The sequence below is a fragment of the Mucilaginibacter paludis DSM 18603 genome, assembly GCF_000166195.2.
In the GTDB taxonomy this organism is placed as follows: Bacteria; Bacteroidota; Bacteroidia; order Sphingobacteriales; family Sphingobacteriaceae; genus Mucilaginibacter; species Mucilaginibacter paludis.
In genome coordinates this window covers 2627424-2685094 of record NZ_CM001403.1, presented here as the reverse complement: position 1 = coordinate 2685094, position 57671 = coordinate 2627424, and the positions used below count along the sequence as shown (strand labels likewise).

50 protein-coding genes and 1 pseudogene (2 of these 51 cut by a window edge) are annotated in these 57671 nt (G+C 42.3%); 38 read left to right on the top strand and 13 right to left on the bottom strand.

Going from position 1 to position 57671, the window contains the following annotated elements; translation table 11 throughout:
- The 8 genes from MUCPA_RS11190 to MUCPA_RS11150 all read left to right on the top strand — a co-directional run.
- Positions 1 to 684, top strand: the 3' portion of a protein-coding gene (locus MUCPA_RS11190) for a DUF4397 domain-containing protein (protein ID WP_008506458.1). The gene continues 1029 nt to the left of window position 1, outside the view; 684 of the gene's 1713 nt are visible here — the last part of the coding sequence; the start codon falls outside the window, past its left edge; it ends in the stop codon at positions 682 to 684.
- Positions 681 to 2516, top strand: a complete 1836-nt coding sequence (locus MUCPA_RS11185; protein WP_008506457.1) for an IPT/TIG domain-containing protein — start codon at positions 681 to 683, stop codon at positions 2514 to 2516. The genes MUCPA_RS11190 and MUCPA_RS11185 overlap by 4 nt, the downstream gene beginning before the upstream one ends.
- A 31-nt stretch (positions 2517 to 2547) precedes the next feature.
- Positions 2548 to 3924 carry a hypothetical protein gene (locus MUCPA_RS11180; RefSeq protein ID WP_008506456.1) on the top strand — a complete coding sequence of 459 codons (1377 nt, stop codon included), beginning with the start codon at positions 2548 to 2550 and terminating at the stop codon, positions 3922 to 3924.
- Positions 3925 to 3991: 67 nt separating this feature from the next.
- Complete coding sequence (locus tag MUCPA_RS11175) at positions 3992 to 4891, top strand: hypothetical protein (protein WP_008506455.1); 900 nt, start codon at positions 3992 to 3994, stop codon at positions 4889 to 4891.
- A 1-nt stretch (position 4892) separates the two neighbouring features.
- Positions 4893 to 8231 (top strand): TonB-dependent receptor, encoded by a 3339-nt coding sequence (locus MUCPA_RS11170; protein ID WP_008506454.1) that lies wholly within the window; start codon positions 4893 to 4895, stop codon positions 8229 to 8231.
- A gap of 50 nt (positions 8232 to 8281) precedes the next feature.
- Positions 8282 to 9400 carry a FecR family protein gene (locus MUCPA_RS11165; protein ID WP_008506453.1) on the top strand — a complete coding sequence of 373 codons (1119 nt, stop codon included), beginning with the start codon at positions 8282 to 8284 and terminating at the stop codon, positions 9398 to 9400.
- 658 nt (positions 9401 to 10058) lie between these two features.
- The gene (locus tag MUCPA_RS11155) at positions 10059 to 10922 is read left to right on the top strand and encodes a helix-turn-helix domain-containing protein (protein ID WP_008506451.1); all 864 of its coding nucleotides are present in this window, start codon (positions 10059 to 10061) and stop codon (positions 10920 to 10922) included.
- Positions 10923 to 11017: 95 nt separating this feature from the next.
- Positions 11018 to 11554: a carboxymuconolactone decarboxylase family protein gene (locus MUCPA_RS11150; protein ID WP_008506450.1), complete on the top strand. Its 537-nt coding sequence runs from the start codon at positions 11018 to 11020 to the stop codon at positions 11552 to 11554.
- A gap of 189 nt (positions 11555 to 11743) precedes the next feature.
- On the opposite strand, the gene MUCPA_RS11145 is transcribed toward MUCPA_RS11150, so the two are convergent.
- The 3 genes from MUCPA_RS11145 to MUCPA_RS11135 all read right to left on the bottom strand — a co-directional run bounded on the left by MUCPA_RS11145 (position 11744) and on the right by MUCPA_RS11135 (position 16164).
- Positions 11744 to 12805, bottom strand: a complete 1062-nt coding sequence (locus MUCPA_RS11145) for a DNA polymerase beta superfamily protein (RefSeq protein ID WP_008506449.1) — start codon at positions 12803 to 12805, stop codon at positions 11744 to 11746.
- The gene (locus MUCPA_RS11140; RefSeq protein WP_008506448.1) at positions 12802 to 13557 is read right to left on the bottom strand and encodes a nucleotidyltransferase domain-containing protein; all 756 of its coding nucleotides are present in this window, start codon (positions 13555 to 13557) and stop codon (positions 12802 to 12804) included. The genes MUCPA_RS11145 and MUCPA_RS11140 overlap by 4 nt, the downstream gene beginning before the upstream one ends.
- A 1023-nt stretch (positions 13558 to 14580) precedes the next feature.
- The gene (locus MUCPA_RS11135; protein WP_008506447.1) at positions 14581 to 16164 is read right to left on the bottom strand and encodes a TROVE domain-containing protein; all 1584 of its coding nucleotides are present in this window, start codon (positions 16162 to 16164) and stop codon (positions 14581 to 14583) included.
- Positions 16165 to 16265: 101 nt separating this feature from the next.
- Here MUCPA_RS11135 and MUCPA_RS11130 point away from each other — a divergent pair, with 101 nt between their 5' ends.
- Together MUCPA_RS11130 and MUCPA_RS38220 are read left to right on the top strand one after the other, a co-directional pair.
- Positions 16266 to 16649 carry a hypothetical protein gene (locus MUCPA_RS11130; protein WP_008506446.1) on the top strand — a complete coding sequence of 128 codons (384 nt, stop codon included), beginning with the start codon at positions 16266 to 16268 and terminating at the stop codon, positions 16647 to 16649.
- Between the two features lie 507 nt (positions 16650 to 17156).
- A complete protein-coding gene (locus MUCPA_RS38220; RefSeq protein ID WP_169316165.1) occupies positions 17157 to 17333 on the top strand; it encodes a hypothetical protein in 177 nt (58 codons plus the stop codon).
- Positions 17334 to 17450: 117 nt separating this feature from the next.
- Here MUCPA_RS38220 and MUCPA_RS11120 read toward each other — a convergent pair whose 3' ends face one another.
- A complete protein-coding gene (locus MUCPA_RS11120) occupies positions 17451 to 18506 on the bottom strand; it encodes a serine hydrolase domain-containing protein (protein ID WP_217220471.1) in 1056 nt (351 codons plus the stop codon).
- A 402-nt stretch (positions 18507 to 18908) separates the two neighbouring features.
- Between MUCPA_RS11120 and MUCPA_RS11115 the strand changes: the two genes are divergently transcribed.
- Positions 18909 to 19550, top strand: a complete 642-nt coding sequence (locus tag MUCPA_RS11115; RefSeq protein ID WP_157543870.1) for a hypothetical protein — start codon at positions 18909 to 18911, stop codon at positions 19548 to 19550.
- A gap of 622 nt (positions 19551 to 20172) precedes the next feature.
- Complete coding sequence (locus MUCPA_RS11110) at positions 20173 to 20730, top strand: DUF4231 domain-containing protein (RefSeq protein WP_008506442.1); 558 nt, start codon at positions 20173 to 20175, stop codon at positions 20728 to 20730.
- 91 nt (positions 20731 to 20821) lie between these two features.
- Here the strand turns inward: MUCPA_RS11110 and MUCPA_RS11105 are convergent, their stop codons facing one another.
- From MUCPA_RS11105 to MUCPA_RS11095, 3 genes are all read right to left on the bottom strand, one after another.
- Positions 20822 to 21406: a hypothetical protein gene (locus tag MUCPA_RS11105; protein WP_008506441.1), complete on the bottom strand. Its 585-nt coding sequence runs from the start codon at positions 21404 to 21406 to the stop codon at positions 20822 to 20824.
- Between the two features lie 290 nt (positions 21407 to 21696).
- A complete protein-coding gene (locus MUCPA_RS11100; protein WP_008506440.1) occupies positions 21697 to 23199 on the bottom strand; it encodes an RtcB family protein in 1503 nt (500 codons plus the stop codon).
- A gap of 115 nt (positions 23200 to 23314) precedes the next feature.
- A complete protein-coding gene (locus MUCPA_RS11095; protein ID WP_008506439.1) occupies positions 23315 to 23995 on the bottom strand; it encodes a hypothetical protein in 681 nt (226 codons plus the stop codon).
- A 93-nt stretch (positions 23996 to 24088) separates the two neighbouring features.
- Here MUCPA_RS11095 and MUCPA_RS11090 point away from each other — a divergent pair, with 93 nt between their 5' ends.
- From MUCPA_RS11090 to MUCPA_RS11050, 11 genes and pseudogenes are all read left to right on the top strand, one after another.
- Positions 24089 to 25111, top strand: coding sequence for a helix-turn-helix transcriptional regulator (locus tag MUCPA_RS11090; RefSeq protein WP_008506438.1), 1023 nt, complete (start codon positions 24089 to 24091; stop codon positions 25109 to 25111).
- A complete protein-coding gene (locus MUCPA_RS37675; RefSeq protein WP_008506437.1) occupies positions 25092 to 25265 on the top strand; it encodes a hypothetical protein in 174 nt (57 codons plus the stop codon). Before MUCPA_RS11090 ends, MUCPA_RS37675 begins: the two co-directional genes overlap by 20 nt.
- Before the next feature lie 255 nt (positions 25266 to 25520).
- Complete coding sequence (locus tag MUCPA_RS11085; RefSeq protein WP_008506436.1) at positions 25521 to 26612, top strand: efflux RND transporter periplasmic adaptor subunit; 1092 nt, start codon at positions 25521 to 25523, stop codon at positions 26610 to 26612.
- Positions 26613 to 26650: 38 nt separating this feature from the next.
- Complete coding sequence (locus tag MUCPA_RS11080; RefSeq protein ID WP_008506434.1) at positions 26651 to 31123, top strand: efflux RND transporter permease subunit; 4473 nt, start codon at positions 26651 to 26653, stop codon at positions 31121 to 31123.
- Positions 31124 to 31195: 72 nt separating this feature from the next.
- The gene (locus MUCPA_RS11075) at positions 31196 to 31822 is read left to right on the top strand and encodes an outer membrane beta-barrel protein (protein WP_008506432.1); all 627 of its coding nucleotides are present in this window, start codon (positions 31196 to 31198) and stop codon (positions 31820 to 31822) included.
- 21 nt (positions 31823 to 31843) lie between these two features.
- Complete coding sequence (locus MUCPA_RS11070; protein WP_008506430.1) at positions 31844 to 32218, top strand: DUF2147 domain-containing protein; 375 nt, start codon at positions 31844 to 31846, stop codon at positions 32216 to 32218.
- Between the two features lie 31 nt (positions 32219 to 32249).
- Positions 32250 to 33296 carry a sensor histidine kinase gene (locus tag MUCPA_RS36000; RefSeq protein WP_008506429.1) on the top strand — a complete coding sequence of 349 codons (1047 nt, stop codon included), beginning with the start codon at positions 32250 to 32252 and terminating at the stop codon, positions 33294 to 33296.
- A 13-nt stretch (positions 33297 to 33309) separates the two neighbouring features.
- Complete coding sequence (locus MUCPA_RS11060) at positions 33310 to 34077, top strand: LytR/AlgR family response regulator transcription factor (protein WP_008506428.1); 768 nt, start codon at positions 33310 to 33312, stop codon at positions 34075 to 34077.
- Positions 34078 to 34489: 412 nt separating this feature from the next.
- Positions 34490 to 34999 (top strand): annotated as a pseudogene (locus MUCPA_RS11055) (RNA polymerase sigma factor); the annotation flags it as partial.
- 137 nt (positions 35000 to 35136) lie between these two features.
- On the top strand, positions 35137 to 35613 hold the full coding sequence (locus tag MUCPA_RS35995) for a FecR family protein (RefSeq protein WP_050982079.1): 477 nt from the start codon (positions 35137 to 35139) through the stop codon (positions 35611 to 35613).
- Positions 35553 to 36149 (top strand): FecR family protein, encoded by a 597-nt coding sequence (locus MUCPA_RS11050; protein WP_316928939.1) that lies wholly within the window; start codon positions 35553 to 35555, stop codon positions 36147 to 36149. Before MUCPA_RS35995 ends, MUCPA_RS11050 begins: the two co-directional genes overlap by 61 nt.
- Positions 36150 to 36740: 591 nt before the next feature.
- Here MUCPA_RS11050 and MUCPA_RS11045 read toward each other — a convergent pair.
- Entirely contained in the window at positions 36741 to 37322 is a 582-nt protein-coding gene (locus MUCPA_RS11045) for a TetR/AcrR family transcriptional regulator (RefSeq protein ID WP_008506425.1), read from the bottom strand.
- Positions 37323 to 37391: 69 nt separating this feature from the next.
- A complete protein-coding gene (locus MUCPA_RS11040) occupies positions 37392 to 38141 on the bottom strand; it encodes an SDR family NAD(P)-dependent oxidoreductase (RefSeq protein ID WP_008506424.1) in 750 nt (249 codons plus the stop codon).
- A gap of 236 nt (positions 38142 to 38377) precedes the next feature.
- On the opposite strand from MUCPA_RS11040, the gene MUCPA_RS11035 reads away from it, so the two are divergent.
- Together MUCPA_RS11035 and MUCPA_RS11030 are read left to right on the top strand one after the other, a co-directional pair.
- Entirely contained in the window at positions 38378 to 39268 is an 891-nt protein-coding gene (locus MUCPA_RS11035) for an AraC family transcriptional regulator (protein WP_008506423.1), read from the top strand.
- Between the two features lie 66 nt (positions 39269 to 39334).
- A complete protein-coding gene (locus tag MUCPA_RS11030) occupies positions 39335 to 40072 on the top strand; it encodes an SDR family oxidoreductase (protein ID WP_040627336.1) in 738 nt (245 codons plus the stop codon).
- Between the two features lie 194 nt (positions 40073 to 40266).
- Here the strand turns inward: MUCPA_RS11030 and MUCPA_RS11025 are convergent, their stop codons facing one another.
- Both MUCPA_RS11025 and MUCPA_RS11020 read right to left on the bottom strand, forming a co-directional pair.
- Positions 40267 to 41406 carry an acyltransferase family protein gene (locus MUCPA_RS11025; RefSeq protein ID WP_008506421.1) on the bottom strand — a complete coding sequence of 380 codons (1140 nt, stop codon included), beginning with the start codon at positions 41404 to 41406 and terminating at the stop codon, positions 40267 to 40269.
- 237 nt (positions 41407 to 41643) lie between these two features.
- Positions 41644 to 42390, bottom strand: a complete 747-nt coding sequence (locus MUCPA_RS11020) for a DeoR/GlpR family DNA-binding transcription regulator (protein ID WP_008506420.1) — start codon at positions 42388 to 42390, stop codon at positions 41644 to 41646.
- Between the two features lie 408 nt (positions 42391 to 42798).
- Between MUCPA_RS11020 and MUCPA_RS11015 the strand changes: the two genes are divergently transcribed.
- The 12 genes from MUCPA_RS11015 (at position 42799) to MUCPA_RS35985 (ending at position 55740) form a co-directional block, all read left to right on the top strand.
- Complete coding sequence (locus MUCPA_RS11015; RefSeq protein ID WP_233276854.1) at positions 42799 to 45867, top strand: SusC/RagA family TonB-linked outer membrane protein; 3069 nt, start codon at positions 42799 to 42801, stop codon at positions 45865 to 45867.
- Between the two features lie 12 nt (positions 45868 to 45879).
- Entirely contained in the window at positions 45880 to 47514 is a 1635-nt protein-coding gene (locus MUCPA_RS11010) for a SusD/RagB family nutrient-binding outer membrane lipoprotein (RefSeq protein WP_008506418.1), read from the top strand.
- Positions 47515 to 47536: 22 nt separating this feature from the next.
- Positions 47537 to 48346, top strand: a complete 810-nt coding sequence (locus MUCPA_RS11005; protein ID WP_008506417.1) for a DUF4397 domain-containing protein — start codon at positions 47537 to 47539, stop codon at positions 48344 to 48346.
- Positions 48347 to 48532: 186 nt separating this feature from the next.
- Positions 48533 to 48979: a hypothetical protein gene (locus MUCPA_RS11000; RefSeq protein ID WP_008506416.1), complete on the top strand. Its 447-nt coding sequence runs from the start codon at positions 48533 to 48535 to the stop codon at positions 48977 to 48979.
- A gap of 229 nt (positions 48980 to 49208) precedes the next feature.
- Complete coding sequence (locus MUCPA_RS10995) at positions 49209 to 50651, top strand: anthranilate synthase component I family protein (protein WP_008506414.1); 1443 nt, start codon at positions 49209 to 49211, stop codon at positions 50649 to 50651.
- Positions 50652 to 50659: 8 nt separating this feature from the next.
- Positions 50660 to 51271, top strand: coding sequence for an anthranilate synthase component II (locus MUCPA_RS10990; protein WP_008506413.1), 612 nt, complete (start codon positions 50660 to 50662; stop codon positions 51269 to 51271).
- Positions 51272 to 51349: 78 nt separating this feature from the next.
- Entirely contained in the window at positions 51350 to 52132 is a 783-nt protein-coding gene (gene trpC / locus MUCPA_RS10985; protein WP_008506412.1) for an indole-3-glycerol phosphate synthase TrpC, read from the top strand.
- A gap of 274 nt (positions 52133 to 52406) precedes the next feature.
- Entirely contained in the window at positions 52407 to 53591 is a 1185-nt protein-coding gene (gene hflX, locus MUCPA_RS10975; protein ID WP_008506411.1) for a GTPase HflX, read from the top strand.
- 57 nt (positions 53592 to 53648) lie between these two features.
- Positions 53649 to 54734, top strand: a complete 1086-nt coding sequence (locus tag MUCPA_RS10970; RefSeq protein WP_008506410.1) for an alginate lyase family protein — start codon at positions 53649 to 53651, stop codon at positions 54732 to 54734.
- Positions 54735 to 54799: 65 nt separating this feature from the next.
- Positions 54800 to 55009, top strand: a complete 210-nt coding sequence (locus tag MUCPA_RS10965) for a hypothetical protein (RefSeq protein ID WP_008506409.1) — start codon at positions 54800 to 54802, stop codon at positions 55007 to 55009.
- On the top strand, positions 55009 to 55371 hold the full coding sequence (locus MUCPA_RS35990; RefSeq protein ID WP_050982077.1) for a hypothetical protein: 363 nt from the start codon (positions 55009 to 55011) through the stop codon (positions 55369 to 55371). Before MUCPA_RS10965 ends, MUCPA_RS35990 begins: the two co-directional genes overlap by 1 nt.
- A 15-nt stretch (positions 55372 to 55386) precedes the next feature.
- Positions 55387 to 55740, top strand: a complete 354-nt coding sequence (locus tag MUCPA_RS35985; protein WP_157543868.1) for a zeta toxin family protein — start codon at positions 55387 to 55389, stop codon at positions 55738 to 55740.
- A 572-nt stretch (positions 55741 to 56312) separates the two neighbouring features.
- Here the strand turns inward: MUCPA_RS35985 and MUCPA_RS10955 are convergent.
- Positions 56313 to 56531, bottom strand: a complete 219-nt coding sequence (locus MUCPA_RS10955; protein WP_008506408.1) for a hypothetical protein — start codon at positions 56529 to 56531, stop codon at positions 56313 to 56315.
- A gap of 76 nt (positions 56532 to 56607) precedes the next feature.
- On the bottom strand, positions 56608 to 57390 hold the full coding sequence (locus MUCPA_RS10950) for a hypothetical protein (RefSeq protein WP_008506407.1): 783 nt from the start codon (positions 57388 to 57390) through the stop codon (positions 56608 to 56610).
- 169 nt (positions 57391 to 57559) lie between these two features.
- On the opposite strand from MUCPA_RS10950, the gene MUCPA_RS10945 reads away from it, so the two are divergent.
- Positions 57560 to 57671, top strand: the 5' end (the start) of a protein-coding gene (locus tag MUCPA_RS10945) for a DNA gyrase/topoisomerase IV subunit A (protein WP_008506406.1). It continues 2633 nt past the right edge of the window; the window shows 112 of its 2745 coding nt (coding positions 1-112); its start codon is at positions 57560 to 57562; the stop codon falls past the right edge of the window.

Sequence of the window (57671 nt, the reverse complement as noted above, 5' to 3'; positions counted from 1 at the left end):
TTGAGGTGGCCAATAAGCCCCACCGGCGGGGAAGATATCCATCTTGCTAATACTTTGGCAAACGGTGGCAGCCCCACCAGTATGTTGCAGCGCATATCCTATACCAGTTATTTTCAGCCGGGTCAGTACTCTATTAACGTAACGCCAGGCAGAGTTTACTCTCCAAACTACCACCAGTTTAATTACGATTTTCAGGTTGGCTCATACACTGTTTGTTTGTTGCCTGATAATACCACATCCCAATCATTGGGGCACCTTGTACTGGAAAACGATCTGGCGCCCGATGCTAATTTATTTAAGCTTAGGATAATAAATATTTTAGGTGGCAGCACCCAGGTAGATGTGCATATCGGCAGCCCAACAGGACCTATATTGGCAAATGCGGTTACTTATGGACAGGCAAATGACTATATAGCCTTAAAACCCAACCTGCTTACGCAAAATTTATACGTCACGGCGGCAGGTTCTACCGTCCCGCTGTTCCAGACAGGCAGCAATGATAAACCGATTGCTATGCCTTTTACTGCCGGCAATTCGGGTACGCTTTATATCATGGGGTTATTGCCCGGCACACCTTACAAGGGTGATAGCGGGTCATTTGGGCCTTACGTATATTACAGTTCTGATGCCTACGTTAATCCAAATTTTATTTTACAAAGCGCACAACTTTACTATATCTTATGAAAAAGACAAACACACTAAGTAACCAGGTATCTTGTATGCCGGCAAAATTGTCTGTGCATTTAGAGATTATATTTGCCTTATTTACATACGTTTATGATATTTTATTTAAACGCCGGGCATCAAATTACGCGTTTTTATTACTCGTAATCTTATTACAGGCAGCATGCAAAAAAAAGGAGACTGAAGTAGTGCCGGTGGTAACCATCAGCAGCTTAAGCAAAACAGTTTTGAACATAGGCGATACGCTGAGCATTAACGGAGATAATTTTAATACCACGCCGGAAAAAAACCTTGTTTCAGTTGCCACAATATCGTTTAAGGTAATTTCGGCCTCTTCAAACAAATTATCCGTAGTCGTTCCAAAGGGAGCGCAAAGCGGTACGTTAAGCGTTGGTTTTGCATTAGGCCAGGCCACAAGCTTTAACCAGCAAATTACCATTGTAGGCGGAACACAGCCTTCCATCACCAGCATAACCCCTGCCGGAGCTTATGAGGGTGATACTATTATCATAAAAGGAAAAAACTTTTCCATCCCTTATGATCTTAACTCTGTAACTTTTAACGGGACCAGTTCGGGTAAAATAATCAACGCGACGGCTAACGAGCTTAAGGTGGTGGTGCCGGATCTGTCTGACAGCGGGCCCATACAAGTTACTTCCGGCGGCTTAAACTCGCTGCCTATCCAATATACGGTGTCGAAAGTTGACCCGTTTGAAGACGGGCACATTTACTGGATGACCCCATCGTATGCATTCTCAGATGTTACTTACCAGGACGAGATTAGTGCAGAAAGGTTTATAAAAGGGCTGACAAATACCGGTTCGTCGCAAACGAGCCTGGTATACCAGATGAATAGTGCTCCATTTCCTCCAAATCCACAATATTATAACAGCCCTCCTTTTTACCCCGAGTTATCACGCACAAACCAACAGGGAATACAAGCTTACTCAATATACAACTATGTAGTTAACGATAATCAGCACAATGGATATTATCTTACATCCTCGGCGTACCCCTTCCCGGCTGAATATAAATTAATGAAGTTCAATTACAGCAGTGGTTCGGGCACCCCGGCACCTGTCTGGAGCCAAACGTTTAGCGTGCCCGCTTACAACAATTTCTATCCCGATCCCACAAGTCAATACTCCTCTGCTTCTATTCATTATACTCCGGGCCAGCAAATATCCATAGATGGTAACACCATTTATCTTAAAATGGGTATTAGCGACGATTACTACACCGGCGATGTATCAGCTACCTCTCCAGTTTTAACCCTGCAGAAAGGTCTCCTTGGTGATGCTAACGGTTATGACCTGAAATTTGGGAAAGACTACATTTTTTACAGCGTTGTTGGTGCTCCTCAATATCAAGTTGACCCAAGCAGTTTAAAAGAGGTGCGATATGTAAAAAAGGGGAGTAAAGTAAGCCAGTTGGTGCCGCTTGGTTTAATACCATATACTGATTTTGTTGTGTCAACTATGGCCGATGCTTCGCATGGCAATAACCTGCTTATTGTTACCAGGTCAAACGCAACTAATCTTAATACCATTTACAATTTTAACGCCGAAACGCAAAAACTCACTGTGTTGTACAATAAAGCTAATTGGGCTGATTCACCATCGGGAGAACAATACATCGCCCCCTTAAATTCAGGATTTTTATGGGCAGGGAAGCACATATACTATGCAAATCATAGAAACTCACCTTTTTATACCGCATTGCACCGATTAAATGATGACGGCAGTAGCGCTAAAGTGGTTACAGTTTACGGGCGTATGGAGCCCTTAACAGACAAATTAGCCGATTATTTCAGCTTGTTTATTGGTAAATAAAATATCCTTAATAGATAAAAAAGAGAGATAAATGAAAATATATTTCAAACATAAATGGGCAATAGTGTTGCTGATTACCATATCCGGATGTAAACGCGAGGTGGTAGTATCGCCCGAATTTGCAAACGCTTATACCCGTTTGGTGGTTATTGATGCGCCGGGTAACGGGCAGGTTCAGTTTTATTTAGACGGAAAGGTAAATGCCAACGGTGATTCGGTGATACACAACCCCGACGGCTCATTATACCAGCCAGACCCCGCCCAAAACAGTACCACCACTATTAATTACCCATCTGGCGGCTGGACGGATAACTCGCCCTTAAACTTTGCCGGTACATATGGTTTTAGCAATAAGCCCGGCAGCACCTATGCAACTTTTCCAAATCCTACCGGCCGTACAGCGCTGGCGCCAATTATAGATAATGTTAACTATTACAATTGGGCGGCCCTGCCGACCTCACAACATAATCTGACCTTTTACAGCGTAATAAAGTCAAGCGTGTTTGGCAACCCGATATTGGTAAGAGGTAGTAAGTTTTTTGATCAGTCTGTTACTTTAGAGGGGGGGGCCATACAAACGTTTTTATTGGTTAATAAAGCGGTTGCCAAGCAATTTGTATCGGCAGAGAATAATAATGTCAATTCAGCTTTGCCTATATATAATATTAATGAGGCGGTTAACTATTTTTCTAACCAGTTTGATATCGTCACCATAAAGGACCATCCTGATCATTTACCCCGGTTTAAAGATTCGTCGGCTTATATCAGGTTTATAAACGTTACGCCCGCTTATGCCGATCAAAGTGTAAATCAAAGCACAGGTTCGCTTGATATTTACATAGCGCCTTTGTATGGGCTACGCCCTGGTATATACAGCATGCAGGGCGGAGGTGTGTCTAATACGATAGATAGCGTAGGAGCCGAGGTTCCGGTAGTAAAAGGGCTGCAGCGTTACCAGTCGACCGTTGATGAGCCTTTTTATGAAATCAATGTGGCGGCCAATATGCGCATAAACAAAACTACCGGTAAGCCCGATACCACACGCGCCGCCGGCAAAACAAGGGTGCCGCGTTACTACAGGGTACTGGCCTACCGTGCGGGTCAATCAAGCGCCACTGGTAGCATTCCGGTAGCAATTGGCGATTGGCTTGCTGTGTTCAACCAGTTCCCTAAGGCCGATTATACCTATAGTACCACAGGACAACCATTAACCGGCACCGATATAGACAGTTGGCTGGTGAGATCAGACGGCACCAATTTTCACCCCGCTATATGTACTATACCAATTGCCGTGGATCAGAATCTTTTCCAGGATGTAAATGGAGTAGCCCAAACGTACTATCTCGGGTTTAGGTCTTGCATCAATTATCAAAGGGCAGGTGTTAATTCCGTTTTCTTTCCAAAATAATATAATTAATACCAGTTGTAATGTATAAAACATTATAGCGCGGTTAACAGATAAAAACAGATTACCAATGAAAAAAAATTACGCTGAAAATTATCCTGATACTCCGGCGGGTTTGCTGCAAAAAACTTGTTTGCTTTTATTTATAACATTAGCGTTTGTTTTTGCAGGATGTAAAAAAGGGGTTGAGCCAACGGCAGCCGAAGCATCACCTAATGGCCAGTTATCGCGCTACGATCTTTTACTAAGCGATTATGACGTATTACCCGTTAACACATTTACGTTTTCGTATAACAATGATGGCAAAATAACCAACCTGTTTCAAAGATCAGGTCAAAATTTATTGTCATTCAGTTTACAATACAACGGCGATAAATTAATAAAATCGGTTGCTAATAACCAGGGTGTACAAACAATATTCTACAATACAAGCGGTAAACCTGCAAGGGTAGATTATACCACGCTTAGCGATACCGGCAAATTAGTTTTTAATTATGATGCTGCCGGTAAGCTAACTGGCGTTTTGGATTCTGTTAAAAAGCCGCTGAGTTTTGCCATACGGTACCAATACCTGTTTACATACGATGTAACAGGGGGCAACGTTGTAAAAATCATTAAAAACCAACTTGATTTGCAGGGCAGGGCCACACTAAAACAATACAGCTTTTATAGCTTCGATGATAAGCCCAATCCTTTTTCTGGATTACCATATTTGCAAAGTAGCAGCACCTTGCCGGGTGAGTTTGCAGCGCTTGTAAACAAAAACAATATTACATCAGCCCAATTGGTAGGTACCATACTTAATCCATCTTCCGGTGGGTCGGTGCCAACCTTAGATACCATAACTGTTTATCGCGCTTTGCGCACATACCAATACAACAGTAAAGGGCTCCCATTTAAAGTTGACGAGAAGTTTAACGATATACAATTCAATTATTCAGGCAAGCGCTCCTTCAATTATGAATATTAATATGCAATCTAAATCTTATCATTTTATAAATACCGCCAGGTATGTCGTAACGATAATGCTGCTGGTATGCCTGAGCATATTGAAAGGATATTCTCAGGAAACCACAGGTTCGTTAAGCGGAAAAATTAACGATGAAACCAGCGGGTTTTTGCCGGGGGCAACTATTACCGCCGTGCATTTACCTACCGGCACAAAATATGTAACCTCAAGCAACGAGTTTGGCAGGTACTCGCTGGTGAATTTAAGAGTAGGTGGCCCATATGTTATCAGTATTGTATTCATTGGGTTTGAAGGCCAATCGCGTGAAAACGTTAACATTGGTTTGGGTGCCAACGCTTCGATAGATTTTACGCTAAAATCAAACGCGCAAACCTTAAACGAGGTTGTTATCAAAAGCACGGGGGCGCCCCGCGCAAATGTTACCGGAACCGGTTTAAATATATCATCAAACCGTTTACGTAACCTGCCGGCCAGTTCTCGCAGTTTTCAGGATTATACACGGCTTACCCCGCAATACAACGGCAATTCATTTGTTGGTACTAACTTCAGATATAATAATGTAACTATAGATGGTGCAATCAATAATGATGCGATTGGCTTTAGCCCCTCGCTTGGCGGCCAGACAGGTACTTCAGGCCAGATAGGCAGCTCTACGCGAACCAACCCAATCTCTATCGATGCGATACAGGATATACAAGTTTATGTAGCACCGTACGATGTCAAGATTGGTAACTTTACAGGTGGCAGCATCAATGCCGTAACACGTAGCGGTACAAATAATATAGAAGGTTCGGTTTACGCTTTTGGGCGCAACAATACACTTACAGGTACTGATTATGCCGGCGGGACAGGTCGTTTATCAAGCAGTTTTCACGATCTTCAGACCGGGTTTCGCGTTGGCTTTCCTCTCATTAAAGATAAATTATTCTTTTTTACCAACGAAGAGCTTACCGATAGAAGAGAGCCGCTTGCCCAAACGATTGCATCGCCCGCGGTTCAGGCTATTTTGACAACCTCAGATGCCAATAACATCATTAATTATTACAAAAACAGTGGCTTTGGGTTTGATCCCGGAACGGCAGGTGCATACAATATTTACTCAAAATCTACTAAGTTTTTTAACAGGATTGATTGGAACATTTCTGATAAGCACCAGTTGGCTGTGCGTAGCAATGTAGTTAACTCTAATGCAACAAACCTTACCCGGGATGATCAAAACTTCAGGTTTTCAAGTATCGATTATACCCAGCACAATAACCAGGTGGCAACCGTTGCCGAGTTGAAATCCCGCTTTAACAGTGTAATGGCAAATAACCTCGTGGTGGGCTATACAACGGTTCATGATTATCGTGATCCCTTATCTTACGCTTACTACCCGCAAATACAAATTGGCGGCCGCACGCTTGGCACAACTATATTGCTGGGTACCGACCGCGAAGCAAGTATTTTTAATATGAAGCAAAAAAGCCTGGAGCTGACTGATAATTTTACCATATTTAAAGGTAATCATACTATCACAATAGGAACACACAATGAACTTTATAATATCACATATGGTTTTGTAAATTCGCCAAACGGTCGTGTGGATTATGCCAACGTCGATGATTTTTTAGCGGGCAACCCCAGCAGGATAAGAGGGAACTTTTTGTACGCAAACCAAGATCGAAACTATATCCTTAATCATCCATCGGCAGCATTTAAAGTAAATATGTACAGCGTTTACGCAGAGGACGAAATTATATTTTCAAATCGTTTTAAACTTATTCCGGGGCTTCGGCTGGATATGGTCGATTTGCCAAATAAACAACCACTGTCTATAAAAACCGCCAACGCGCAGCAAGACTTGTTTTACGGGACAACTTACACTTACACACAGCCGTCAGCAATAACAAACAATTACTTTGGACAAATACAGGTATCGCCGCGCATTGGTTTTAATTTCGATATCAATGCAGATAAAAAAGTGGTGTTAAGAGGTGGCTCTGGTTTATTTACCGGGCGCATACCATTTGCATGGCTCGGCTACGCTTTTTACAATAACGGCAATACATATGGCGCTTTTGATAAAAGATACAATTACACAGGCAATCCAACAGCCGTCCCCCCTGTGCCACCTACGGTTCCTAATCCCGGTACCGATCCAAGGAAGCCGTCGGGTACCGGCATAGCCGGAACTGCTGTGAATGAAAATGGTCAATCGGCTCTGGATGCAAACGGACCGACGCAAGTTGACCTGGTTGATAACAATTTTAAGATGCCGCAGGTATGGCGTACAAGCCTTGGCTTAGATGTGGATGCCGGGTCTGGCTACAAATTTACTATAGAAGGTATTTACACCAAGACTATCTACGACGTACAGTTCAAACAAATCAATCAGCAGGATAGCGCATCCTATTACCAGTACGATATTAATCAACAACAGCCTGTTTTCTCAGGAAAATCAAATAACCCTATATTTACATCAATGTACTTGCTGTCCAACACGCATCAGGGTTATCGGTACAGCATTACCGGTCAGTTAACCAAAACTTTTCCTTTTGGTCTTGATGTGATGGCCGCGTATACCTATGGTGTATCAAAAGATTTGGCAAACGGCATTCGTAACTCGATGGAATCCAACTGGCAGCTAAACCAGGCTTTGAACCCCAATAATCCGCAACTTGCCTACTCCAATTTTGATATTCGAAATAGGATAATAAGCGCCGTTAATTATCGGGTTGCTTATGGTGCCCAAAAAAGATATCAAACAAATGTAAGCTTGTTTTTTAGTGGCTCGTCAGGCTCTCCCTTTACTTACGGCTTTGTAAATACCCCAATCAATATTCAAAATACAGGTCAGCAGGTAACCCTGGCATATATACCAACCTCCGGCGAGATCATTAATTTTTTTCAAACCGGTAACGTGCTGCTATCTAATAATACTATAGCCTATAAAACAGCAGCCGATCAGGCCCAGGAATTTGAGCAATACATCCGGTCGGTACCATATTTGAAAGATCATAGGGGAGAATTTACACAGCGAAACGGTGCGCGTACGCCATGGAATATCAATGCAGATATGCGCGTATCAGAAACAATAAAGCTGTCTTCTAAATTTAACCGTTCCGTTACGGTAAGCCTGGATGTTTTTAACTTAACCAATTTGCTGAATAGGAACTGGGGCAAGGTGTATTTTTCGTCTGATTTGTTCAATTCTTCGGCAAGTGTTGGCTTAAGACCAACCGGGACTACCACAGCAGGTTATCCTATCTATGTTTGGGAAAAGCCGTCAACTCCGTACCAAGTAGATATAAACCAATCAAGATGGCAGATGCAAGTAGGTGTGCGATATAATTTTTAATATTTTGCAAGCTGCATAGGAGATTGATGTATTTTTGATACTATATATTTATGGATAAAAAGGAATTTACGCTTTTAGTAAAGAAATACCTGGCCGGGAACGCAACGGACGTCGAAAAAAGATTTGTAGAAGCATATTACGAAGAGCAAGACTCCGGCTCATCAATTGATGATATATTGAGTACAGAAGAAATTGGTTTTACAGGGCAGGAAATGTTCCAAAATATCCACCAGCGCCTTAACAAATTACCTGATACAGTAGAAGTACGAAGATTTAACTGGAAAAGATATGCTGCCGTAGCAGCAATGCTAACTGCCATTGTATCGGTAAGTATTTGGTTTTTTAATCGAAATTCACAATCGGAGAATTTGGCTTATAATAACTATCATACTAAACGCGGGAATCTAAGCAAGATTATCTTAAGTGACGGCACATTGGTTTGGCTGAATGCAGACAGTAAATTCAGGTGTCCGCAATCATTTGACGGGGCCACTACAAGAGAGGTTTATTTAGAAGGAGAAGCCTATTTTGAGGTTGCAAAGGATAAGAAGCACCCTTTTTTAGTGCACACACGAAATTTGACAACAAAGGTTTTAGGAACAAAATTCAATGTAAATGCTTATGATTCAAATAAAGCAATTGAAGTAACGCTATTGGAAGGAAAAGTAATGCTGACAACAGGGAATGCCGGTATTATTAAGAACAAGAAGCAAGATACGCTGTACTTAAAACCTAATGAAAAAGCTTATTTTAATGGAGATAGGGCAATGGTAAAAATATTGACCCAACGGCCAACAGCATTGGCACCTCAAATAAAAGATTCAGGAGCAAATATTTCAGCTACTGTTAAAGCATCCTATCGTCCTCTGTTAAAGATTCCTGTTGAAAATGCTGCTATTTCCGCATCCTGGAGAGTTGGGCATCTGGTGTTTGATAACGAGCCACTTCAAAATGTGATCGCATCGCTTAGTCGTAAATATGATGTATCGATAAATGCTAAACAAAGCTTGCTTAATTTTCCGGTATCATTAAATCTTGCAGATGAACCACTTGAAGAAGTCTTATTGGAGATTACTAAACAGTTAAAACACGACAGCTTGAAGGGAGGTTCGAAAAGCGATGGTGATGGGCAATTCAAAAAGGTAGGATCTGAATATTATATAGAATAATACAAAATGCAAGGATAATGTTAAAATTCACTTCATAGGTAAAAACCTGAAAGAACTAAAAAGGATATTTCAGTGGAAATGCATGAATTTCAGGTGTTGGTGCAAAACATCCGTTTGGCTTACAGAACATGATCCCTTAAATAAAATTTAACAATAGAAGGCAGTGTGGAAACGCCTTCCTTTTTTAAAAGACTTTATGATGCAAGCAACCTATTGGGCCATCTCTGTTTTATTGGTACTAAATATTGGAATAATAGTTTTAGGCTGTCAGATGGATAAGCGTATATATGGCAGGGTTTACTGGCCGTTTTTACCGGGACATTTCTTCCTGAATAAAAGTTATGAGGAGCCGGTAGTCCGCTTTCTGACGAGTAAAGGCGGGATAATGATATTGAGCTTGGTATTTATGGCGACGATAATTTTAACGGGATTTATCCATCCAGCAATTTAAAGGGAACGACGGGAACGATTATTATAACCCGAACCTGTTAAGGAAAACGGTCGCTTGCATTTTTTTTATTTCAAAAATATGGCCGTTTTGATCCCGATTTTGGATCAGTAATCGATCAGGAAAATAAGCTATTTGATCTTCCACTGCTATAAAAATAAAGCTGATCGATACAATTACTATCTTTGCAATTGCTTCATTCCAGGATTCATGAAATTACATTATCTCGATCCGGTGTCCGCCGGTGAACTACACCTTACCATTAATGAATCTGATTTTGACCGTCTGTTTTTCCAGCGCGACCGTAAGGATAAATTTTTAACCATTGCCTGGAATAACGGAGCTGATCAAAAAGTAACCATCGACGGCGTAACCAGTACTTTTCCGTCGCAATCAGTTTTGCCGTTAATGGTGAATCAAAGCTTTAGCTTTGAGAAAACAGAACAGATCATTGCCTGGCAATACAATCGCAATTTTTATTGTATTGTCGATCATGATAAAGAAGTAAGCTGTGTAGGTTTTCTTTTTTACGGATCGGCAGATACGATGTTTATCAACTTAGATGAGCAGCAGCAAAAAAAGCTAACCCTGTTATTAGAAGTATTCATTGACGAATTTGATGATAAGGATATTATTCAAAGAGATATGCTTCAAATGATCCTGAAGCGGTTAATCATCATCATTACCCGCCTGGCCAAAAAACAATACCTTACCAATAAAGCCATAACAGATGATAAGCTGGATGTGTTGCGAACGTTTAACGTCATGGTTGAAAACAATTACCGTAAAGAACATACCGTGCAATTTTATGCCGATCAGTTAAACAAGTCGCCAAAAACGTTGGCTAACTACTTTGCGCTATACAATCATAAATCGCCATTGGCTGCAATACAGGAGCGTATTATTCTGGAGGCTAAGCGCCTGCTGATGTACACCGATAAATCTGCCAAAGAGATAGCCTATGATTTGGGTTATGATGATGCCGCCTATTTCAGTAACTTCTTTAAAAAACAAAGCGGTTTATCCCCTACTGATTTTAGGAATTCAAAATCGTCTTTAAATATCGGGCAATAGTTACATGCCATCGGGAACTCTGTCTATTCATTAGGGGTGCCTGCTGTTGCACCTTTGTATTGTTCAATAAAAACAACGCAATTGAAAATACAGCAATGAAAAATTTCCCAATCCCAACTAAAGAACAAGTATCTCCCGCTAACCAGGCTATTTTTGAAAGCCTGAATGGCATGGTAGGTTTCGTACCTAACTTATATGCTATTTTTGCTCATTCTGAAAATGCATTAGGCAACTACCTCGCTCTCCAAAACGGTAAGACGTCCATCCGTGCCAAAGAGCGCGAGGTGATCAACCTCGTAGTGAGCCAGGTAAACAACTGCTCTTATTGCCTGAGCGCTCATACGCAATTCGCAAAAATGAATGGCTTTACCGACGAGCAGATCCTGGATATACGCAGGGCCGATGTCGGTTTTGACGCTAAATTAGATGCTTTAGCTAAACTGGTTAAGGCTACAACAGAAAATCGCGGTCGTGTTAGCTCTGAAGTTTTAGAAAATTTTTACGCTGCCGGTTATACTGAAGCAAGCCTGATCGATGTAACCATGGTGATCGGTGATAAGATCATCTCCAATTACCTGCACGCCTTAACAGATATTCCTGTCGATTGGCCGTTAGCACCAGCTTTAAACTAACCAGTCAACTCTAAATGCTTTGGCGATAATTAAATCGCCAAAGCTCAACTGAGTGATTGTTCTATGCGTAATCTATCTTCACGACTTCAATGAGATTAACGAGGGGCGTTGTTAGACAATAAAATGGGTAAGATAGGGTTCACCCGATTTGATTACGTAGAGGCAATTAATTAGCAGACCCTGAGTAGCTCAATAAAAGGCAGTCCTGATCTGGATTAAAATACCCTGGGCCATTTGAGTATCAGGCCTGTCAGGCAGTGTTGATTTTTCATAAGCCGCTTTGATCTTTTCCATCTTTTCTTCAACCATCCGCATTAGCTCATCATACTCAAATTCACCATTGCGGATCTTCAGCAGGAAATCACGATCATCACGTTTAACGATCACTTGACGGTATAGTGCAATTTCTTCGGCCATATTCAAGAGCCGGAAAGTGTGCATCATATTTTTAGCATCATAACTTTTGCCATGTGATAGCGTACTTCGGTAACGTTGTTCATTGCGCTTTGCCTCCCATTCCTGGTACTCTTTATATTCCCTGCAATAGATGGAGTAGCTATCCTTGTTAAAGGTCATTACAGCGATGTTTTCTATTCCTTTAGGGACAGAACTTAATTGTACATCATCTGCATCAACACCTGACATAATGCCTTTAAATCGTCCTTCCGTTAATTGCTTTTGATGGTACAATAAATACACATTTCTGAAATGATCCAGATTAACTAAGCCGCATTCTTCTTGTGTAAAGTTATGTTCTGTTAGCCATTCCCTTAGCGGGATACTGCCATTGTTATGCATCACGAAGCAGAAGTGTAATACCGATTTACGTTCGGCATCCAAAGGTTTATTGATCTTTTTGTTTAAGCCTCTCGCTTTTTTGATCTGTGTTTGCGCATAACCCGCAAATGTATCCAGGCAAAGTTTTGATAGGAAATCTTCCGGTTTGATCAGGTCCATTAACGGGTGGCGAAATAAGATGTGTTCTTTTGGCGTACTTAACAGTTCCAGTATGTTGGGATTATTTTTCGTCAATAGCTCCAGGAAACGGCCTATCTCAAAGTATACTTCATCGTTGGTGGAATTGGCTATCTGATCTTGTCGCTCAAATCCATAAAGCTGCTTTTGCGGCATAATGAATATACCTTTCTTATCCACATCAGAGCCTGTAACATTCAGGTTATAAGCTATACTACCGCTGATACAATCCAGCAGGATCAGTTCTTTTTGCTGTTTTAACTGCTCGTAGTTCATGGCTGGATATATTTTCTAAAGAGCTTATTCAATTCATCAGGGTACTTCTTTTCGGACGGAAGCTCAGATATACGCTCTTTGCACCAATCAAGCGTATCACTCAGCCATTGGTTAAGTATTGTAACAGGTGCTATCATTGCTTTTTCAACCGCATCTTTTTTCTTTTCAAGTAACTCATCTATGGCATTTTGAACTTCAGTATTGGTTATCATGCCCCTTAAAGGCTCAAATTCCATCGGCGGTACCGTTTGCTTTTCTATTATCCACAAACACGCCAACGCCGGGCGAAGGGAGTAGAAATAACGTTTCAGCTTAACCTCTTCGGTTTGTAGGTCGTCCCGGAGTGTATTATATGCCATTGACAGGTAATGGTTAGCACCTGATCGTAATGAAAAGTATTCCGGCATCAGCTTATGCAGATCATCAGCGAAAGCGGTATGCTCCTGATATACGATTGGCGATTGCAGCCATTCGTACAGTGTACTGTTTGATTTCAGAAATAGCGTTAGTGATTTTTTGATATCCCAACCACCTATGTCCAGCACCTCGTTAACAGGAAGCCCCACATGATCTGGCAGCTCGGTTATACCCAGGTAATTGTTAACCGGTCTGACGTATATAAAGCGAACGTCAAAATCACTATCAGGCGAGGCAAAGCCCCAGGCCCGGCTGCCTGATTCGCAGGCGTACAGTATTTTTATATTTTCCGATTGCTCCAGTTCGAGCAGTTTTTGGAGGATAGTTTCCGTCATAAATTCAATGATATAAGGTTACAAAATATAAATGAAAGAGCAATAGTCAGCATGTGTCTTATGGGAGTCGAACCCTACCGCTTACACGGTTTCACCAGGCGAAGTATCACACACTTACGGCATCTTTCATTATGTTTTAAAAAAGGGCAAAAAGCAACCGGTGAGTTTTTACTGAGCTACTTGCGACCTAAATCGCCGGGTGGATTTGAACCACCGGCCTTCCCTTTCGGGACGCTCTAACCGAAGTATCACCAGTTTACGGCACCTTTCAGGTTTTAAAAGAAGAGCAACAGGTAACCAGCGATTGGTATTTGCGATTGACAGTCGAAGTAACGCTGATCTACGGCATCTTCTTTTATATCTTGAAAAAGGGTAAAAAGCAACAAGTGACTATGGTTTTGTGCTGTCCTCTAATCCAACTGAGGTACCTTTTTACAGGGCCGGACTCGAACCGGCGACCGCAGCGTTATGAAGTAACACTCGTTTACGACACCTTTTATATTTTATAAGGAGCGACAGGCGAACGCGGGACGGGGGCTCGCTTGTAGGGACTCGAACCCTCAGCATAGCTTACACCACACTGCCCACCCCCTTCATGAGCGAAGTAACCCGTTTCTACGGCATCCTTATATGTTCAATTCGTTTTTTGTTAAAAAGGGTAACAGTTAACAAGTGCTTTTTTCTCTGTGCTCTAACCATCTGAGCTACCTTTTTCAAGGGTCGGACTTGAACCGACGACACCAGTTTTGGATTGCGAAGTAACACCTGTTTACGACACCTTTTTATTTTCAATATCTTTAAAAGAAGGGCAACAGTCAACAAGCCAATCTTTCACAGTGCTCTATCCAATTGAGCTACCCTTGCGGGAACGGACTCGAACCGCCAACCCCTGCGTCCCTAATCGAAGTAAGACTTATTTACGACACCTTCTTTTATAAGCCCCTAACCCCCCTAAAGGGGAAACTGACTTGCAAAAGCTGAATACGCAAATCAAAAGCTCCCCCTTTAGGGGGCTGGGGGGCTCTACAGCTCTGTTTTATTAATAGCATCCAGCGCCGAGCCACCGTTTTCTAAGGCTGCTAACACCTCAAAAACTTTATCGCTCCAGCCGGCTACCAGGTACACATCATTGCGTAATATTTGCAATGGCGCTTGTCCGTAGCCTTTCAGGTCGAACAGGTAGAGTTTCGCGCTTGGCGATACCTCGGCCTTGTACCGTAACCATAAAGTTTGGATATGGTCGGCAGTGTTGTTGCTGTTCCATAACTGGCCATCGGTAAATAAAAATACCTTGTCCAGTTGTACCTTACGCTGTAATATATCTTTGATAATCAGGTAGCCGTTAGTGGCATAACCCACCTCGCCCTCGCGGCGGTAAAACTCCTGTACGTTACCTAATATGTTATGGCGTGGTACGCTGATGGTTTTCCATTTGTCGCCAAACATACCTACCTCCACGTTTTTACAACGGCTTTGCAACAGCATGGCCAGCATCAAGCCCACATCGTATAAGAGTATCTTGCTTTTGGCAGATACCGGTACCTGCATAGATCCCGAAACATCGCAGGCTAACAGCACACGGGTGTCCTCGTCGAAACCTTTGATGTTGACTGCGCTTGCCTGTACAGCTTTTTCTAAAGCGCTCAACAGTTCACCAGTGTAACCTTTGTTACTGCCTTGCATTAAAGCGGTTAGCTTTGCCAATACACCTGGCGCAGGTACTTTGCTAACTACAGGATTGATCAGCTCGCGATAAGCCGCCAAATAACGGAACGGGAACTGCTCGGCCTTAGCTACCTCACCGGCATCAGCCAAACGGGCGCATACCTTCTCGAAATGTGCATAGCTTACTCCCGCCTCTTGTATGTTGCGCAGGTTACGCAATAAAGCCATGTAACCTAACTTGCCGCTGTCTATCAGCTCTTCCCACTTGGCGCGGAAGGCCAATGCCTTAGCCGCATCGCTCTCGTAGTGTACCTGGCCGATGGCCGATAACTCCACCTCCCAGGTGTAAGGCGTTTCTAAAGTACCGTTCACTATTTTGTTGAACAGCTCTTGCTGTGCATCATCCTTTGCCCGTGGGTGAACCAAAAACAAGGCATCGCGCAGTTTGATAGCGCCATCGCGGTTGTACTTGGCAAACTGGTACCCATCGAAACGGTTAAAGGCTTCGCTTAGTCCTTTTTGCAATTGCTTGCTCAGCCGGTTCAGCTTTTTGGTGCCGGTGCGTTGGTTTAGCAATTCGTAGCAGGCCAATAGCTCTGTGATCTCGTCCGCACGGTTAACTACCCCTGCCGTTGCCCGGGCGACCAGGTTATCGCCCGAGTGCAGCTTAGCCAATTCGGTAACCAGCACCAGCGGTACCGAACGCATATACATTTTGGTGCGGGCATACACCGCCAGCTTGGCTACAAAGCGTGGCTCGCAGGCATATATCAGGTGACGCAAGCGGTTTAAACGTGCCTCGTCTTTCTCGTAAAAACTATCGTTTAAGCTCCAGGTAACCACGGCTGTGTACAGCTCCATCTCCGCCGATAGCGTAAACGCCTTTTCGCCGGCATGGTTAACCGTTTGTGTTTTTGTTTTGCTTAACAGGTTGAATTTCATTTTGAACCTCCTTTTTTGTTTTGTTGATACAAAGATGAAGAGGTGCTGCGCAGTGTATTTGCGCAGGTAGAATTGTTTTATTTTTTTGCGATATTTATAAAATGGAGACAGTAACGCCTGGAAATGCAAACTATATTATCACACATTACATGGGCCTGCTTACTGAGCCGGAAATGATAGCATTAAAGCATCATCGCCACTCGTTGAAGTTACGCGAAATGCCCGATAGCGAAATACGAACTAAAATATATCTGCGCAATCAGTGGTTAACCGACGAGCCTGAAATATTAGCGCAATTGGAGGAGGGATATGTAAAGTTTATATTAAACTGCGCAGAGCGTATATTAAAAGAGCAGCCTAATGAAGTGTTTTTCAATTGGTGCCCTAAGTGCGGTAAATTGGCCAGGACACCACAGGCGAAGCAGTGCAGGTTTTGTGGGTATGACTGGCATGAGCAAGCCACAAGCGACAGTACCTTGCGGTAGCATTGGGGGCTGATAACCAAGTTTGCTGTGATAAAGAGTTTAGAATATGTATCCGGTATCAGTGCAAATTTTATGTTGATTAAAAATTTGATGAAACGATTATTAATATTTTACTAACAGCTTTAGTGGGCTATTCATGTAGCGCACAACAAAAAGTGGATTTAGAGAAATTGACATTTAGAGAAGATCCGCGGGTTATCGTAAAAGATCGTAAAAAATCTGCCGATAGATCAGAACCATTAACCTCTTTACCGGCTTATACCACTTATGATATTGGAGGTTACAGTTTTGGGCCTGTGTTATTAACGGAACATTGTTTGTTGCATTTTTGCTCAACTCTATCGAAGAGAAGAGATTAGTTGGGGTCATTATTGGATTTGAAACCACTGCAGAATCAGAAGCAATCTATAAGTATGTATCTCAACGGTATGGCAAGTCGGTGGTGCTTCAAAAAGAGGCTCAATTAAAAGATAGCCATAACAAGCCATACCAAGGCCCTCCGCTTTTTTGTGGAGAAACATACAGCCAGGTAAATCTTTACTGTTATCAAGCATTTATGAGTTTGTAGATGGTAAGCCGGTAAAGCATACAGACTTAGTGCTCATTAATAATGACCAGAAACCCGCCTATCAAACCAATTTTAAAACAGTACTTGACAGGGTGATCAAAACCTACACACCGTAACGGTATTAAATTAATAAAATATAGCGGAGAAGTATAAGCTGCATTGCTGGCCTACTTAGCATGATGACCATAAGCAAAGACATATGCGACAGGTAATTGACCTATTAATACAATAGCTCAATTGCGAACCTGTTTGCTATTTAAGTAAACATTTAATACATCTAATCTCATTTTGTTTAAATCAGTAGTTTCAGTATTCGACAACAATATGAGCGTTACTCCTTTATCTATCAAGTGTACCCAGTTCGATTCGTTACCGTAGCCACCACCTTGTCTCTCAGCAAAAACGGTATTTGTATTACCTATCTTTCTGGGATATACCCAAAAGCCAAAGGCTACATCACCCAGTTTTGGATAAGAAGTTAACATAGTATCCACCGTCGATTTTTTAAGCAGTGTATGGCTAAAAATAGCCTGGTCAAAAATTAATAAATCTTGTGCCGTAGAATACATCGCTCCAGCAGAAAAATGATTATCGATATAATGGTTAGTGGGCATGATCAAGGAGTCAACGCTACCCTCCTTATTGCGATAGCCTTCGTCCAGATCCGGTACAATATCTTCATGACGCAGGTAGTTGGTATTAAGCATTTTAAGTGGCATGAGTATTTTTTCACGCAGGATCACATCAAATGGCTTTTTGTAGATCTTCTCTATTATCCTGCCCAGTAAAATATAATCGCCATTGCTATAATTGAATTTAGTACCTGGGGTATCAATCAATTTCTCGGAGCAATATCGGTTAATGAACGTATCAACCGGCCACAAATTTTGGTCATAAGCTTCCGGAATAAACTTGGGATCCATTTCTTTTAAATAGCGGCCACTACTATAAGTTAGCAAGTTCCTGACAGTTACTTTGTGAGCGGCTTCGCCTTTGTATTCTGGGTAATAGGCCGCTATTGTTGAATCAAGATTGATCTTGCCTTGTTGGTACAGTTGCATAATCAGTACGGCAGTGAACGTTTTGGTTACCGAAAATATCTGAAATCTGCTTTTAGCGGAGAATGGAATATTATAATGACGATTTGCTAAACCAGTGTATTTTATATAATCTATTTTGCCATTTCGGGCTATTAAAACTGCCCCATTAAAATTTCTTTTTGTAATACAAGAATCCACTACTTTGTCAACCCGGTTTGACTGGCCCTTTGCCACATTGATGGTTAACATAACAATTAAAATAGAATAGAACAGCTTCATGTTAAGAAATGAGTATGCTGGGAAATTACACAATAAATGTTGAATAAGTGAGAATGAGGGGTTGAAATATAGCTGTTGTTTAATTTACCACGCATACCGGCAACCTGATTTGGACGAAAAGTAATATTTCCAATTCGGCGCTCCGTTATTCAAGGTTTACAACCATCGAATAACGTGGTTTTGAGATACTGTGCATAACAAAATCAACAACTTAGTGTTGATAAAAACGATGAGCCTGATCATGTATCAAGTTGTTTTTTGCCTGGTGCCGATTGGCATCTAAATATCATGCAGCTATTCCACTTTTTACGCTTTCTGGTAGTCGGCTTTATGGCACCAGTATATTGGCCGGGTTCGGTATTTTGATTTGACATGATGACTAAAATAACGTTTGCAATTAAAAACCAATACATCGAAACGCTGATCAAAATGATCGAACTTAATAACGATCATTACTGGCTGGATGCCTTTTTAAACCTACGAAGGGGAGGTATGCTGCCCGGCGGCGGTGCAGGTTCTTTAAACGACTGGGGCCCATCATATAGTGGGATAAAAGCCGATGCCTGGTACGGGCGGCTTTACACAATCTTGCGTGAGCTATTTGATCAGGAGCAGTTACCCGAATATCTCGCGGAACCTTCCCGGTTGGTAAAGGCGAATCAAACGCAGGTGATCCGTTGCCTGACCTGTCAGAAGAGCCATCAGCATCCGGCGATATTTGAAGCGTTTTTGGCTGTAAAGTTTTATAATAAAGTATTACCAACATTTACTACCGGCAATAAGTTATCGGATATTTTAAAACCAGAATTGTCCTTTAACAGCCCGGATGTGCTAAATTATCGTTCAGCATTGCTAAAAGCATACGCCGGGTGCGGTATTACGGTGTATGACTTCCTGTTCGGGGATTATATCTGCCCACACTGTAATGATTTAAAGCCGGAAACGGTTCATGATCGGTATCAGGTGGAAAACGATATACCAGAGATGCTATATCTTAAAAGACTGCCGATATGATATCAGGCTGGGCAGTTGGGGTTTTAAATACCGCTATTCGAAGAAACTTCGAATAATTATGCCTGGCTCTGACTACAGGCTAATTATCCGGCTTCGCTCTCGCATCGACCATCCGCACAATCCTCGGCTTAAACTTAGCCAGTACTTCCACCAGATCACTCTGCGCCGCCGTTACAGCGTGAGGCGGGCGGTTCTAAAAGTATGAGCGGCATGCTACCGCACTTTTAATACTTTGCTTAATATCCAGTTTAGTTTTAACGTTCAATTGTCCTCCACTACCGCAAGTGCCCTCGCTTGCGGTATTTAGGCAGTTAAAACGCTAATCAATCCCTGCAAACCGCAATACTCCCTGGCACTGCTGTACAAATATTTATCATAATTTTCGACAAGACCCGCTATTGCCTGCCTTCTTGACTACTTAGTATGATGACCTCAAGCGAGGACGCTTGCGGTTGCGGAGGGGAGTATGCGTTTATGCGCTTGCTTTAATTGCTTCTTCTCGTACCTGAATAGTTACTATAATTTTAGTATTTAACATAGGCCTAATTCAATTAATTATTCTATAAATGGTTTTCAATTGCTACTTTTACCTTAAAAGCCTACCAATAACACAATATTCATTATGGACGACGCATCAACCCAAGCAGATAACAAACCATGGTATTTTTTACCTGAAAGAGGTTTCTCCTCAATGACGCCGGAACAATATATAAAAGAGAGAATAACTCAATTCCGGCACTGGTATGATGTTAAAGCCTCAAAAGCCAAAAGACGGTTTATGGTGATGCGATCAATTACAGTCGTTGGCGGTGCTATCGTTCCAGTGCTAATTAATTTATCAGATAGTCCAATAATTAAATATTTGAACTCATTCATAAGTTTATTGGTAGTGATATTGGTTTCTCTTGAAAGTGTTTATCATTATCGGGAACAATGGAAAAATTATCGCTCTACAGAACAGCTACTTGCGAAGGAATACTATAATTTTGTGACAGGAGAAGGTGCATATAGAAACTTACAACCTCAAGAAGCTTTCATAACCATGGTCGAAAGAATTGAAAATGCAATCGAGTCTGAAAACGCATCAACTTTAAATGTCATGACAACTTTATCTGAGAAGAAAACAGGATCTGATCAATTAGATAATCCGAATAAAATTAAAAATCCCCCCAAAACTTAAAAGCATTATAAAACCCACTGCCACCGTAAAGCGTCCCGCTTGTGGTCTTTGAGCCGTTTGCAACAGCGGCAATTCTCACTTTATTCACAAATTACTTTGTTGCAATATCTTGAATTGTATTATCGATCTCGCATATGATCAATTGATAATTATTCCCATCAATCAAGGTCAAACTCATGTTTTCAGACGGAATAGAAATATTCTCGTTCATAATTTCATGTATCTCAGGATATAGGTATTTTATTCCAGACAGCAATCCGTTCATTAAATGAATATTTATCACATGTTCTACAGCATATTTTGGAAAGGCAAAATGCATTGGATACTCGAAAACAGAGATCAGTTTATTTTTATCTCTAACCCGGTAATTATGTGCTAATACATTGTTCCGAATGCTATATAGATCAGGAAAATATTTATCGCGTTCTGATATTATATATTCAGCAATTTTTTGTAATTTTTTAAATCGAGCTTCGTTCGACTTTGCATTTATTAAAAATTGATGGGTTACCTCATCATAAAAGGCACAAGTTCTAACCATCATATATTTGAATATGGGGACGAATAACGCTTCTGGTAATAGTTCATTTGAATTAAATGAATCCACTATGTCAGACATATCTTTGACTATAATATGTAAATGATAAAGTGATAATTGAAGATTTCTATTTTTCATTGTATCTAATTTAAAAAACTATTCTCTTACTTCTCCGCGTTAACGATTGCAGCGTATACCGGCCTATGTGGCTAAGGCCTGTGCAGTATAAGCGGAAAGCGTGGCCCGTCCGCAGGCGGGAAACGCCCAACTTGCACCGTGAAGCCGCTGCTACCGCAAGTGTCCTCACTTGTGGCTTTAGGACAAGCTAACCATGCATAACCACCTGCATAATTAGCGATTGCAAGCTATCACCCAATGGCAGAGTGTGAGCTTGCTATTCAAGCTCCCCCTTTAGGGGGCTGGGGGGCCTAATCCTCCGGCTTCTCCCTCGCATCCGCCATCCTTACAATCCTCGGATCAAACTTAGCCAACACCTCCACCAGGTCACTCTGCGCAGCCATTACGGCGTGGATATCCTTATAAGCCATTGGCGCTTCGTCCATATCGCTACCCATTAAGGTGATACGCTTGTCAACCAAGTTGGCAGCAATGGCAGCCTTATCCAGGGTTTTAAAGGCGGCGCTTCGGCTCATCAGTCGGCCTGCACCGTGGCTGGCCGAGTTAATGCTGCTGGCATCGCCCTTACCGCGTACTAAAAAGCCGGACGTACTCATGGAGCCGGGGATAATGCCCAGCACGCCCTCACCGGCTGGTGTGGCGCCTTTACGGTGTACCATTACTTCGGTACCATCGGCCAGGTGTTCTTTCCAGGCAAAGTTATGGTGGTTTTCTATCCTGGTAAGCGGCTTAACGCCTAAGGCACGGGCTATTTTGTTATGGATCTCGTGGTGATTGGCGCTGGCGTATTCACCGGCAAGGTTCATGGCTATCCAGTACTCTTGTCCTTCGTCTTTATCCAGGTCCAGCCAGGCCAGGTGTTTGGCTTCGGCAGGGAGCTTGGTTTTGGTCATGGCGATTTTCGAGTAATAGTCGGCCACCGAACCACCAAACCCACGTGAGCCGGAGTGCGAAAGCAGGGCCAGATACCGCCCGGCAGGTATCCCCGTAAGGGCATTGTCGGCAATGGTCAATTCGCCCCATTCTACAAAGTGGTTACCGGTTCCGCTGGTACCTAACTGGGCGTAGGCTTTATCCTTTAAACCACGGATCACCTTGGTTTCGCCCCAGGTTTTACTATCAAACAGCGAGCTATCGAAATAGCTTTTAGTGGTACACCCTATACCGAAATAGGTGTTATCCAACAGCAGGCTTTGCAGCTTGTGTTTCTCGGTGTCCACGGCTTCGGCAGGGATATCAAAGATGCTCAGGCACATCCGGCAGGCAATATCCACACCCACCGCAAAAGGGATAATGGTATTGGCCGTGGTAGCCAGCACACCGCCAATGGGCAGTCCGTATCCCTGGTGGGCATCGGGCATGAGCGCCCCGGCAACGGCTATGGGCAATTGCACTGCGGTACGCATCTGCGTAAGCGCGCCAACTTCAATATGCTCCAATCCCCAAACGGGGAAATCGGCTATTTCTTCCTTCAGCTTAAAGTTACTGCGTTGTTGTTTTACAAACTTGCCTTCTTTACGCAGGGCAATAACGTCTTCGGCCAGGTTTTTAAATTTACCGCCTTTTTTAAGGGCGTAAGGCATCGGGTCGTCAATCAGGGCTTCCAGGTTGGCCAGGATGTTCGGCTTGTCCATTACGCCGTGTTTAAGCAGTCCGTTAGCAACCCGGCTAAAGTTCACCAGTATTTCAACATCGTTAATGCCGAGGGCCTTTAATTCGTTGTTGCTAACCTTTAGCCCCCCGGCCCCCTGAAGGGGGAGTTGCTGAGCGCCGCTATCTTTTTCTGTAACCATTGTTTTATGATTTAATGATACAAAGGAATAGAGTAGGTGCGCAGTGTATTTGCGTAGTAGAAAAATGTTTCAAAAATTCCTGTAACGAATAACTTGTGATGTTAATGCGGGTATGTTAAGCGCCGTTATTAGTTTCAATTATTGTCAAATTAATCACGTCGTCGTAAGTGGCATACCAGCAATCTCGCCCAAATACCGAAAATGAATACGCGGCAATTTCCTCGTTTGTTATCAGGTTATTAGGTATTTTATGCGGTTGGACTGCTTTGAAAGCCAACGTTGAAATCAAAAAATGCACGTTGTTGATCGCAATCGACTGTTCACTTTCACTTCTGTTATTTCCGTCAATCTCAATTTTATGAACAATAAGACTATTATCACTGTAGGTTATAAACGCTTTGTAGCCAACCTCACTGGTCCAGCTTCTAACAAAGTAAATTATATCATTCCACACATAAATATCCCATTTATCTTCCATAACCTTCGCTTTATAACCTACCCCCTCAATTTTGCCTCCCTTATGAGGGTAAATCAGTTGAGTATCAACAGAAGTGCTATTTTCAAAATCAAACCCAATATATTCCTCCCCGCTGCTTTGCCTGTTTGTTAAAAAAAGTTGTGCAATAGCAGGGTCTTTAGTAGTTGATATCATTTTTTGTGTAAACGGGCGGATATCCAATATTCGCTTATTAAATGGATTACCTTCACCCACGTCATACCAATTAAAGTTGTACATGGGGTCAACTTGTTTTGTTACTTGTTTTTTTTGATCTTTCTTCTTGAAAAAGTTGAACATATTATTGGGATAAGATCTCTAAAATAATGCAAATTACCACGCAATGCTGTTGCGCGATGAAAAATAATATCCATATTTATTAAAATATTTCTGATGCCAGTTAACCGCAATGCCCTTATCCGCTACCGCACCATTGACCAATGCCTGCAGAACAGACGTCGCAAGTGGACGCTGGATGATTTAATAGCAGCCTGCGGCGATGCTATATACGAATACCAGGGTATTGATACCGGTGTAAGCCGCCGAACCGTTCAGGCCGATATAGAGATGATGCGCAGCAACAAGCTGGGTTACGAAGCGCCCATTGTGGTGGTTGATAAAAAGTATTATACCTATAGCGATAAAAATTACAGCATCACCAACAGTCCGCTAAACCAGCAGGATATGCAGGTGCTGAGCGAGGTTTCGGGTTTGTTAAAACAGTTTAAGGGGTTCAATCATTTTACCGATCTGAACGAGATGGTGAGTAAGCTGGAGGATAAGATCTACAGCCAGAAAACGCAGAGCTCACCGGTTATTGATTTTGAGAAGAACGATAACCTGAAAGGTTTGGAATGGATTGAAGTGATCCGCAAGGCTATTGTGGCTAAAAAGGCTATTTGTATTACCTATCAATCCTTTAAGGCACGCGAAGCCAGTACCTTTTGCTTTAGCGGATATTTGTTGAAAGAGTATCGTAACCGCTGGTTTGTATTAGGCATGCAGCACAAGCGCAATGCCCATATTATGACTTTAGCTTTAGACAGGATACAAGCTGTGGAAGTGGACGAAGAACCCTACCGCGAGAACCGCACGCTCGATCTGGCTACCTATTATAACGACTGCCTTGGGGTAACAAAATCACCCGGTCAGCGCGATTGCGAGGTTGTTTTTTGGGTGGATGCCGCTAATGCGCCGTACGTAATCACCAAGCCTTTGCACCATACACAAAAGGTTTTGAGCGAGGATGAAACCGGGAAAATATTTAGTATTAAAGTTATATTGAACTTTGAACTGGAACGGGAGTTATTGGGTTTTGGCGCTAAAATGCGTGTGCTGGGGCCAAGGATATTGGTAAAACAGATAAAGGCGCAGTTGGTTAAAACGTTGGCGAATTATGAAAACAACCAGGAGTAGCCCTATGATTAAACCGGAGTGGGTACCATTGGCATATCTGGATAAAAAGAGCAAGGAACCGGTTATTAAAACGGTTACGGTTGAGTATACCTTATATCATCGTCATCAAGCGGTTGTATCCAAATCCGGCTTTAAGCGCAAGCAGGTTAAATAGCTTTGCAAATCAGGTTGTCAAACTCCCTTATTTCTATCATGTAGTTGTTGATTTACTATGTGTGTGTAGGTTTAAAAACTAACTGCCTCATAAGCCTGTAACAAGTGTTGGCTATAAAAGGCTGGATCAATACCTGGATGCCTAAGTACTTAAAAAAGGAATCAAGGCATTTCAGTCCCTAATTTCGTCAATTGGGTCAATAAAAAAATAACTCTTCGCTTATCCGGTACATTTTTGCATCAAAACAATTGCAAAATGTACCAGGAATCCATAAAAAAATACTATAAACCAATGCTCCTTATAGGTTTGTTGGCCATGGTGTGTGCGGCCATCATATTTAAGCTCCGCAATAATCAAGAAGCGGTTCAAAATGACATCAAACAGGAGTTGAAGCCGATTGGATTTGCCGCCCAGGCCACTTTAGTTAAAGAAACAAATTTTTCAGATGCCTTTACTTACAGGGGAACTGTTGAAGCCGCGAAAATGATCACGCTAACAGCAGAGACAGACGGCAAAGTGACCTATTCCACTATCGAAAAGGGGCTTGCCGTTACTAAAGGTTCCATATTGGTTAAGGTAGATCCCTCAACCCGTTCTTCGGGCTATCAAATCAGCGAAGATACCTACAACAAAGCTAAAGCCGACTATAATAAGTTGAAGGAACTCCAGGAATCAGGAAATGCGTCGGGGATGGAAGTAGAAAATGCCAGGCTGCAGATGCAGAATGCCGCGTCGCAACTCAACATCAGTAAAAAGCAAGTCGGCAAAACATCGATACTGGCTCCTGAAACCGGAACGCTGATCGATAAGAAAATAAACCGGGGCGAATATGTTACGCCCGGCACCACGCTGGGTACAATGGCCTGTTTGAATGAGGTGCTCGTCAATGTTTTTGTCCAGGAAAATGAAGTTGCTCATCTAAAAAAAGGCAATGCCGCAATTGTGCGGGCAGATGCTTACCCCAACCTCACTTTTACAGGTAAGGTATCAGCTATCATCCCGGTAGCATCCGCCGCTAAAACATTCCCTGTGGAGATCAGGATTGTTAATAACAAGGTCAGCAGGCTTTTAGCGGGTATGAATGTTTCCGTGACCTTTGATGGAGAAAAACAGTCGACAGCATTGGTGATACCCCGTACTGCCTTAACCTCCTATAAAAAACAATCGGCAGTCTATTTAGTACATCACTCAAGCGGTACTGTACTTACACCCATTGTACTGGGAAAGGAGTACGACACTTACCTGTCGGTATCCCGCGGCCTGAAAGCCGGAGATACGGTGATGACATCCGGCCTGCTTAATGTAGAGCCCGGCAAGAAACTACAAAGTCTTACCATCAAAAATTAGGCAGCTTCATTAATTCTATCAATCCAAATCCATTTCTTATGAGCATCACCGGACTGGCCATTAAAAGGCCGATCTTATTTATCGTATTCTTTCTGATCCTGGGTGGTTTGAGTATGATCAGCTACCAGAACTTAAAATATGAACTGTTGCCCAACCTGGCCACGCCAACCATTACGGTTATTACGGCATACCCCGGCGCTTCGCCGGAGGATGTGGAGAACAGTGTCACTAAAAAAATTGAAGATGCCGTTGCCGGTGTGAGTAAAAGCAAAAAGGTAAATTCACTATCTGCGGATAATGTTTCCGTGGTGTCCATTGAATTTGTGGCCGATGCCAATCCCGACCAGGCCATGCAGGAGGTACAGCGGTCTGTAAATAGTACCCTGGCAGATTTCCCTGAAGGTGTTAAAGCCCCCGTGCTGGAGAAATTCAACGTAAATGATCTGCCGGTGTTGAAACTGGCCGTTACAGCATCAGTTTCCCCAACCGAATTATACGACCTGGTGAACAACCGGCTCAAACCAAGGCTGGCCCAGGTTAAAGGTGTAGGCAAGGTAAAAATATTGGGTGGTACCCCCAAAGAAATCAAAGTACTGGCCAAACAGGATAAACTGATCAGCAATGGGTTATCAATTACCGATGTATATGAAACGATCCGCAAGGCCAATGCAGATTACCCTGTAGGTACGATAAAAGACAGGGATGCGCAGTTTGGCGTTAAACTGGGCGGAAAGATGACGGATACAAACCAGGTTAGTAATTTGAAGATCAAAACCTATCCCGATGGCAGTAGCCTGAGTGTAAGAGATGTGGCCACAGTGCAGATCGGTCATAAGGACGAAGAGGTCAGCAGCCGCCTTGACGGGCAATCGTCTATTGCGCTATTCATCAACAAACAATCCGGTGCCAATGCAGCCGAAGTAACCAAAGTGGTAAGGGAAGAACTGCACCAGATGGAACAGGAGTATGCAGCTCAAAAAATCAAATTCAACGTGGCCCAGGACAGTTCGGAATTTACGCTGGAAGCCGCTCACCAGGTTTATGATGACCTTGGTATTGCCATAGTGCTGGTAGCATTGGTTATGCTGGTGTTTTTACACAGCATCCGCAACGCGCTGATTATTATGGTTTCCATACCGGCCTCGTTATTCAGCGCCTTTATTATGATGTACGCACTGGATTATTCGCTCAACCTGATGACCTTATTGGCCATGAGCCTGGTGATTGGCGTACTGGTGGATGACTCCATCGTGGTGTTGGAGAATATCTATCATCACCTCGAAAAAGGAAAGGATAAACGGGATGCCGCACTGGATGGCCGTAACGAGATCGGTTTTGCGGCCTTGTCTATCACCTTAGTAGATGTGGTTGTATTTCTGCCTATGGCGCTGGTACCGGGCCTGGTTGGCAGTTTGATCAAAGAATTTTCACTGGTGATCGTTGTATCTACCTTGTCCAGCCTGGTTGTTTCCTTCACGCTGACTCCCATGATTGCATCGCGTTTTGCCAAGCTGGAGCATTTGAACCCCAAAACGATCTTCGGCAAGGCGGGGCTTTGGTTTGAGGCAACAATACATGGGCTTACAGAAGGATACGGCCAGCTTTTAAAATGGGGCCTTAACCATAAAGTTGTCATCGGTTTGATTGCAGCTACCATTTTTGGAAGCTCTTTATTGTTGCTCACTTCCAATACCGTAGGTACTGAATTTCTGCCTGCGGCCGATAAAGGAGAGCTTTCGCTGTTTGTTGATTTGCAGCCCGGTACGAAGCTGAAAGAAACAGATTCTACCGTTAGGATCATCGAAAATAAACTAAAATCAATTCCGGAGATCACCAAGGTGTTTTCTAACACCGGGTATCAGAATGATGGTTTTAATGAAAAATACAGTGCTAACCTGGCCAGCATCAATATATCGCTGGTACCTGAAACGGAAAGGACGAAAAGCCTGTCGCAATTATCCAGGGACCTGAAAGCCTTATCCATGCAGATTACCGGTGTAAAAAGCAGGGTTTCTCCTATTGGATTGTTTGGTGCCAATGAAGCGCCGGTACAATTACTAATTACCGGTACCAACCGGGATAGTGTGAATGCTGCTGCAGCTGTTGTTCTTGACCGTATTCGACGCGTCAATGGCTTGGTTAGCCCAAGGCTCTCCACTGATTTGGGTAAGCCGGAAATGAAATTGGTTGCAGACCGGGATAAAATGGCCAAACTCGGGTTAAATACCGAAGCCGTGGGCGATGCCATGCGGATGGCCGTATATGGCAACGACCAGTTGAAATTTCGTGATCAGGATAAGGAGACCGATACCCGGATACAATTGGATGTCAATGACCGTAATCAAACTGACCAACTGATGAAACTCACGTTCATCAATGCCGATAACCAGTTGGTGTATCTAAGTCAGTTTGCAAAAATCGTTCAACAGTCGGGCCCGTCAGGCCTTGAGCGGCGGAACAAGCAACCCAGTATCAATTTGCTGGCACAGGTTTCAGGTCGTCCGGTAGGTGATGTGGGCGACGATATTAAACAGGAGATTGACAAAATTGGCTTGAGTAAAAACGTGAAAATTTTATACGAAGGCGATCTGGAACAACAGGGAGATGCCTTTAGTGATTTGGGCTTAGCCTTGCTGGTATCCTTCGCCCTGATCTACCTGATCATGGTAACCCTGTATAACAATTGGCTGTTCCCGTTTGTGATCCTGTTTTCTATCCCGCTGGCCATCTCAGGGGCCCTGTTGGCACTGGCACTGACTGCAAGGTCACTGAACGTATTTTCAATTTTTGGACTGATCATGATGATGGGACTGGTGGTTAAGAACGGCATTTTATTGGTGGACAAAACCAATGCTCTTTTAAAAGATGAACCGGATACCACCAAAGTCAACCAAGCGCTTATAGAGGCAGGTAAGGCCAGGTTTCGCCCGATATTGATGACCACGCTGGCTATGGTGATCGGCATGTTACCGCTGGCGATGGCCAAGGGCGGGTCTTCCGCATTCAGTGGCGGGATAGCCTCTGTATTGATCGGCGGCCTAAGCAGCAGCATGTTCTTAACGCTGGTAGTAGTACCGGTGGTCTACAACACCATGATGAGGTTAAAAGCCAGCCTGGGTAACTTTTTGCAAAGACCGTTTATAAAAAAAACGGCGGATACCACCCTTAGCCTCCTCATTGGCCTAATCATTAGTTCAATCTGCGCAGGCACCGCCCATGCACAGCAAAAAATGCCGCTTTCTTTAAAACAGGCAGTAAGCATTGGGCTGAATGCCAATCAGCAGATCAAACTGGCAGAGATCGATGCGCAGAAAGCAAAATATAGCCTGAAAGAAGCACAGTCCTATCAATATCCTCAGGTTGGGATCACGGTAGATTACTTGAGGAATATCAAACCCGCTGTATTCTTTCTCCCAACTTTCGGTATCAATGCGGCATCACAGATCACTTATGACAGCGGGAATTTGCAGGCTATACCGGCTTCTTCCAAAAACGCCTACACCGGTAACCTGAACGTGAGCATGCCCATCTTTAACCGGGAAGTTACCGGCAATGTAAATACGGCCCGGCTGAACCAGGGATTGAACGATGCCAATATAGAACTAAGCCGCTGGGAACTGGCAGACGAGATCAGGAAGGCTTATTTTAACAGCTTAATTGCCAGTCAGAACCAGGTATTGACCAATGCCGCCTTAAACCGCTCGCAGCGCAATCTTAAAGATAGCAGGCTGTTGTTTAGCAAGGGTTATGCCAATAAAGCGGATACACTAAATGCCTGGAGCAATGTAGAACTGATGAAGATGAATTGCAACAAGGCACAAACAGCGACAAAGCAATCTGAAAATTACCTGAAATCCCTTTTAAATCTATCGCTGGATCAGGAACTGGAATTTACCGATACTGTTGGTGTAAACCTGTTGGGCGGGCAACAAAACCTAAGTAATGACACTCTAAAAAACGGTAAACGGCCTGATTTGCATGTGAATGACTGGAAAACGCAGATAGCCCGTCAGCAGGTTAAAAATGAGCAGTCCAAATACCTGCCCTCTCTGGCCTTTGTGAGCCAGTATTCCCTCCAGGCACAGTCGGATAATTTCAACTTTGATCGTTACAATGTGCCCAATAGCTTTTATGTAGGTTTACAGCTGAGCATCCCCATTTTTACCGGGTTTCGCACGGATGCTAAAGTAAAGCAAAGCAGGCTGGCCCTGGAGCAGGTGACTACCGAGCGCAGTTTGATGGAAAACCAGGCCAATCTGCAAGTCCGCAATAACCGCCTGGCGATCATAGAAAATACGGAGAAAATAAAAAGCCAGCAGAATATCCGCTCTGCCCGCGAACAGGCACTTGCCTTTACCCGGGCGAGGTGGCAAAAGGGCTTTGCTAAATACACCGATGTGGCAGATGCCGAATTGCAGTTAGTGCAGGCGGATAACGATTACACCCAAAGTGTTTTCGAATACCTTACCGCCGTAGCCGGTTATTACAAAGCCACCGGAAATATCCTCTAAATCAGATCACCCCCCCTTTCATATTTTAAACAACGGTAATTCAACCGGTTAAATTAAACCCAGACTCCCCCAATGAAAACTAAATTTTTTATGATGCTGATCTGTTTTGGCGCATCGGTATCTATTGCGCATGCACAAAACAATGATGAAACGACAGCCCGAAAATTATACCTGGATTTCGGCGGCTCCGTAGGTGTGTTCATTCCCTATGACCAGGTGAAAGGGACAAAGACGCTAATTGGATCTAATGCGATGACTTCGTTGCAGCTTAACTATCACCAGGATTACTTCGCCAAATTACAATTTGGTCAAACCATCGTTGATTTCAAATCGCAAAGTAATTTTGAAACTGTAAATTCTTCGATTGATGCCAAGGCCAACAGCACCAATCTCGGCTTGGGCGTCGGTTATCAGCACCGTTTTGGCCGGTGGCAGCCTTATATTCTTGGTGGTGCCGGGGCATCCTTTATTGATGTACCTGCCACATCATTCGTCAAAGCATCTAATACCATTAATTACACCACCTCTTCGGGCACTTACCTGTATGTCAATGCGGGTGCAGGTATCAACTTTACGGTATCCAAAGCCTTTATATTTTTCCTCGAAGGGCAGGGTTCTACAATACCCAACCTCCCCAATAAATCAAGTACTCATCTGAGCGGCATCAGCGCGATGATCGGTATCAAAGCACCTTTATAATTCACCCTTAAATTGATGATCATGTACAAACAGATTTTTATGACGCTCATTTTTTCAGTGTTTTTCGGTTTCATTTCCCGTGCCCAACAGGCAGCAATTATTGGTAAATGGAAAACCCCGGATAAAGATATTATTGAATTTTATGCTGAAGGGGCGGTGTTTACAGCAAGGCAGATCAGCGCTGAAACAGAAAAGGACAAAGGCAATAATAATAAGATCATTGCGAAAGAGTTGAAATTAACAGCTGCAAAGGTTTTTGAAGGTATTGTGATCGACCCGAAAGATAATAAAACCTATCATGGCCGTTTCACGGTCAATGGGGCCGATACAGAATTGAATCTTAAAGTTAAATGGGGCATCCTGAGCTTTAATGAAACCTGGACAAGGGTAAATTGATTATTTCACATAGTTCTCTCTATTTTAGCGTATGCATAAACACAGCTATCGGTTATACAGGATATATGGTTATCCCGGCTTCGGATTGGTTTTATACCTGATCATGGTGCTGATTAATCCTCCTGACCGTATTTTTAACAGCTGGCGGTATTATGCGTTCGGTGATTTCATACTGGAATTTGGATTTGCTGTAGCCTATGCAGCCGCACTCTTTGAAACAGGTATTCAGCTAACCGCATGGCTTAATCATTGGTATGCCTGGGATGGCCGCATTAAAAGCAGGTTTGCTATCCAGTTTTCTTTACATATCCTCATCATTTACCTGGCGCTCGGGTTGTTTTTCAAGATCAAGTTCCCTAATTATTTTTGTTATGACGATGTGATGTTCAGGCAAACTGTTATTGTTGGTGTAATCTTTTCCTTGCTGATCACTGCTGTTTTTGCGGCAGAGTATTTCTTTTACCGCTGGAATGATGCCAAATTAAAGTCGCTGGAGATGGAGCAGCTTACTACACAGGCACAACTCGAGGCTTTGAAACTGCAGCTCGACCCGCACTTTCTTTTTAATAACCTGAGCATTGTAACCGCGTTAATAGATGATCAGCCGTCAACCGCAGTTGCATACATCTCCAAATTATCGTCCATTTACAGGTATGTGCTCGCAAACAGAACGCAGAATATGATACCTTTAACCGAGGAATTGGAATTTATAAAAGCTTACCTGTTTTTGTATCAGATCAGGTATGGAAATGGAATCACCGTCAGGATTGATGAAGCCGGCAAAGCCGCACGCTGCGGCCTGCCTCCTTTAACCTTGCAATTGCTGATAGAAAATGCCATCAAGCATAATGTGTTCAGTACAGAATCGCCACTTAACATCCATATTTACTTCCCCGAAGGGGCAACCATGATTGTTGAGAATAATAAAATGCCAAAAGCTGTCCTGGAGGAAAGTACCAACATGGGGCTCAAAAACATAGCGGAACGTTACCGCCTGATGAGCGGTTTACCCCCTGTTGTTACAAATGATGAGCTTTTTTTCAGGGTAGAGATCGCCTTAATCAATTTGAATAAGTAAAAATAAAATTCTTATGCCCAATGTTTTAATCATCGAGGATGAGCTTCCAAACATCCGGAGGCTGGAAAAGATGCTGCACGCTTTAGATTTGGATATAACCATAATGGCAAGTCTGCAAACAGTTCAAGCAAGTATCCAATGGCTTAAAACGCATGAGCAGCCGGATATTATTTTTATGGATATCAGGCTGACGGACGGTTTGAGTTTTGAAATTTTTAGCCAGGTGAAAATTACAGCGTCAGTCATCTTTACTACAGCCTATGACGAATATGCGCTGCGGGCTTTTGAAGTAAACGGTGTTGATTATTTGCTCAAACCTTTGGAGGCTGATAAGTTGGCAAAAAGCATTTCTAAAGCTAAGTCGATTGCAGGGGTAGGAAGCAACGAGAGCATGTTGGGTGTTATCAAAAGTGTGCAGGCGAAACACCCAATTTATCGGTCCAGATTTTTAGTTGCTTACAGAGACAAGTATATATTGGTGATGATAAACGATATTGCTTATTTTACTTCGGAACATAAAGCCACCTTCCTGACTACACATACCTCACAGCGGTACATGATTGATCAAACTTTGGAGATGCTGGAAAAAGAACTGGATCCTGAGACATTTTTCAGGATAAGCCGCCAATTCATTGTTTCTTTGAAATCGATCCACAAGATACACCAGTCCTTTAACGGCCAGTTGAAAGTTGAACTTTCTCCTGCCCATGATGAAGCTGTGATGATGAGTCGCGAAAAGTCAAGCCAATTTAAAAAATGGTTGGATCAATCAGATTTGTAAGTGTACAGAAAAAAACGTCGCGTTGACCAATCTTTGCCAATGTACTTATCCGCCTAAAAATCTGAACGTAAATACTAAGGCCGGGCATTTTAAAATTCCGGGGGGATCTGCGCCGAATTAAAGATGTCAGTCAAGTAGATCATACCTGAAAAAGCGTCGCAATATTTTGGCTGACCGGCAAATTTTGCATGATAGACCTTGCTGCTTCGGGTTATGCGCCAGCATGATATAAACAAGTGCGGATAATTAAATTTGGCTTACAATTACTTAATACATATTTAACATAGGGTTACCTCGTAGCTTTGTACTTTTGACGCAATCATTATTGGTTGAAATGTTTCCAGGCTCTAAAGACGAACATACACTGATTGCCTGTTGGAGAAACGGGGACTAAAAGACATTTGATGCCTTATTTAGTATGCATTTTGCCAGGCTTCATCAATTTGCTCTTCGCCATACCAATAATGCCGGTTTGTCTGAAGAACTTGCCATGGATGCCATGCTTAAAGTATGGCAGAAGAAAGATACCCTTCAGCATAACGTCAACTCACTTGCTCCTTTACTGTTCCGCATCCTTCAGTTCTCCATTGTTGATGAATACCGGAAAAGAAAACTGGAGGTTACTCACATTGATGAGCTATTAGCAGAGCCGCAGCATTCGGAACATGCCGATAACAGGATGCTAACCGGCCAATTGCATTCCCTGTACAAGGAGGGATTTGAAAAGCTAAGTCAAAAACAAAAGCTGGTGTTCGAGATGCGCAACGACAGGGAAATGAGCTATAAGGATATTGCAAATGAACTAAGGCTATCTACCAAAACGGTTGACAGACATTTAGCCGACGCCGCTGCCACCATCAGGAAACACGTTTCAAAATTTATTACCATCGAAATTATTGCCCTCGCTTCTATTTTCGTCTAAACCAATCTTTTCTTTTTGCCAAACCGGTATTTGTACCTGATAGTTAGTGTTTTATATTTTTTTTCTCGAAAAATTTGATTTTCAGCTGGGGAACTCTTCTGTTTTTTACGAATTAACAGATAGAGGAAACTATAACGATGAAGGAATCGGTTGATCGGGAACTACTGGCAAAATATGTGTGTAAGGAATGCACAGCAAAGGAAAAACAACAGGTAGAGTTATTTCTGTTCCAGCCCGAATGGAAACAAGCTCTGGAAGATCTGCTGAAAGAAGACTTTGAAACCTTTGAACATGAGGCTTACCCCGAATCGGAGATTGCAGCATGGAATCAACGTTTCAGGAAGAATTATACTGAAGCACAATCACCGGTTAGCTTATTCAGGTACCGCAGCTGGATGGGGTATGCGGCGGCGTGTTTTTTAATACTTATTGCCAGCGGCGTTTGGTATCGCAACACTTCTCAGAAAAGCGCTGTTGCCCAACAGCAACAAATGGCATTAGTAGTTCATGCTAATCCGTGCGGACAGCGCTCCGTACTTACCCTGCCTGATGGATCTATAGTACACCTGGGGGCATTAAGCAGTATTCTTATCCCAAAGTCGTCGGCTCAATAAATCGGGCGGTTACCCTTACCGGCGAAGCGTTTTTTGAAGTTACCCATGATAAGTTGCATCCGTTTACTGTTCAGGCCGGTTCCGTTCAAACCAAGGTATTAGGAACTTCTTTTAAAATAGAGGCTTTTAAACAGGTAGTTGTATCGGTAGCTACCGGGCGTGTTCAGGTAAGCAAATTGAACAATGCCGGCAACGCAGAGCGGCTGCTGGCCGTTCTGACACCTGGGAGAATGATTAACTACAGCACGGCTACAGGTAAAGCAGATATTGGTACTACAGATATAGATGAACTGAGGGATTGGACCCAGGGCAAAGTGACTTTCGCGAATGCCTCCCTGCGCGAAATTACAGAAACCCTCGAAAGATGGTATAATGTAGATATCAGCTTTTCAAATCCGCAGTTGGAAAATATCAGGCTATCGCTGATTGTGAAAGCGACCGTGCCAATTCAGCATCCTCTGGACATCATATGCAGCACCGCACATTTAAAGTATAAACTGAAGGATCATCAAATCACCATTACTAATAACAACTAAAACAGAACCATAGATGAGCATATAGTTCCCTTAAAAAAAAGAGGAGGCTGTATCATAAATTCATGATCAGCCTCTTTTTCTTTGTTGGAGTGAGGTATCCAGATTACGATCAATAATTGGTCTTTAAAAACCTGGATTTCATTAGTATTTTATTCCTGGGTGAGCCGAATATAACCAGCCCAAAAGTATCTGAATTTCGATAGCTAAAAGGACTTTACTATTGTTGCCGGGCTGTTAAAGTCCGGCCTTGTTTTGAGTCTGTTGATTTCATTAAATGTTCAGGGAAGCCATCTTTTAATCATCAAATTGAATTGACGGAAAGAGAGCCGGAGGTGTTGAAGTTGATATGTAACGAAAAAACGGGGTAGGAAATAGGCCGTGAAATATTTTTAAGTCTGCGCTCGGTAGAAGGTATCCGCCAGCGCTTAATTGAAAAGATAGGCTTTCGCAATACCGCCGGCCTGGTTTTGTTTGCCATTAAAAATAGTTTAATTGACTGTAAAGTTATCGCGCCAGCTATCAAGATTGAACGTGTATAAATTCGATACTCGGGATTGTTTTGTGTCCCCAAGCCGTTCTAATAGTTGGATTTTAGTCAAGAGCCGATATGGTAAGTTGGATAATATCGTCGAAAACAGATTTGTCTGTAATTGATTTAGCGGTTACCCTCATCCCCTTTACGGTATTAAAGATAAACCGGGCCAGGGCACGGGTATCCTGCTGGTTTTTAATTTCGCCGTTGTCTTTACCTCTTTGTATCACCCGGAAAAATGCATCTTCCATTTGCTGATCATTCCGGCATACCATGTTATTCACTTCGGCATCATGCGGCGCTACTTCAACTTCGGCATTCACTATAAAGCAGCCTTTTTGCTGCTTATCGCCCAGTAGCTCATTGGTAACAAATTCGAGCAGCTTTTTTACCGTTTCTTTAGCTGATCCGGAGTGGTCAACAATCGCCTGTATCTTGGCTGCACCGGTGTTTTGATAACTCTCTAAAGCTTTAATAAACAAGGTATGTTTATCGGTGTAGGTGTCGTATAAACTCGATCGGCTGATGCCTAAACTATCTACAAGGTCCTGCATGGAGGTGCCGTTATAGCCCTTGTACCAAAAAAGCTGTATAGCTTTGGCCAGCACCTCATTCTCATCAAAATCTTTTGTTCTTGCCATAACCGCGGATAGCCTTGCTAAAAAGCAAAGCTATCCATTTTAAATTTATTTTTTGTACAATAGCGTGTATTACCTTACACCGCCGCTTGCCAGCAAGATATCTCCGGTTAACCAGCGCGAATCGTCAGAAGCCAGGAATACAGCTACATCGGCAATATCATCAGGCTGCCCTATGCGTCCAAGTGGCGTGGTACGTGTTGTTTCGGCTTCAAAGTCGCTCCCGATAAAGCCAGCTGTATGTGTGCCTTCTGTTTCAACCATTCCCGGATTGATTGAATTTACGCGGATCTTTTTGCCGCCAAGCTCTTTTGCTAATACATGTGTTATGGCGTCAACAGCGCCTTTTGTAGCGGTATAAATTGAACTTCCCACTGGTGCAATGGAACTAACTACCGAGCCAATATTGATAATACTGCCACCATTGGGGTTAAAGTTTTTAACTGCTCCTTGGGTAGTCAGCAATAAACCAAGCACATTGATATCAAATTGATTATGAAAATCCTCTGGAGTGATTGCTTCAATGGCGCCAAATTTGTATACGCCGGCATTGTTTACCAAAATATCAACAGCGCCAAAGGCTTTTTTTGTTTCATCAAACAGACGTGTAACATCGGCTTCGTTTGATACGTTGGCCTGTACGGCAATGGCCTTACCGCCTTTTGATACAATTTCGGCAACTACCGCATCGGCACCACCTTTTGCAGATGCATAGTTAACTACCACGCTTGCACCAGCAGCAGCCAGGTGTTTAGCAATACCAGCACCAATACCTTTTGATGCTCCTGTTATTACGGCTACTTTGTTTTCTAACTTTTTCATTTTCTCTTTTATTAATTTTTCTATATTTGGAATAATCGTTCCGCAAATATATATCCATTATGGAATGATTGTTCCATAAATGAGTATTATTATGTAACGATGACAAAACATAGCCTGAAAGCCGAGACAGCAGGCCCACTGGGGTATTGATTTTGCAACAAAGGAGGGCCTAAACTGAAGTAGCTATGATGGCGGTTCTGTAGTTGTTGCTTGAAAAAAAATCATAGCTTTAGCCAATGCACTTACTTAACTACAATCAGCAAGTACCGGTTTATCGTTTGGAGCCGGATGAGATAGCCGGTAATAAGCATTTCAGAGTATATAATTTTGAAGGTGGTTTACCAAATCAATCAGATCTTTTAATTCCTCACCGGAAGGATCATTACCTCATTGCATTCATCAGGCGGGCAAGCAGCAGGCAATGGATTGATATGGTACCCTATGTAATTAAGGATAACACTATTTATTTTACAGGACCGAACCAGGTGATCGTAAAAGAGGGGTTTGAGCGTTTATGGAGTACAGGTATTGCTTTTACAAGTGAGTTTTTATCGTTACAGGAAAACGCTGCATTGAGCAAACTGCCGCTAATTCAAAACCCGGAAAATGGTCACGAGTTAACACTCACACAACTGGATATTGATTTTGTGGAAGATATGCTGGCCAAGATCAACGCTGAATATCAAAACCCCAGCGAATGGCAGTACCGTATGTTAACGGCCTACCTTACGGTGCTGCTCACTTATTTGAGCCGCCTTTATCAAGAGCAGTTTAAGGCTAACAATACTTCTATAGATAAAATGTTGCTCCAGAATTTTCAGAAGAACATCAACGAGCGTTTCCGCGATCTGCGCGAGGTGGCGGATTACGCCTCTTTGTTGCATATCTCCGCCGGGCATTTAAGCGAGTTTGTAAAAACACAAAGCGGCAAACCGGCCATAAAGCATATTCATGACCGACTGGTATTAGAGGCGCGCCGCTTGTTGTTTCATACCAATAATTCGTTAAAAGAAATTGCCTTTGATATCGGTTTTGCAGACGCGTCCTACTTTAACCGCTTTTTTAAGCGGGAAACCGGTGTAACACCTGCCGAATACAGGGCTAACATCCGTAAAATGTACCATTAATACCGTTGGATGTGTTACAGCCGCAGGCCAGCCGCGGTTTACATTTGTATTGTTAAACAAATAAATATGAAAACCGTACTGATAACAGGAGCAAACAAAAGCATTGGTTTTGAAACAGCCAGGCAATTATTACATCAAGGCTATTATGTATACCTGGGCTGCAGGGATATACAAAAAGGAGAGCAGGCAGTTAGCTTGTTACATACAGAGGGTTTAAACGAGGTAGAGGCTTTAGAGATTGATGTAGATCATGCCGAATCGATAAAGGCCGCCCGCCAGGTGCTTGGCCAAAAAATTAATGCGCTGGATGTGCTGATCAATAACGCGGGTATACATGGAAGTTTTCCGCAGTTGCCACTCGAAACCGATGTAAGCATATTTAAGCAGGTTTTTGAAACCAATTTTTTTGGCGTGATAGCCGTAACACAGGCGTTTATTGATTTGTTGAGATTATCGCCCCAACCCAGGATAGTTAACGTGACTTCGGGCCTGGGTTCGCTAACGCTTCAAGACGATCCGGCGTGGAAATATTATGCTGTTAAGCCCACAGCCTATGTTGCCTCTAAAGCGGCCCTCAACGCTTATACTATTGCGCTGGCTTATAACCTGCACGATACCACGTTTAAGGTAAACGCTGTTGACCCGGGTTATACAGCTACCGATTTTAATAACCACTCCGGCCCCGGAACCGTTCCTGACGCTGCTGCGCGGGTAGTAAAAACCGCCACTTTAGGGCCTGATGGTCCAACAGGCCAGTTTTTTAGTGATGACAATGCGCCGGACACGGGTATTAGTCCGTGGTAAAACGGATTTGCCTGTGGGCGTAAGCTATGATGACGAACAGTTTTTCACGAATCGCCCCCTATGGAAGCCGAAATGTGGGCAATGGGGGCGGTTTGTTTCGGGTAAAGAAAGCCTCTGTGTTTTTATCGGCCAAGCCACCTAAGTTAAGCCAGTGAAGCACAGGTATGCTTTGATCGAGGCAATAACTTTTTCCGTTATACCTTTAGAATAATCTTTTTCTTATACATCCACCACAAAATAACAAGCCAGAATAAATTGAAGGAAACAGCCCATGCTAACGAGGCGTTGATGGGCGATAGGTATGGTGTAAACAAAGTTTGATACAGGTACTGGCTCAGGGTAACCTGTTTTTCGGTCACGTGGATCAGGTTTAAGGTACGCACAATAATGCTGGAGAAGCAAAATACAGTGATGGCATTTACGCCATATACCACAAAAGGCTTGGTGAATTTTTTATAACCCTGCACATCAATTATCCAATAAAATAAGGTCAGGCCGAGTGTGGCCAGTCCACCGGCATATAATACAAAAGAGCTTGTCCATAAAGCCTTGTTAATCGGGAAAAACAAATCCCAAAGCAAACCCAGTATAACTGCCCCTATGCCTGTGCAAAACAACCATGCTACTTTTGTACTCTCGTCAACATCTTTCCGTTTAAGCCAGGTGCCAACCAGTATACCGAATAAACCTGTCGATGTGGCTGGCATGGTGCCCAGTATACCTTCGGGGTCCCAGGTTACCGATTCTTTCCACAAGTGTACATTGCCTATCACTGTCCGGTCAATCCAGGCGCCTAAATTGGTTTCGGGCTGCAGGTTGGCGTAGCCAACTCCCGGTACCGGAACAAGCGTCATCAAAAGATAGTAAACAATTAAAAACAGCCAGAAGAGTATCAGCTGCGTTTTACGCTCTGTTTTTAAGAATATGATGCCGCAAATACCAAAAACCACAGCTATGCGCTGTAGTACACCTGGTATACGCAAGGTATGAAAGTTGAATTTAGGGTATAAGGATAAAAACAAAGCCAGGCAAAATAAAATTAAGCTTCGTTTTAATATAGTCAACACAAGTTTACCGTGCTGCGCCGGGTCTGTTTTCTTTGTCCCCATCGAATAAACGATAGATACGCCTACGATAAATAAAAAGAATGGAAAAATAAGATCGGTTGGTGTGCAGCCGTTCCAGGCCGAATGCTCCAGGGGCGAATAAATATGCGCCCAGTCTCCGGGATTATTAACCAATATCATACAGGCAACGGTTAGGCCCCGAAATACATCAAGCGATAAAAGCCGTTGGTTTAGTTTTACCTGAGGATTAAGAGTTTCTGTTGACATGGTCTGGTTAACTTGTTAAACAAATATATACGATAGCTGTAAGAATAAAAATCACTTCGCCCTAAAATGATGTCCCCTCAGGCGAACCTTGGTAAACCAAATAGATTGCGGCTTTTACCATACAAGCTTTCTAAATATGCAGTTATGGCTACATAAAAACTGCAAGCTTATATTGTTATCTGCGGTTTTGCAATCAAGCAACGGCACTTTTACCTCTGTTTGATGACAGTTTACAGCTTAATAGAGCTGTATATTCTCCCTTCGGTACGCCTGCAATAAGCTTTCGTCGGGACTCACATCGGTTATCAGGTAATTAATCTGGTGAAGGTTGCAAACACGCATGCGTTGTACCGAGTTTAGTTTTTCGGCAATGCACATAATCACCAACTTGTTTGAAGCGTTGATCATAGCTTTTTTAACCTGTACAATATCAAGATCCGAGTCGGTAACACCCTCACCTATCGAAATGCCGTTTGTGCCTAAAAAACAAACATCAAAGCGTATTTCATTTAAGTAACTCACTACCTGGGTACCTATACATACCTGCGAGTTTTTAGAAAAATGCCCACCTATTAAAATTACAGTAATGAGCGGGTGGTCTGCCAGCTGTAATGCAACCAAAGGGCTGATAGTGAAAATAGTAGCCGTTAAAGTTTTGGGTAACATGCGCACCATTTCTATCATGGTGGTGCCGCCGCCGGTTAAAACAACCATGCCATCCGTAATCAGGTCGATCGCTTTTTCGGCAATTGTTTTTTTAGAATCGCCTGCATAAATATCATTATGCTGAAAAGGATAATGGTAAGATTTAGATAAGGCGCCACCATGTACCTTAACTATTTCACCAGCTTCATCCATTTCATTCAGATCCCGCCTGATGGTATCTTCCGATACGTTTAGCTGTAAAGCCAGGTCGGATGAGAGTACCTTATTATGCAGGTTTATCTCTTTTATGATCAATGCGTGTCTCTCTTTTTTAAGCATATGTTTTAATGTTGATCAATAATTAGTTAAAGTTGCGCTTTTTTGCTGTTTTTTTTAAATAAATTGTCTAAAACATGCATTTATTAAATTAATTTTTATTTAAATTAGCTTTATATTCAATTAGGCAGCAAAATAATGCACATTATTGCAATTTTGGTCTGCTATACCAAAATTGAATTCGGTATAAAAATGTTCTTGCGGTTTTGTAATGATGAAACAGCAAGAATAAAGATTCATAAAAAGAAATTTCGGTTAAAGGTCTGCTAAATAACGGGTCGCGAACCATTTTGATATATAACGCAATAAGTTTCACCAATTTTTTTAACTAAATAACAACTAAATAACTCATGTATGAAAAAAAATCTACTCTTAGTCTTTCTTGCAGTTTTTTGTTGCCTAACGCAGGTTATGGCGCAAACAAAAACCGTATCAGGAAAGGTTGTGTCTTCAAACGACGGATTGCCGATTCCAGGAGCATCCATTAAGGTTAAAGGTACATCTGTAGTTACAGTAACCAACGCAGACGGCAAATTTCGGATTAATGCCAGTTTGGGTCAGGTATTGGTGGTAAGCTATATAGGTATGCTGGCAAAGGAAACTCCGGTTACAGCGTCTAATGCTGATATAACCATACAGCTCACGGAAGACACTAAAACACTCGGCGAAGTAGTGGTTACCGCTTATAACATTGACCGGGACAAGAAAAGTTTGGGATACTCGGCGCCAACAGTTAAAGGTGATGAGGTATCAGCAACACAGCGTGATGATTTTTTTGGGGGGTTACAAGGGCGTGTACCAGGATTATCTATTAATAGTACAAACGGCAACCCCGGCGCATCCTCGCAAATCGTATTAAGAGGCTTTACCTCTATCAGCGGCGATAACAACGCACTGATAGTAGTAGATGGTGTACCTATAAACAATACTACTGTTAATCAAAATAATTTGGTTACAAATGGAGCAAACAGCGCTCAGGATTATTCAAACCGGGCGATGGATATTAACCCATATGATATTGAAACCTATACTATTATGAAGGGCCCGGAAGCAACAGCATTATTTGGTAGTGCAGGTGCAGGTGGGGCAATTTTGATAACTACTAAAAAGGGTAAGGCCGGTGACGGGACCATTACTTATACTACCTCTTTTAAAGTGGAAAACTTAAATAAGTTTCCCGAAATGCAGCAGGTGTATAGTGCTGGCTCGGTGGGAGGCGTATTTAACTCAACTGTTTCTACTTATTTTGGACCCAAGTATGCTCCAGGTACTCAGATTTATGATAATATTCATAATTTTTTTCAAACTGGCTTCGGTCAAAAACATAACGTTGCTTTTGAGGGTGGTTCAGATAAGTTTACCTATCGGTGGTCAAACGAATACAGCGATACCCGGGGTGTAATACCAACCACAACCTACACAAGATTTTCAAGCCGCCTTACAGGTAGTGCGGTAATTTCGCCATTATTAAAAATCACTACCACACTAAACTATATTAACTCTGTAAACAACAAAGCCAATAAGGCCAACAATGGTGCGTTAATGGAATTGTTGCGTTATCCCTCTAATTTTGATGTTAAAGACTATCAGGATGCAAGTGGTAACCGGATAACACGCTATTCAAGCATATATAGTGAATATGATAACCCCTTGTGGGATGTGTATAAAGATCCTGCGCAAGATAAAAATGATCGTTTTATCGGTAACGTTAACTTTTTGCTGACACCTACCAATTGGTTGAGTGTGAACGCTATATTCGGTACTGATGTTACAGCTACCGATGGTATGCAGGTTTATAACGGACAATCATATAAAGGTTCGGGATCGTCAACTGCGCCTACTTTGGGTAGTATAACTGATTATCAGGAGATTGCTAAAATATACAATGGGTCTTTAACGGCAACTGCTAAAAGTAAAATGGGGCAGTCGTTTAGCGGAACGTACATCATTGGTGCTACCTTCAACTCTTTTTATTCAACACTTAACTCACAATATGGCACTCACTTTTACGACCCTAATTTTTACAGTATAAACAACACACTAACAACAACACGTAACGCGTCCTTGTATATAGACAGATACCGTAACGTTGGGGCATTCGCTCAGGCAGTTTTCGGCTATAAATCATTATTGTACCTTACACTTACAGGCCGGGTTGATGGCTCATCAAAACTATACCCCAGCCTAAACGCAAATACCGGTACAACCGCTGCTGCTTATCCATATTTTGCTTATCCATCGGCCAGTTTGGCATTTAATTTTACCGAATTAAAACCCGTAAAAGATGCGGTCCCTTTTCTTGATGAAGGTAAATTAAGATTATCATACGCGTCAACCGGTAAAGAGCCATATCGAGACTATTCAAAAGGTACAAATTACGTTCCTGCAAATACTACTGGCGGCGGTTATGCCTTAGGTAATAATGCAGGTAACTCTGAATTGAGTCCTGAGAAAACAAGAAACTTTGAAACTGGTATTGAGCTTCATTTTTTAAATAACAGAATTGGATTAGACTTTAATTATTACAACCTGATAAGTCGCGGACAGGTTATTAACCCACGTTTAAGTTATGTGAGCGGTTTTGTGCTTGAACAACTAAACGGGGGAACTGTTAGAAACAGAGGTATTGAAATTCAACTGACAGGAGCGCCCATTAGAAACAAAGATTTTAGATGGGATATGACATTAAACTATAGCCAAAATAAAGGTATTGTACTGTCATTGGCAAATCAGCTGCCTGAATTGTATGACTCTGATACGCAGTTGGTTGGTAGTATCAGGAGTGCTGTTGTGCCCGGTTATAGCACCGGTACCATAACCGGTACCCGCTTTGATAAAAACAACGCCGGACAGGTATTGATAAATCCTCTTACCGGTTTACCTTCAATCTCTGATCTTAATTATTACCCCATAGGCGATCGTACGCCTAAATTCCAGGCAGGTTTCCAAAATACGTTGACCTATAAAAACCTGAGTTTATCATTTCTATGGGATCTGCGTTATGGAGGCGATGTGGTTAACGGTACAGAATATGAAGCTTATACACGAGGTATCAGTGTAAAAACACTTGATCGGGAAGTGCCGAGGATAATTACAGGTGTACTTGCTGACGGTTTCCAAAATACGGATCATCCCACCCCTAATAATATAGCCATTATTCCTTACGATAACGCTGCGTTTTATAACACAAACGTATCGCCGGAAATGTTTGTTGAACATAATATTAAAGCATTACGCCTGCGCGATGTAACCCTGCGTTATAATTTCCCTCAATCTACTTTATCCAGATTGGGCTTTATAAAAAGCTTGGGAGTGCTTTTCACTGTAACCGATCCGTTGTTATTTACCAATTACTCGGGTACCGATCCTGAAAGTAACGCTACCAATACCTCTTCTGGTGGTATAGGTGGGTACGGAATAGATTACGGTAACGTTGGCAAGCCTGTGGCTTTCAACTTAGGTTTAAACATTAAATTATAAGAACGTATGGAGATGAAAAAGATATATATGATGTTGGCCGCCATAGCATTAATTGCTTCAGCGGGTTGTAATAAATACCTGGATGTCAACAGTAACCCGGCAGTACCACAGGTAGTAAAGGCGGAGCTGTTATTACCGCCAATAGAGTACCAGATGTGTAATGGAACAGAGCAGGACTATACAAGGTCAATTTCAAAGATTACACAAAATTTAGCAAGTGTTGATGCCAATACTTTAGCTACCGAATATTGGGAACAGCATGGCTATCCAGGCGCCAGCGATGTGGGTGGTGTTGTATGGCGTATGATATATTTTGACTTGGGGGTGAACCTCGAAAATATGATTAAGGATGCGGTTGCTAATCAAAAGTACGAATATGCAGGTATTGGTTATGCCATTAAAGCATGGGCTTACCAAATCGGTACCGATGAATATGGCCCGCTAAATGTGACTGACGCGTTTACGCCAGGTCAATTAACTTACAGCTATCAGGATCAGCCGGTTGTTTATGATAAGGTAAGGGAATGGGGTAATCTGGCCGTTAAGTACCTTAACATGACTAGCCCGGTTAACTATGCAACTACCTTGGCAAGTGTTACCGGCGATGGTATTTATAAGGGCGATAAAGCGAAATGGAAAAAATTTGTTTATGGTGTATTTGCTTTGCAATATGGGCATCTAATAAATAAAGCACAATTTAAAACGCAGTATGCAGATAGCGTAAGTAAATATGTCGGGTTGTCTCTTGCCAATGAAACAGAAGACGCAGGTATATATTTTAACGCCGCAACGGTTGTGGATGCCAATCCACTGGGGCCGCTTAATGCCGGATCGGCAAATTCGGGATTGTTAAACTCGGCTACTGGCTATGGAAGGCCCACCGTAACAATTTTGGGCTTGCTAACCGGCGGAGTGAGGGGCACACCTGCCGTGTCACCTACAACATCGGTAGATCCCCGTTTAAGTAGATTTCTGGTATCGGGCACTACGGCAGCGCAAACAAATGGAATTTATAATGCTGTTACACCCACACATGGCAGTAATACAACTACAGTTCCTTCTGTGTTGGGCTATTTGCCTACCGGTGCTACTTATTACAATGGCAAATATATATTTACCGATAAGGCAAGGTATCCTATCATGACCTATTCTCAATTGCAATTTGTTTTGTCTGAAGCACTATATATTAAAAATGGGCCTGGAGATGGAGGGGCTTACGCCGCTTATATCAATGGTATAAAGGCTACCTTTGATTTTTACAATCAATATGGCCGTACTGCCGTAACGCCGGATCCGGCTATCGCAACAACCGAAATAAATGCTTACATGGCGTCGTCCGAAGTAGCTCAAACTCCTGCGTCTCTTACCATAGCCGACATTATGCAACAAAAATATATTGCACAATGGGGCTGGGCAGGAACAGAAACCTGGTGCGATTTGCGTAAGTATCGCTACAGTGCCTCGGTTTTTCGTACATATTACCAATTATCTTCAACGGAGATCTTTAGCAGCAACGGTGGTAAGTATGCCTACAGAAATCGGCCGCGTTACAATTCTGAATACGTATGGAACGCTGCCGAGTTGGCGAAATGGGGCGGTTTAGCTCCTAATTATAACACGGTAGAAATGTGGTTTAGCCAACCTTAATTTAAATTTTAAAACTATCAGGATGAAAAGAAACTCAATTATAGCCATGGGGATTTGCGTTTTAGCAATTATTGCTTTGGGGTGTAGCAAAACTTTAAAGGATTATGGCTTTACTCAAAAATTAGATAATACCTACGCTTTTTTAAAAATTAATTACGAATCAAATTACTCTAATAACCGGACAGTATGGTTTAAAATAAATAATCAGCGTGTAGGTGGCCCTATAACGGCCCGCTCGCCATTTCCTGGTGGGGGCTTTAATACAGGCGGAACCAGTACTGCCGATGTTATCAGCGTTACTCCCGGTAGCACAAAGTTATCAGTAGTATTACTTCATAAAATTGATAATGGGCTTGATTCGTTAGAGCTTTACAGCACTAATTTTCAATTGGATGCAGGCAAAACTTACATAGCCCATATTACCGATACAGCCGCCAATACAAAGAGTGTATTAACCCAGGAAAACGTTGCCCTGCCTGATACTAATTATGCGAGGTTTCATTTTCTGAATCTGATGCCTAATGTGCCGGCCGTAGATATTTATTATGGTACTGTTGCAACTACTGTTGCCGATCAGAAGAGTGACTCGCTAATGGTGTCTAACCTCGGATATTTGAAAAATAGTGGCGACATTAAATTTAAAATTAACGGTGCAAACGGTATATGGAAAATACGCGCAGCTGGCGCACCCAGAATAAATAATACAATTGCTTCATATACCAGTACGAGCGTACCATTAAGTCAACGCGTTTTTTGTGGATTTGCTTTGGGTTACAGCGGGAAAACCACAACGGCACAAAAACCATATATTTCATTCTTGTTGGTCAGGTAAAAAGTCTATATAGCCCCAAAAGTTAAGATAACAACAGTTTGATTTAGTGTTTTTTATAAAGGGTAGCCGTCGGTAAGCAATTATCCGGCGGCTTTTTTTATAAATTGCTTGCGTAAAAAATGTTATCATCCAAGGTTAATCACAGCAATTAATATTTCTTGTATATTCGCATCAAACAATAATCGCATGACTTTATATAGTTTTTTCAAATATCTTCATTCCGGTTTCAGGTATGTGGTGCTTATCCTTATTCTGTTGGCCATTATACAGGCTTTAGCCGGTTTGTTCGGTAAAAAGGCATATACCGATGGTAACCGTAAATTAAACTTATTTGCCATGATATCGGCCCATACGCAATTGCTGATAGGTTTGGTGTTATACTTCTTAAGTCCGTTTGTGCAGTTTAATGCTCAAACCATGAAGCAGGCCGATACCCGTTACTGGACGGTTGAACATTTAACTATGATGATTTTTGCTCTTGTATTGATTACTATTGGGCACAGTCGTTCCAAAAAGGCCGTATTGCCCGAAGCCAAACACAGGGCTATTGTAGTATTTTATTTATTAGCGGTTGTTGTTATTTTAGCGGCTATTATACAAAGCCACAGGCCGTTGTTCGGAATTTCTGCTTAATTTATTTCGAAGAAAAATTTGAACATTCAAAAATCTTTCTAAATTTGCCAAACAATATGATCAATATCACAAATAACCGTAATTGGTGGCACCACTTAGTGGCAGCCGGATGACTTGTGATCTATTGGAAAATATCTAATCAATTTTAAACCTAATAGAGAACCCGGCGAAACCCATCGTCGGGTTTTTCTTTTTTATCAAATTTTAAACTCAATGCTCAACCCATAAAATGGCACCTTATAAATTAACAACCACCTACAAAAAACTACTGGCCGATACCACAACGCCGGTAAGTATATATTTGCGCTTACGCGATGTTTTCCCTAATGCTTTATTGCTGGAAAGCTCTGATTACCATAGTCGGGAGAATAGCCTGAGCTACGTTTGCTGCGACCCGATAGCCGGTTTAATATTAAACGACGGGGAACTTCAAACGCAATATCCAGACGGTACTTCGAATACTATTAGAAAGGGTGATTTTGAGCTGGTTAGCCAAATTGAAACCTTTTTATCAGCTTTTGAAGTTGAAACTACTCCTTTGAAGGTCATTTCGAACGGATTGTTCGGCTATTTTACGCACGAGGCTGTTGAGCATTTTGAAACCATCCGGTTTAAGCAGGTTGAGGATGATTTACGCAAGATCCCCGAGATGCAGTATCACATTTACAAGTATATTATCGCGATAGATCATTTTAAAAATGAGCTTTATATATTCCATAACCAATACGGCGCTGGCAATGCTGCAGGCAGCCTGCAGAAAGTAGAATACCTGATTAAAAACAAAAACTTCCCCGAGTATCATTTTGAAGTTAATGGCGATGAACAGTCTAATTTAACCAATGACGAGTTTAAAGCGATGGTGGAGAAAATGAAGACACATATTTACCGGGGAGATGTTTTCCAAATCGTGCCCTCAAGAGCTTTCTCTAAATCATTTTTAGGCGATGAGTTTAACGTGTACCGCGCGTTACGTTCCATTAACCCTTCGCCCTACCTGTTTTATTTTGACTATGGTAATTTCCGCATCTTCGGCTCATCGCCCGAGGCGCAGATCACCATCAAAAATCGTACGGCCAGTATTTTCCCTATTGCCGGTACCATTAAACGCACAGGTAACGATGAAAGCGATATTGAGGAAGCACGCCGCCTTGAGAATGATCCTAAAGAGTCTGCCGAGCATGTGATGCTGGTTGACCTGGCCCGTAACGATTTGAGCCGCCATTGTGAGCATGTAGAAGTAAAGGCGTTTAAGGAGGTTCAATATTATTCGCATTTAATTCACCTCGTATCTCATGTGAGCGGGAAATTAAAGGCAGGGGTTTCATCATTTAAAATTGTGGCTGATACCTTCCCGGCCGGAACATTGAGCGGAGCCCCCAAGTATCGCGCTATGGAGATTATTGACGAGAACGAAAAAACCAAGCGTAGTTTTTATAGCGGAGCTATAGGGTATTTGGGTTTCAATGGCGATTTTAACCATGCCATCATGATCCGCTCCTTTTTAAGTAAAAATAACGTTCTGCATTACCAGGCCGGCGCCGGCATCGTAGCCGACTCTATTGCCGAAAATGAATTGCAGGAGGTAAATAACAAAATTGCGGCCCTGAGAAAAGCTATCGATCTGGCCCAAACCATTAACGCACCCACTGCTCAGGAAGAAGTGCTTAACTAAACAGAATAATGAAAACCAAGATATTAATTATAGACAATTACGATTCGTTCACCTATAACCTGGTGCATTTGGTTAACGAGCTTGGCCTGGAATGCGAAGTGTGGAGGAACGATCAATTTGACCTGGCTGATGTTGATCAATTTGATAAGATCATCCTGTCGCCCGGGCCTGGTATCCCATCCGAAGCGGGTTTGCTGCTCCAGGTGATTGAGCAATACGCGCCAACCAAAAGCATTTTTGGCGTTTGCCTGGGCCAACAAGCCATTGCCGAAGTTTTTGGCGGAACATTATACAACCTCAGTAGGCCAATGCACGGTATTGCAACGCCTATTAAAGTTACCGGTAACAACGAAGTGCTTTTTAATGGTTTGCCCAACGAATTTAAAGTAGGCCGTTACCACTCGTGGGTAGTAGCCAACGAAGGCTTGCCCAGTGAGCTGGAAGTTACTGCTATTGACGAACGAGACGGCTCTATTATGGCTCTGAGACACAAAACCTACGACGTACGCGGCGTGCAGTTTCACCCCGAATCTGTGTTGACAGAATATGGAAAAGAAATGATGGGAAACTGGTTAGCCCCCCGGCCCCCTGAAGGGGGAGTTGCTGATCATAATGGATGACTAATTAAATAAACATTTGTAAAACTCAGCTCTTCAAAAGCTCCCCCTTCAGGGGGCTGGGGGGCTCACTTGGTTGCCATGAACATACTTGATAAAATAGTAGTCAATAAAAAAAAGGAAGTAGCAGCGGCTAAAAAGAAAACTTCGTATGCCAGGCTGGAAGAGTCGGATATGTTTCATCGCGAAACGTATTCGTTCCGGGATTTTTTGCTTGATCCTTCGCGCACAGGCATAATCGCTGAATTTAAGCGCCGGTCGCCCTCTAAAGGTATTATCAATGATAAGGTAAAAGTGCAGGATGTAACTACCGGTTATGCCGCTGCGGGAGCATCGGCGCTGTCTGTTTTAACGGATAAGGATTTTTTTATGGGCAAAAAGATCGATCTGATTAAAGCCCGGAGAGTAAACCCAATCCCCATTCTCCGCAAGGACTTCATGATCGATGAGTACCAGATTGTAGAGGCTAAATCGCTTGGCGCGGATATTATTTTGCTGATAGCCGCTATCCTCAGTCCAGATGAGATCAAACAAATGTCGGCGCTGGCCAAAAGTTTGGGCCTTAATGTGTTGCTCGAAGTACACAACCTGGAAGAACTGCAACGCAGTATTGCGCCAGACTTAACCGCCATCGGAGTAAATAACCGCAACCTTGCCGATTTTACAGTTTCGGTAGAAACATCGTTCCAGTTGTTTGAGCACATCCCGCAGGAGTTCCTTAAAATATCCGAAAGTGCCATCAGCAATACCGATACTATAAAGCAGTTAAAAGCGGCCGGCTTTAATGGCTTCTTAATTGGTGAAAATTTTATGAAGGAAGCCGATCCTGGTGCTGCGATGAAGGAGTTTGTTAAAGGGTTATGAGAAGATATATACATGCCAATTTGTCGACATTGGTCGGGTATTAACGGTGCCCGTCTTCAGTGTAATCGGTGAGCCTTTACATCGAACGTTTCATTTAACAATGTCGAATAGCCTTCGGCTAATAGGTTTCCGTTGCTGTTTTTAACATCCATGCTGTTGTGTTTTTGGCGGGCAAAAGCACAGTTATCAGGCTTAATTATTGCATGTTTAAAACAATTGTATAGCCATACGCTGTTAATCAAATTGCGTACTTTTGTAAATTGATAATGATTGAATGAAGCAAAAATTTTATGATACTGCTGTGAAGCAGGAGAAAGCTATCCTTGTAGGCGTAATTACACCCAACGAAACTGCTGAGCAAGGAAAGGAATATTTAGACGAACTGGAATTTTTAGTAGAAACCGCTGGTGGCAAAACGGTAAAAACCTTTACCCAAAAAATGCTGCGCCCTGAGCGGTCAACTTTTGTGGGCACGGGTAAGCTGGAAGAGATCAAAGCTTATGTTGATGCAGAAGAAATAGATATTGTTGTTTTTGATGATGGGCTTTCGCCATCACAACTGCGTAACATCGAGAACGAACTACAGGTAAAAATACTGGATCGGAACAACCTGATTTTGGATATTTTTGCCGCCCGGGCACAAACATCGCAAGCGCGTACCCAGGTTGAGCTGGCGCAGCTGCAATACCTGCTCCCGCGCCTTACCCGCTTATGGACCCACTTAGAGCGTCAAAAAGGTGGTATCGGTATGCGCGGACCGGGTGAATCTCAAATTGAAACAGACAGGCGGATCATCCTAAACAAAATATCGCTACTTAAAGAGCGGCTGAAACTAATTGACCGCCAAAACGAAACGCAACGCAAAAATCGTGGCCAGCTAATTCGTGTGGCTTTGGTGGGTTATACCAACGTAGGTAAATCAACCATCATGAACATGATCTCCAAGTCGGAGGTATTTGCCGAGAATAAGCTGTTTGCCACGCTGGATACTACGGTACGTAAGGTGGTGATTGATAACCTGCCCTTTTTGTTATCAGATACGGTAGGCTTTATCCGCAAGCTGCCCCACCATTTGGTGGAGTGCTTTAAATCTACGCTCGACGAAGTTCGCGAAGCGGATATCCTGCTGCATGTGGTGGATGTATCGCACCCTAATTTTGAAGATCAGATCAAAACCGTTAACGAAACGTTAAAGGAGCTTGGCGCAATAGATAAGCCCGTGATTACTGTATTTAATAAGATAGATGCCTATAAACCTATTCCTGTTGATCCGTCGGAGCCGGAAATAAAACTCACCCTGAACGATTTTAAACAGAGCTGGATGGCTAAAAATAATAGTCCGGCTATTTTTATATCCGCATTGAACAAGGAGAATATTGACGAATTTAGAAGTATAGTGTACGAACGGGCTAAAGCAATACATACAGAAAGGTACCCCTACGATAATCTTTTATATTAAGGCGTGTTAAACCTTTGCATCTTTTACTACTCCAAACCTCGACCAGATCTGTTCACCATGAAAAAAGTATTTTTTTTAGTCGTATTGATGTTGTTGGCGGCAAACGTAAAAGCGCAATATGTTAGTTTAAATGATAAAGAAGTACAAAGCCTCAAGGAGCTGATAGCTCAAAATGCAGATGCTAAACAATTGTATTCGGCTTATCTAAACCTTGCTGATGTTGCGGTCAATTTAAACCCTAACCCCATCGATACCATACGTACCGAGGGTTTGTTGCAGGGAAATCCTAAAAAAACGGCAACAGTCAATGCCCTTAAGGATATGCGTAAAATGTACGCCCTTGCCATAGCTTACCGGGTGGAGGGTGAAAAAAGCTACCTGCAAAATGTCACCTCGTATTTAACAGCCTGGGCAAAAACAAACATAGGCCGTGGCGACCCTATTGACGATACTAACCTTGAGCCCGCTATTGAGGCTTACGACCTGGTAAAAGCCAAGTTAAAACCCAATGATAACGATTTGATTGTTAAATGGTTTAAGCAAACTGCGGATGCCGAGATTGCCGCCCATAGAAAGGGAATGAATAAGGAAACTGCCTACAACAATTGGAATTCGCACAGGCTTAAAATTGTTGGTATGATAGCTTACGCAATTAATAACGACGAATACAAACAATATGTTAACGAAGATTTGAAAAGACATTTGCAGAAAAACCTGCTGCCCGATGGATCAAGTGTTGATTTTAAACTGCGCGATGCGCTGCACTATCATGTTTATGATCTGGAGCCCCTGCTTACCTTGTCTATTATATTAAAACGCGCCACCGGAGTTGATGAGTATACGGCTGCGACCGAAAGCGGCGCTTCCATCAAAAAATCTGTTGACTGGGTAGCCCCCTTTGTAACCGGCGAAAAAACGCATCCCGAATTTGTAAACTCGACTGTTAAATTCGATCAGGCCAGGGCGAAAAATGGCGAGGCTGATTATAAGCCGGGAACGCTATTTAATCCGGTTAACGGGTACCAAACCTTAATGCTCGCTGCTTATTTTGATCCTCAATATAACGCTGTTATCAAAAAGGTTAAGGCAAGCACCAAAGATTATAGCGACTGGCAGTTGGTGCTGAATAAGGTGATGATGTAAGTAGCAAGGTGTTGTTAATATTTTGTATATCGTATTAGATTTAATTCGTAACGTTAATTAAGAGTTTGCAGGAAAAAGAATATTTAACAAAAAGGATTGTAGTTCGTGCGGCCAAACGAGGTATGAAGGCTGCATCTTCAGAAACCATGGAAGTAATGGGCTATAATATTATTTTTCAGGATGGTTGGTTAGTGAAAAAATTTCCAGATGGCTCTATACAAAAAATTGAGCCCGTAAATTCTGCCAAAAATTTAGGACCTGTTATTTTAGATTAATGCTCGAAGGTTATGTGCAACCCCGTTTACGGGTGTTTGCCGGTCCAAACGGCTCCGGAAAAAGCACAGTTATTGATTATATACGAAGTTACCGAGCTAACAATAAACCTGTTGATTTTGGATATTACATTAATGCGGATGACATTGCAACTGCATTAAAAATCGAGAAGAAATTTTCCTTCAGACAATTCGATTTTCAGGCTGACCGTGATGAATTTGTTAGTATTTCGAAACAATCCGGGCTTTTAAATGGAGTATTTAGTTTAGATAGATTAATAAAATCCTTTTCTCTTAAAGATAATTTCATTCATTGTTTGAATGAAAAAGACGCGGAACACCTTGCTCAAATAATAGCCGATTAACTTCGTCAAAAGCTATTGCAACAAAAGAAACGGTTTTCATTTGAAACAGTGTTCTCACATAAATCAAAATTGGATATTATGCAGGATGCGGTTAACGCTGGATACAAAGTATATCTGTATTTTGTTTGTACCGAATCTCCTAAAATAAATCAATTCCGTGTAGAGGCCCGAACCAAAAAGGGTGGTCATAATGTCCCATTTGATAAAATCGAGAGTCGTTATTTCAGAGCATTAGAGCTTTTGCACGATGCCGCCCAGTTGGGTTATCAGGTTTATTTCTTTGATAATTCGGATGAAGGCGGCAATTTTAAAATGTTTGCTCACTTTAAAGTTGTAGCAGGAAAAAAGATGTGGGATGAAATTAACTAAGCAGATGTACCGGCCTGGTTTAAGATTTATTATTCTGAAAAGGTTAAGAAAGAGGGGCAGTCTTAAGTGGGTTTTTAAAGAAGCTTCAATACGCACTATTTCACCCTCGCATAAGCCCTGTTTAAAAAAGCGGTAGGTAATGGCCGAATCAATTTTCACCATCTTGCCTTGGTTCTTTTTAATTTCTTTGCCAATTAAGGATTTTCGGCTATATCCCAGGGATTTAAAAGGCCTAAACTATTAATGTTTTTAAAGTCGACAATGTTACGGGTAATTAAACTTAAATTATAAACAAGGGTGGTGGCTGCTATAATAGCATTGGGTAATTTAACGCGATGAGACTTGCAAATTGAAATGGTTTTTTCAACCACTATGTCGTTTAAATCAAAAACAATGGTTTCACTTATAAAATCTTCTAATACTTTATAAGCGTCGGCAGCGGTATTGAATCTTAAAACCTCAATTAGTAATGATGGAAATCTTGGGGGTGTCGTCGATGATTGAGTTCATCAACAACATGCCATCGCCTGGTATTTTGTTATCTAAATACCCTATAACAATATTTGAATCTATTAAATATCCTTTTCCCACTCGTCTCTTCCCTGAATTAAAGATTTTTGAAAGTTATGATATTCTTCATCAGAAAGATTGAGCGCCCCTGCAAATCTTGCAGATAATTTTTCTTTAGGTGCGCTACTTTTTTTCAGTATCTTAACAATATGCAGAGCTTCTAAATCTTCTATAAGCTTGTAAGCCCTATCATTATTAATTTGAAGCAAAACCGTTTCCATTTACGTTATCTTATGATCAAATATACACAAAACTTGCTGAGAAATATTTGATCCATATTAATGTGTTCAATACGCACTATTTCACCCTCGCATAAACCCCATTTAAAAAGCGGTAAACAATGACCGAATCAATTTTCACAACCTTGTCTTTAGGTTTGTCGGTCCCTTTTTTCGTGAATACAATATCGTTAAAATCCTTTCCGGCTTCTATAAACTTAATTTTTCCATCGTAGCTGTAGCAACTGTTGGCAACCTTTACTTCGCATGCGCCATCATTACTGTACGATGATTCTGGTATCTGCAGCACCATTTTAAATACGCCTTTGTCATAAGCATACATTACAATAGCCTCTGTACTTTCGCCCATGTTGGTAAAGCCATCAGTAAATATAAAGCCTATATTTTTACCTGCTTTTTTCACCTCAAGTGGAGGGGCTTCGCCAAAGCTGCCTATTTGTCCTACTTGTTTTTCATAATCTAAAAACCAGGTAGCCCCGGTTTTTTTAAAGGATAAAAATTTTAATACCGGGGCACAGCCATGGCAAACCTGATCCAGAAGCGGCTTCTCTGATAACAGCACGTATAACAATTTACCGGAGTTGCTGCTTAGGCTATCTGCATATAATATTTTTGATTGGAACAGCGTAGGCGTGGGCGAAGAAAATGTTTTAAGCAAGCCCATGTCGGTACAAAACCATTTTGAAAAATTCTTTTTCGCATCGTAATTGCTGTAAAGTTTCGTCATGATCTTTGCCTTAGTGGGGCCTATAATCTCTGTTTTTTTAGGGCCGCCGGTTTGGCAGAAGGCTATAACTGATTGCAGGATCAATATCAGGATAAGCGGAAGCTGTTTTCTCATTGTGATAAGGTTAAAAAACACTCTAATATTCACAAAATAATCCGGATTGCCAAGTTTAAAGCTTACATGGGCTCGTCGCTCTAAAAACGTTAACTTGTTTATAATTTTAGTTCCTCAAATTTGCGGTTTCCCCGTATCTTTACCCATCCATTGAATTTTAATATAGTTGATGAGCGAAGAAGAAAGCCAAGGCGACAATAACAAACTGCACAATATCATCCCGCTCGACGGGTTGTACGAAAACTGGTTCCTGGATTATGCTTCCTATGTAATTCTGGACC

Bases quoted from the DNA above. Each gene is read 5' to 3' on its own strand.
- MUCPA_RS11145 (WP_008506449.1), bottom strand. From the start codon at position 12,805: ATGAACTACGAGCAGTTAAAACAGCAAAAAGAACTGATCCTGCTGGAT.
- MUCPA_RS11120 (WP_217220471.1), bottom strand. From the start codon at position 18,506: ATGTTAACCATCAATGTGGCAAAGGGCCAGTCAAACCGGGTTGACAAA.
- MUCPA_RS11060 (WP_008506428.1), top strand. From the start codon at position 33,310: ATGCCCAATGTTTTAATCATCGAGGATGAGCTTCCAAACATCCGGAGG.
- MUCPA_RS36000 (WP_008506429.1), top strand. From the start codon at position 32,250: ATGCATAAACACAGCTATCGGTTATACAGGATATATGGTTATCCCGGC.
- MUCPA_RS11020 (WP_008506420.1), bottom strand. From the start codon at position 42,390: ATGCTTAAAAAAGAGAGACACGCATTGATCATAAAAGAGATAAACCTG.
- MUCPA_RS11115 (WP_157543870.1), top strand. From the start codon at position 18,909: ATGATGACTAAAATAACGTTTGCAATTAAAAACCAATACATCGAAACG.
- MUCPA_RS10990 (WP_008506413.1), top strand. From the start codon at position 50,660: ATGAAAACCAAGATATTAATTATAGACAATTACGATTCGTTCACCTAT.
- MUCPA_RS10970 (WP_008506410.1), top strand. From the start codon at position 53,649: ATGAAAAAAGTATTTTTTTTAGTCGTATTGATGTTGTTGGCGGCAAAC.
- trpC (WP_008506412.1), top strand. From the start codon at position 51,350: ATGAACATACTTGATAAAATAGTAGTCAATAAAAAAAAGGAAGTAGCA.
- MUCPA_RS11165 (WP_008506453.1), top strand. From the start codon at position 8,282: ATGGATAAAAAGGAATTTACGCTTTTAGTAAAGAAATACCTGGCCGGG.
- MUCPA_RS11010 (WP_008506418.1), top strand. From the start codon at position 45,880: ATGAAAAAGATATATATGATGTTGGCCGCCATAGCATTAATTGCTTCA.
- MUCPA_RS11025 (WP_008506421.1), bottom strand. From the start codon at position 41,406: ATGTCAACAGAAACTCTTAATCCTCAGGTAAAACTAAACCAACGGCTT.
- MUCPA_RS11090 (WP_008506438.1), top strand. From the start codon at position 24,089: ATGCCAGTTAACCGCAATGCCCTTATCCGCTACCGCACCATTGACCAA.
- MUCPA_RS11130 (WP_008506446.1), top strand. From the start codon at position 16,266: ATGGAGACAGTAACGCCTGGAAATGCAAACTATATTATCACACATTAC.
- MUCPA_RS11015 (WP_233276854.1), top strand. From the start codon at position 42,799: ATGGCGCAAACAAAAACCGTATCAGGAAAGGTTGTGTCTTCAAACGAC.
- MUCPA_RS11030 (WP_040627336.1), top strand. From the start codon at position 39,335: ATGAAAACCGTACTGATAACAGGAGCAAACAAAAGCATTGGTTTTGAA.
- MUCPA_RS11070 (WP_008506430.1), top strand. From the start codon at position 31,844: ATGTACAAACAGATTTTTATGACGCTCATTTTTTCAGTGTTTTTCGGT.
- MUCPA_RS11110 (WP_008506442.1), top strand. From the start codon at position 20,173: ATGGACGACGCATCAACCCAAGCAGATAACAAACCATGGTATTTTTTA.
- MUCPA_RS11075 (WP_008506432.1), top strand. From the start codon at position 31,196: ATGAAAACTAAATTTTTTATGATGCTGATCTGTTTTGGCGCATCGGTA.
- MUCPA_RS11040 (WP_008506424.1), bottom strand. From the start codon at position 38,141: ATGAAAAAGTTAGAAAACAAAGTAGCCGTAATAACAGGAGCATCAAAA.
- MUCPA_RS11000 (WP_008506416.1), top strand. From the start codon at position 48,533: ATGACTTTATATAGTTTTTTCAAATATCTTCATTCCGGTTTCAGGTAT.
- MUCPA_RS35995 (WP_050982079.1), top strand. From the start codon at position 35,137: ATGAAGGAATCGGTTGATCGGGAACTACTGGCAAAATATGTGTGTAAG.
- MUCPA_RS11140 (WP_008506448.1), bottom strand. From the start codon at position 13,557: ATGACGGAAACTATCCTCCAAAAACTGCTCGAACTGGAGCAATCGGAA.
- MUCPA_RS11135 (WP_008506447.1), bottom strand. From the start codon at position 16,164: ATGAAATTCAACCTGTTAAGCAAAACAAAAACACAAACGGTTAACCAT.
- MUCPA_RS11185 (WP_008506457.1), top strand. From the start codon at position 681: ATGAAAAAGACAAACACACTAAGTAACCAGGTATCTTGTATGCCGGCA.
- MUCPA_RS11005 (WP_008506417.1), top strand. From the start codon at position 47,537: ATGAAAAGAAACTCAATTATAGCCATGGGGATTTGCGTTTTAGCAATT.
- MUCPA_RS11085 (WP_008506436.1), top strand. From the start codon at position 25,521: ATGTACCAGGAATCCATAAAAAAATACTATAAACCAATGCTCCTTATA.
- MUCPA_RS37675 (WP_008506437.1), top strand. From the start codon at position 25,092: ATGAAAACAACCAGGAGTAGCCCTATGATTAAACCGGAGTGGGTACCA.
- MUCPA_RS10950 (WP_008506407.1), bottom strand. From the start codon at position 57,390: ATGAGAAAACAGCTTCCGCTTATCCTGATATTGATCCTGCAATCAGTT.
- MUCPA_RS10995 (WP_008506414.1), top strand. From the start codon at position 49,209: ATGGCACCTTATAAATTAACAACCACCTACAAAAAACTACTGGCCGAT.
- MUCPA_RS11080 (WP_008506434.1), top strand. From the start codon at position 26,651: ATGAGCATCACCGGACTGGCCATTAAAAGGCCGATCTTATTTATCGTA.
- hflX (WP_008506411.1), top strand. From the start codon at position 52,407: ATGAAGCAAAAATTTTATGATACTGCTGTGAAGCAGGAGAAAGCTATC.
- MUCPA_RS11105 (WP_008506441.1), bottom strand. From the start codon at position 21,406: ATGAAAAATAGAAATCTTCAATTATCACTTTATCATTTACATATTATA.
- MUCPA_RS11180 (WP_008506456.1), top strand. From the start codon at position 2,548: ATGAAAATATATTTCAAACATAAATGGGCAATAGTGTTGCTGATTACC.
- MUCPA_RS35990 (WP_050982077.1), top strand. From the start codon at position 55,009: ATGCTCGAAGGTTATGTGCAACCCCGTTTACGGGTGTTTGCCGGTCCA.
- MUCPA_RS11170 (WP_008506454.1), top strand. From the start codon at position 4,893: ATGCAATCTAAATCTTATCATTTTATAAATACCGCCAGGTATGTCGTA.
- MUCPA_RS11100 (WP_008506440.1), bottom strand. From the start codon at position 23,199: ATGGTTACAGAAAAAGATAGCGGCGCTCAGCAACTCCCCCTTCAGGGG.
- MUCPA_RS11045 (WP_008506425.1), bottom strand. From the start codon at position 37,322: ATGGCAAGAACAAAAGATTTTGATGAGAATGAGGTGCTGGCCAAAGCT.
- MUCPA_RS11035 (WP_008506423.1), top strand. From the start codon at position 38,378: ATGCACTTACTTAACTACAATCAGCAAGTACCGGTTTATCGTTTGGAG.
- MUCPA_RS11095 (WP_008506439.1), bottom strand. From the start codon at position 23,995: ATGTTCAACTTTTTCAAGAAGAAAGATCAAAAAAAACAAGTAACAAAA.
- MUCPA_RS11155 (WP_008506451.1), top strand. From the start codon at position 10,059: ATGAAATTACATTATCTCGATCCGGTGTCCGCCGGTGAACTACACCTT.
- MUCPA_RS11150 (WP_008506450.1), top strand. From the start codon at position 11,018: ATGAAAAATTTCCCAATCCCAACTAAAGAACAAGTATCTCCCGCTAAC.
- MUCPA_RS10955 (WP_008506408.1), bottom strand. From the start codon at position 56,531: ATGGAAACGGTTTTGCTTCAAATTAATAATGATAGGGCTTACAAGCTT.
- MUCPA_RS11175 (WP_008506455.1), top strand. From the start codon at position 3,992: ATGAAAAAAAATTACGCTGAAAATTATCCTGATACTCCGGCGGGTTTG.